General features: G+C 62.2%; 28 protein-coding genes and 1 pseudogene (1 of these 29 only partly in view). 14 read left to right on the plus strand and 15 right to left on the minus strand.

Annotation, left to right across the window (positions count from 1 at the left end; genetic code table 11):
• A protein-coding gene (locus AC07RZ_RS01825) for a GH36-type glycosyl hydrolase domain-containing protein (RefSeq protein WP_494666675.1) crosses the window boundary here: on the minus strand, positions 1-8,283 show its 5' portion. 519 nt of this gene lie to the left of the window's left edge; 8,283 of the gene's 8,802 nt are visible here — the first part of the coding sequence; the start codon lies at positions 8,281-8,283; its stop codon lies off the left edge, out of view.
• A 537-nt stretch (positions 8,284-8,820) separates the two neighbouring features.
• On the opposite strand from AC07RZ_RS01825, the gene AC07RZ_RS01830 reads away from it, so the two are divergent.
• Positions 8,821-9,264, plus strand: coding sequence for an RcnB family protein (locus tag AC07RZ_RS01830; RefSeq protein WP_494666676.1), 444 nt, complete (start codon positions 8,821-8,823; stop codon positions 9,262-9,264).
• Between the two features lie 97 nt (positions 9,265-9,361).
• On the opposite strand, the gene AC07RZ_RS01835 is transcribed toward AC07RZ_RS01830, so the two are convergent.
• The gene (locus tag AC07RZ_RS01835; RefSeq protein ID WP_494666677.1) at positions 9,362-10,630 is read right to left on the minus strand and encodes an NRAMP family divalent metal transporter; all 1,269 of its coding nucleotides are present in this window, start codon (positions 10,628-10,630) and stop codon (positions 9,362-9,364) included.
• 215 nt (positions 10,631-10,845) lie between these two features.
• On the opposite strand from AC07RZ_RS01835, the pseudogene AC07RZ_RS01840 reads away from it, so the two are divergent.
• Positions 10,846-11,085: pseudogene (locus AC07RZ_RS01840) on the plus strand (ferritin-like domain-containing protein); the annotation flags it as partial.
• Positions 11,086-11,159: 74 nt separating this feature from the next.
• The gene (locus tag AC07RZ_RS01845) at positions 11,160-11,462 is read left to right on the plus strand and encodes a glycine zipper domain-containing protein (protein ID WP_144736131.1); all 303 of its coding nucleotides are present in this window, start codon (positions 11,160-11,162) and stop codon (positions 11,460-11,462) included.
• Positions 11,463-11,558: 96 nt separating this feature from the next.
• Here AC07RZ_RS01845 and AC07RZ_RS01850 read toward each other — a convergent pair whose 3' ends face one another.
• On the minus strand, positions 11,559-11,711 hold the full coding sequence (locus AC07RZ_RS01850) for a DUF3309 domain-containing protein (RefSeq protein ID WP_092392076.1): 153 nt from the start codon (positions 11,709-11,711) through the stop codon (positions 11,559-11,561).
• Between the two features lie 322 nt (positions 11,712-12,033).
• Between AC07RZ_RS01850 and AC07RZ_RS01855 the strand changes: the two genes are divergently transcribed.
• From AC07RZ_RS01855 to AC07RZ_RS01870, 4 genes are read left to right on the plus strand one after another with little or no spacing between them, the layout of a single operon-like run.
• The gene (locus AC07RZ_RS01855; RefSeq protein ID WP_494666678.1) at positions 12,034-12,279 is read left to right on the plus strand and encodes a hypothetical protein; all 246 of its coding nucleotides are present in this window, start codon (positions 12,034-12,036) and stop codon (positions 12,277-12,279) included.
• Between the two features lie 56 nt (positions 12,280-12,335).
• Positions 12,336-13,370, plus strand: coding sequence for a phosphogluconate dehydrogenase (NAD(+)-dependent, decarboxylating) (gene gnd / locus AC07RZ_RS01860; RefSeq protein ID WP_494666679.1), 1,035 nt, complete (start codon positions 12,336-12,338; stop codon positions 13,368-13,370).
• 46 nt (positions 13,371-13,416) lie between these two features.
• Positions 13,417-15,084 carry a phosphoglucomutase (alpha-D-glucose-1,6-bisphosphate-dependent) gene (pgm, locus tag AC07RZ_RS01865; RefSeq protein WP_494666680.1) on the plus strand — a complete coding sequence of 556 codons (1,668 nt, stop codon included), beginning with the start codon at positions 13,417-13,419 and terminating at the stop codon, positions 15,082-15,084.
• Positions 15,081-16,391 (plus strand): glucoamylase family protein, encoded by a 1,311-nt coding sequence (locus AC07RZ_RS01870; protein ID WP_494666681.1) that lies wholly within the window; start codon positions 15,081-15,083, stop codon positions 16,389-16,391. Before pgm ends, AC07RZ_RS01870 begins: the two co-directional genes overlap by 4 nt.
• On the opposite strand, the gene tkt is transcribed toward AC07RZ_RS01870, so the two are convergent.
• The 5 genes from tkt to AC07RZ_RS01895 form a co-directional block, all read right to left on the minus strand.
• A complete protein-coding gene (gene tkt / locus AC07RZ_RS01875) occupies positions 16,377-18,452 on the minus strand; it encodes a transketolase (RefSeq protein WP_494666682.1) in 2,076 nt (691 codons plus the stop codon). The genes AC07RZ_RS01870 and tkt overlap by 15 nt on opposite strands.
• A gap of 398 nt (positions 18,453-18,850) precedes the next feature.
• Positions 18,851-19,120: a hypothetical protein gene (locus tag AC07RZ_RS01880; RefSeq protein WP_494666683.1), complete on the minus strand. Its 270-nt coding sequence runs from the start codon at positions 19,118-19,120 to the stop codon at positions 18,851-18,853.
• Positions 19,110-29,303 (minus strand): Tc toxin subunit A-related protein, encoded by a 10,194-nt coding sequence (locus AC07RZ_RS01885; protein WP_494666684.1) that lies wholly within the window; start codon positions 29,301-29,303, stop codon positions 19,110-19,112. Before AC07RZ_RS01885 ends, AC07RZ_RS01880 begins: the two co-directional genes overlap by 11 nt.
• Positions 29,304-29,369: 66 nt before the next feature.
• Complete coding sequence (locus AC07RZ_RS01890) at positions 29,370-37,109, minus strand: SpvB/TcaC N-terminal domain-containing protein (protein ID WP_494666685.1); 7,740 nt, start codon at positions 37,107-37,109, stop codon at positions 29,370-29,372.
• Between the two features lie 25 nt (positions 37,110-37,134).
• Entirely contained in the window at positions 37,135-37,425 is a 291-nt protein-coding gene (locus AC07RZ_RS01895) for a hypothetical protein (RefSeq protein WP_494666686.1), read from the minus strand.
• 65 nt (positions 37,426-37,490) lie between these two features.
• Here AC07RZ_RS01895 and AC07RZ_RS01900 point away from each other — a divergent pair, with 65 nt between their 5' ends.
• Positions 37,491-39,101 (plus strand): gamma-glutamyltransferase family protein, encoded by a 1,611-nt coding sequence (locus tag AC07RZ_RS01900; RefSeq protein ID WP_494666687.1) that lies wholly within the window; start codon positions 37,491-37,493, stop codon positions 39,099-39,101.
• Positions 39,102-39,110: 9 nt separating this feature from the next.
• Here the strand turns inward: AC07RZ_RS01900 and AC07RZ_RS01905 are convergent, their stop codons facing one another.
• Together AC07RZ_RS01905 and AC07RZ_RS01910 are read right to left on the minus strand one after the other, a co-directional pair.
• Entirely contained in the window at positions 39,111-40,607 is a 1,497-nt protein-coding gene (locus AC07RZ_RS01905) for a carbohydrate-binding protein (RefSeq protein WP_494666688.1), read from the minus strand.
• Between the two features lie 333 nt (positions 40,608-40,940).
• Entirely contained in the window at positions 40,941-41,093 is a 153-nt protein-coding gene (locus AC07RZ_RS01910; protein ID WP_175500835.1) for a hypothetical protein, read from the minus strand.
• On the opposite strand from AC07RZ_RS01910, the gene AC07RZ_RS01915 reads away from it, so the two are divergent.
• Both AC07RZ_RS01915 and AC07RZ_RS01920 read left to right on the plus strand, forming a co-directional pair.
• Positions 41,084-42,331, plus strand: a complete 1,248-nt coding sequence (locus AC07RZ_RS01915; protein WP_494666689.1) for a PQQ-dependent sugar dehydrogenase — start codon at positions 41,084-41,086, stop codon at positions 42,329-42,331. The two genes, AC07RZ_RS01910 and AC07RZ_RS01915, sit on opposite strands and share 10 nt — an antisense overlap.
• 408 nt (positions 42,332-42,739) lie before the next feature.
• Positions 42,740-46,558: a M48 family metallopeptidase gene (locus tag AC07RZ_RS01920; protein WP_494666690.1), complete on the plus strand. Its 3,819-nt coding sequence runs from the start codon at positions 42,740-42,742 to the stop codon at positions 46,556-46,558.
• Positions 46,559-46,627: 69 nt separating this feature from the next.
• Here AC07RZ_RS01920 and AC07RZ_RS01925 read toward each other — a convergent pair whose 3' ends face one another.
• Entirely contained in the window at positions 46,628-47,461 is an 834-nt protein-coding gene (locus tag AC07RZ_RS01925) for a pirin family protein (RefSeq protein WP_494666691.1), read from the minus strand.
• 68 nt (positions 47,462-47,529) lie between these two features.
• Entirely contained in the window at positions 47,530-48,105 is a 576-nt protein-coding gene (locus tag AC07RZ_RS01930; RefSeq protein ID WP_494666692.1) for an NADPH-dependent FMN reductase, read from the minus strand.
• 187 nt (positions 48,106-48,292) lie between these two features.
• Between AC07RZ_RS01930 and AC07RZ_RS01935 the strand changes: the two genes are divergently transcribed.
• Entirely contained in the window at positions 48,293-48,679 is a 387-nt protein-coding gene (locus tag AC07RZ_RS01935) for a winged helix-turn-helix transcriptional regulator (protein ID WP_342827922.1), read from the plus strand.
• 138 nt (positions 48,680-48,817) lie between these two features.
• Here the strand turns inward: AC07RZ_RS01935 and AC07RZ_RS01940 are convergent, their stop codons facing one another.
• The gene (locus tag AC07RZ_RS01940) at positions 48,818-49,741 is read right to left on the minus strand and encodes an alpha/beta fold hydrolase (RefSeq protein ID WP_494666693.1); all 924 of its coding nucleotides are present in this window, start codon (positions 49,739-49,741) and stop codon (positions 48,818-48,820) included.
• Between the two features lie 185 nt (positions 49,742-49,926).
• On the opposite strand from AC07RZ_RS01940, the gene AC07RZ_RS01945 reads away from it, so the two are divergent.
• The 3 genes from AC07RZ_RS01945 to AC07RZ_RS01955 all read left to right on the plus strand — a co-directional run bounded on the left by AC07RZ_RS01945 (position 49,927) and on the right by AC07RZ_RS01955 (position 54,406).
• On the plus strand, positions 49,927-50,370 hold the full coding sequence (locus AC07RZ_RS01945) for a winged helix-turn-helix transcriptional regulator (RefSeq protein WP_494666694.1): 444 nt from the start codon (positions 49,927-49,929) through the stop codon (positions 50,368-50,370).
• Positions 50,371-51,132: 762 nt separating this feature from the next.
• Complete coding sequence (locus AC07RZ_RS01950; protein ID WP_342827924.1) at positions 51,133-52,722, plus strand: hypothetical protein; 1,590 nt, start codon at positions 51,133-51,135, stop codon at positions 52,720-52,722.
• Between the two features lie 106 nt (positions 52,723-52,828).
• Positions 52,829-54,406: a sigma-54-dependent transcriptional regulator gene (locus tag AC07RZ_RS01955; protein WP_494666695.1), complete on the plus strand. Its 1,578-nt coding sequence runs from the start codon at positions 52,829-52,831 to the stop codon at positions 54,404-54,406.
• 63 nt (positions 54,407-54,469) lie between these two features.
• On the opposite strand, the gene AC07RZ_RS01960 is transcribed toward AC07RZ_RS01955, so the two are convergent.
• Together AC07RZ_RS01960 and AC07RZ_RS01965 are read right to left on the minus strand one after the other, a co-directional pair.
• Positions 54,470-54,943: a hypothetical protein gene (locus AC07RZ_RS01960; RefSeq protein WP_342827926.1), complete on the minus strand. Its 474-nt coding sequence runs from the start codon at positions 54,941-54,943 to the stop codon at positions 54,470-54,472.
• Positions 54,944-55,062: 119 nt separating this feature from the next.
• A complete protein-coding gene (locus AC07RZ_RS01965) occupies positions 55,063-57,276 on the minus strand; it encodes a protein kinase domain-containing protein (RefSeq protein ID WP_342827927.1) in 2,214 nt (737 codons plus the stop codon).
• Between the last annotated feature and the right edge of the window lie 395 nt (positions 57,277-57,671).

The following is a 57,671-nucleotide window of genomic DNA, read 5'->3' on the forward strand; positions in this document are numbered from 1 at the left end:
GGCATGCGTATACTGCCCGCCATTTTCGCGCACGCCGGGAACATAGCCGCGGATGTAGCCCGGGTCCTGGTCGGATTTGTCGAACGGCGGATCCAGCAGCTGGATGATGCCGTCTTTGCGCCGCACCAGGCGCTGGTCGACTGCCTGCATCGCAGCCTGCACCCGTTGCGGATCGCCGGCGCCGGACAGCACCGCCCAGCTTTGCGAAATCGAATCGATCTGGCATTCGACATTCTGGGCGGAGCCGAGCGGCGTGCCGTCGTCGAAATAGGCGCGCCGGTACCAGCCGCCGTCCCAGCCGTTCTTGGCGATGTTTCCCTGCAGCCGGCCGGCCTCGGCACGGCAACGGTCGGCGAATGCCTGGTCCTGCTGGCCGAGCGCGACTTCGGCAAATCCGGCCAGCACGTCGTACAGGAAAAAGCTGAGCCAGACGCTTTCGCCTTTGCCTTTGTCGCCGACCTTGTCCATGCCGTCGTTCCAGTCGCATGATCCCATCAGCGACAAGCCATGCACGCCAAATCTCAAGCCTCTCTCGATGGCGCGCACGCAATGCTGGTACAAGGTTGCGGCCTGGCTCGAATGGCTTGGCAGGTCGTAGTAGGAATCCTCGTCCGGATTGACCGCGCGGCCTTCCAGGAAATGCACGCTCTCGTCCAGCACGCTGCGGTCGCCGGTGCTGCTGACGTAACGGTGGACTGCCAGCGGCAGCCACAGGAAGTCGTCGGAGCAATGGGTGCGCACGCCGCGGTCGCTGGGCGGATGCCACCAGTGCTGGACGTCGCCTTCGATGAACTGGTGGGCGGCGCACAGCAGCAGGTGGGCGCGCAGCAGCTGCGGCTGGCAGTGCACCAGCGCCATGGCGTCCTGCAGCTGGTCGCGGAAGCCGAAGGCGCCGCCGGACTGGTAGTAGCCGCTGCGCGCCCACAGGCGGCAAGCGATGACTTGGTACATCAGCCAGCCGTTGGCGAGCAGGTCCAGCTCGCGGTCCGGTGTTTTTACCTGGACTGCGCCCAGCGTATGTTCCCAGAAAGCATGTACCGCCTGCAGCGCTTCATGCGCCGCGGCGCCGCCGCGATAGCGTTGCACCAGGCTGCTGGCATTGGTCTGGCGGGTATCAGCCATGCCAAGGATGAAGACGATTTCGCGCTGCTGGCCCTGGTTCAGTTCGAACTGCACCTGGAGTGCGGCGCATGGATCGAAACCGGCGCCGACCTTGCCGGACAGGCGCAGCCGTTCCATCGCCGCGGGTTTTTGTAGCGATCCGTTGCGGCCTATGAATTCATTGCGGTCGCCGCTGACGCTGCGGTTGCTGGCGTCGACATCGAAGAACGCGGCGCGCTCGGTGAATTCGGTATTGTAGGGATTGCGCGCAAACAGGGCGCCGGTGGCCGGATCGGTTTCAGTGACGATGTGCATGGACGATTTAGGGCGCAAGTCGCCCAGCACCCATTCGACGTAGCCGGTGGCGGAAAGCTTGCGCATGCTGTCGGACTCGTTGCGTACCCGCAGCACCGAATACTTGACCGAGGCATCGACCGCGACATACACGGTCAATTCGGAAACAACGCCATCCTCGACATGTTCGAACACGCTGTAGCCGAAGCCGTGCCGGGTCACGTAGTCGCCGCTGCCGCTGCCGCAGCGGGGCAGCGGTGTCGGCGACCAGTAATGTCCGCTTTCTTCGTCGCGCAGGTAGAACACTTCGCCGCCGCCGTCGCTGACCGGATCGTTGGCCCACGGCGTGAGCCGGAATTCATGGGCGTTTTCGCCCCAGCTGTATGCCTGTCCGCTTTCCGAAATCACGCTGCCGAATTCCGGGTTGGCGATGATGTTGACCCAGGGCGCCGGCGTCAGCCGGGTGCTGGAGGTGGTGATGACATACTCGCGGCCGTCAGCCGTGAAGCCGCCGGTGCCGTTCGCCAGGTCCAGCTCGCGCTGCGGCAGCCGGATTTCCGGCGGCATTGCGGGCAGTGTTTGTTTCAGTGCCGGTATCAGGCGCGGCAGCCGGATCTCCATCAGGTCGCGGCGGTTGATCTGTTCGGCCAGCGTACCGCGGCTGTCGCTCAGGATGACCCGCGCCACCGACTGGAACAAGACCCGGTCTTCATCCGAGATCTGGTCGACCAGGCGCACGAAAATGCCGCCCGGGCGGTCGATTTCATGGGCGCCGGTGACCGATGAAATCAGCCCCATGATCTGCTCTTGCAGCAATTGCCGGTAACCCGCGTGGTCTTCGTTCCAGATCACCAGGTCGACCGCCAGTCCTTTCGAACGCCAGTAGGCGTGGGCCTGCACCAGCTGCCGCACCAGTTCGATGTTGTCCTGGCTCTTGAGGCGCACCAGCACGATCGGCAGGTCGCCGGAAATGGCGTAGCCCCACAAGCCGGACTGCCCGCGATGGTTGCGGACCAGGACGCTGGCGTCGGCGCGCAGCAGCGGATTGACATAGATCACCGAATTCGCCAGCCGGCTGTAAAGCTGGGCGTCGGCTTCGCTGGCGTTGAGCTGGCGCAGCACCACCTGGCTGTGCGGCCAGGACAATTCGACGACCCGGTCCGCCAGGTGGCGATCCTGGTATTTTTCGATCAGGCCGAGGCAGATGTCGCGCGAATCGCCGATGCCGGTCACCATGTCGATGGTGGCGGTCTGTTCCGCTTCCAGCGTGATCTGGTAACGGATGGCGACGATCGGATCGAGCACCGGGCCGGCGTTGCCTGCCAGCGGGCCTTGCCGGCGCATCGCTTGCGGCGCAGCCAAGGTATTGCCGCGGCCGATGAACTGCATGCGGTCGGTTTCATACGATACGGCGTCGATATCGGCGCCGTGCAGCGCCATCAGGTGGAACATCCACGGCATCTTTTCATGCATGGAGCGCGGCCGGCGCGTGCACAGGATAGCGCGCTGGGCAGCCACGATTTCAGTCTGCACGAACAGGTTGCTGAAGGCCGGGTGGGTGGCGTCGGCGGCGGCCGGCGCCAGCACCACTTCGGCATAGCTGGTGATGTCGATGGTGCGGCGCGAGCGCGAGCGGTTGACGATGCGGGTACGGCGCAATTCGATATCGTCTTCCTGCGACACCACGATTTCGGTATGCATGTCGAAACTGTTGTCGCGCCGGCGGAATTCGGCGCGGCCTTCGGAGAAGATCACTTCGTAGCTGTCCGGCTGCGCCAGCGTCGGCTGGAAAGCGGTCGACCAGAAATGGCCGGGTTCGCCGCCGTTCAGTTCGCGCACATAACAGAAGGCGCCCCAGTTGTCGCGCGTGCTGTCTTCCTGCCAGCGGGTCACGGCGAGATCGTTCCAGCGGCTGCGGCTGCCGCCGGCGCTGGTGATCATCACGTGATAACGGCCGTTCGACAGCAGCTGCACTTCCGGCGTACGCGGATCCGGACGTTGCAGCACCCGCATCTGCATGCCCTGGTCAGCCACGGCGGTGCGGATGTCGGCCAGTTCGGTGGTGTTGGAATAGGTCGCGCTGGCTTTCGGCACGCGCTCGTGCAGCAGCGACATGGTGGCCTGGAACAGCGGGTCCGATTCGAAGCGTTTTTGCATGGGCCGGTCCAGCAGCAGGTACGCCAGCGACAGGAAACCCATGCCCTGGTGATGCGCCATGAAAGAGCGGATGACCACGCTGGCTTGTCCGCGCGGCAGGCGCGACGGCGTGTAGTCGATTGCTTCGAAGAAGCCGTATTCGCCCTCGAAACCTTCGGCCGACAGCTGCTGCAGGTTACGGCATGCTTCTTCCGGCGACACCATCAGCGCCATCATCGATGCATACGGAGCGATCACCAGGTCGTCGCCGAGTCCGCGCTTGAAGCCCAGGCCCGGTACGCCGAATGCGCGGTACTGGTAATTGAGGCTGGCGTCGAATGTATGGTAGCCCGATTCCGAAATGCCCCAAGGCACGCCGCGCTGCATGCCGTATTCGATTTGCCGCCTTACCGCCGACTGGTAAGTCTGGCCGAGCAGGGTGTTTTCAAAATTCGGCATGACTAGCAAAGGCATCAGGTATTCGAACATCGATCCGCTCCACGACAGCAGGATCGGATCGCCGCCGGCGATGGTGAGCTGGCGCCCCAGCGCGAACCAGCTTTCCTGCGGCAGTTGGCCCTGGGCGATGGCGACGAAGGTGGCGAGCCTGGCTTCAGACGCCAGCAAGTCGTAGAAGCTGACGTCGCGCCGGCGTTCGCTGACGTTATAGCCGATGGCCAGCAGATGGGTGGCGGGGTCGTACAGGAAACCGTATTCCATGCGGGCGAATTCGCCGGCCTGGGTCACCAGCTGCTCGATCAGCAGCATGCGTTCGGCGGCGTGCCGGCTGCCCTCTGCCACCAGCTGGCGGAGGGTGGCCGAGGCCTGGTCCTGGCGCGGATCGCCATCGCCGGCAAGGGCCGGTTCCAGCAGCGGCGCCAGGTCGGCATGGGTCCGCGCCAGCTGGCGCAAGGTCGGAATCCGGTCGAGCTGCGGGAATGCGGCGATCCATTCCGCCGGCGCCAGCGCGGATATCCACGGCGCCAGGATAACCAGCTCGTTCAGGGCTTCGCGGCACTGGCTGGCCAGCGCGCGCGCCCAGACATTGAGCTGGGTGTCGGGAACGGTGTCGAGGCCGGCCACAAAACCGGCGGCGCAGTGGCTAAGCCCCTGCAGGCAATCGTGCGCCACGGTCAGGGTGGCTGGCGCCGATTCGCAGGCGTCCTGCAAGTCTTTTTCGAACTGGACCAGCTTGGCCAGCGGCCCGCCGCCGGCAGTGGCGCGCAGGATTTCATAGGTGTCGCGGATGCCGGAGAATACCCTGGGGTCGAATATCGGCGCATCGAGCAGCCCGTTCAAACCTGGCCGCAATGTCATCAGGTGGCCGGCAAGGTTGCCGCTGTCGACGGTCGAGACATAAATCGGCTGCAGCGGCTTCAGGTATTGGGTGTCGTACCAGTTATAGAAATGTCCCTGGTAACGTTCCAGCGAAGCCAAGGTCTGGAAAGTGTTTTGGGTACGTTCCAGCAGCTGGCCCGAAGGGATGTAGCCGAAATCATAGGCGCTCAGGTTGGCCAGCAACGACAAGCCTATGTTGGTGGGAGAAGTGCGGCGTGCCACCACCGCGACCGGATGCTCCTGCACGTTGTCGAGCGGCAGCCAGTTGTCCTCGGGGCCGACATAGGTTTCAAAAAACAGCCACATCTTGCGCGACAGCGATTTCAGGAACCGGGTCTGCTCGCCCGACAGCTGCACCGCGCGGCGCGCAATCGGCTGGCTGATCCAGCAGGCGACGAGGGGCGACAGCCACCACAGCAGCAGGACGGCGCCCGCCGCCTGCAGGACGGACGGATTCCTCACCACCAGCCAGGTTGCCGTCGCCAGCGCAATCGCCGGCGCGATCCACATCGACCGGTAGTAGGACAGCAAGCCGTTGCTGGCCAGGCGGCTGGCCTCGCTGGAAGGCTGCCATTCCAGCAGCTTGCGGTGCGAAACCAGGATGCGCCATTGCGTGCGGATGATGGCGTCGAGGTTGAGCGCGGCTTCATATGGCAGGAAAACCAGGGTCAGCGCGGCATGGGCGAAATGCTGCAGGGCCGCATGCAGCGATGCCGAAAGATGCTGCCGCAGCAGTACATCGTCCGGCTTGCGCAGCAGGCTCAGCACGCTGGCGCAGAGCGACGGGATCAGCAGGATGCCGAGCGCGGCGCCGGTCCAGAACCAGGCTGAAGGCAGGCCGGTCCAGCCGGCCAGCAGCAAGGCCGTCAGCGCGAACGGAACGAGGCTGCGGCGCAGGTTGTCGAACAGCTTCCAGCGCGACAGGGCGGACAGTGGATTGCGGTGGTGGCCGATCTTGCCGCTGGCGGCATCGCGTGCGCCCGGCACCCGCGGCAGCAGCCAGGAAGCAATCTGCCAGTCGCCGCGTATCCAGCGATGGCGGCGGCCGGCGTCGGCGCTATAGCGCGACGGATATTGTTCGTACAGCTGGACATCGCTGAGCAGGCCGGCGCGCGCGTAGCAGCCTTCCAGCAGGTCGTGGCTGAGCACGCGGTTTTCCGGCATGCGGTCCTTCAAGGTCTGTTCGAAGGCGTCGACATCGTAGATGCCTTTGCCGACGAAAGAGCCTTCGCCGAAGATGTCCTGGTAGACGTCGGACACTGTGCGGGTGTAAGGATCGATGCCGGTTTCGCCGCCGCACAGCAGTTCGTAGCGGGAGGCGCCTGCGCTGGGCAGGCTGACCGCTATGCGTGGCTGCAGGATGCCGTAGCCTTCCACCACGCGCTGGCGGCCGGCGTCGTACAGCGCGCGATTCAGCGGATGCGCCATGGTGGCCACGAACTGGCGGGCGGCGTCGCGCGGCAGTTCGGTATCGGTGTCGAGCGTGATCACGTACCTGACATTGCCGAGGCCTCCGGCATCGCCGACTATCAGAGAGAAGGCGCCGGCGCCGCCGCCGCGCAGGAAAGCATTGAGGTCGGCCAGCTTGCCGCGCTTGCGTTCGTAGCCCATCCAGGTTTTTTCATGCGGGTTCCAGCGGCGCGGACGGTGCAGCAGCAGGAAATTATCGCCGTGATCCTGGCGATGTTTCTTGTTCAGCTCCTGGATATTGTGTTCGATATGCTGCAGCAGGGCGTCGTCCCCGGGCAGGATTTCCGCATCGGCGTCCGCGAAGTCGGTCAGCAGGCAAAAGCGCAGGTTGGGATCGCGGTTGGCGAGAAAGCGCACCTCCAGGGCTTCCGTCAGGCTGTCGATGTTCTGCCTGTTCGACAGTATCGTGGGCACCGCCACCAGGGCCTGCGACGAGGCCGGAACGCCATCCGAAAAATCCATGCGCGGCAGCGGGTGCGGCAGCGCGACCAGCGTAACCAGCCAGTTGACCATGGCTTGCGCCAGCTGGCTGCTGGCGACCAGCGCCAGCAGCGCTACCATGGCCAGCATCCATTGGCTGGCGCCGCCGGCATAGGCCTTGAAGGCGATGCCGGCGCTGGCGGCGAGGGTGATCAGCAATATGCTGGCCAGGTAGGCGCTCAGGGGCGCGGCCTTGCCGGCGCGGCGCAGCGCTTCCAGTTTCGGCAGCTTGAACGCGACTGCCCGTTCCAGCTGCGGCAGGCCTTGGCCGACCAGGTAGTAGCCGACGTGGGTGCTGCGCTGGTCGGCGCCGTTTTGCGGCGCTTGCGTGCCGGCGAGCCGGATTGCGTGTTCGGCTATTTCAAATTCCGGCAAGCTGCTGTGGCGGGCGATTCTTTCAATCACGTGCCGATAGTGGTCGCGGGTAGAGAAATCCATGCGGGCATAGACGTCGGCCGGATCCTTGCGCAAGGCATGCTCGACCACGCTCATGGTTTCGACGAATTCGCGCCAGTCCATGGCGCTGAGGAAGCGCAGGCTGCCGATGCTGTTGCTGATCGATACCTGGTCGGCGGCCTGCTGCTGCGTCTCCAGCTGGACCAGCTGCTCGATGGCCTGGCCGGATTCCGCCAGGCGCTGCGACAGCCAGGTCATGGGCAGCGTCAGCGCCGGGCTTTGCCCTTGCAGGCGGCGCACCAGTTCGGCCACGAATGAACTATCCATGGGCGGATCGGAGCGTGCCATGTCGGCTACCAGCAAGATCAGGTTGCTGGGGTCGTTTTCGGCGCTTTCCACCATGGCGTCGGCCCAGGAATCGGCCAGGTTGCGGTTGAAGCTGGTGAGCGCCAGGCGGGCGGCGACGCGCCGCAGGTTTTCGATCAGCGCCAGGCGCAGCATGATCGGAATCGCCCACAGTTCGCCCAGTTTCAAGGGCGTGACTTGCTGGTAGGCGGCGACAAAGCGGCTCAGGCTTTCCGGATCGACGCGGCCGTCGCCATGGGAAATGGTTTCCAGCGCGATGTCATAGACCCGCGGCCGGCCGGCCGAGCTGCCGCGCAGCAGGCGCGGCAATTCCCTGCTGTAGTTCTTCGGCAGGTGGCGCTTGGCGGTGCGGATCTGTTCTTCGATCAGGTAGAAATTGTCGAGCAGCCATTCCGCCGCCGGCGTCACCTGGCGTCCGGCCCGGATCGCTTCGGTCAGCAGGCTGCAGGCATCGATGATGACGTTTTCATTGTCGGCCAGGCGCGACAGCAGCTGGTCGCGCCCGCGTGCGCTGCTGAGCTTGTGGGCGTTGGCCAGCACCCGGCCATGCTGTTCCATCTGCAAGGCGCTGAACAGCTCCGCGCGCAGCGGCAATTCGTCGCTGGCCGGACCATTGCGCAGGCTGCCCGGCAACAGGGCATTTTTGATGTCGAGCAAATTGTCGCGCAGCGCCCGGCGCAGGGATTCGTTATCTGATTTCAATTCTGACGTTTCTATTTATGCAATGAATCAGGAAGGAACCGGATCGCATGGCGTGGAAGAGTCAGAGATCTGATTCTGGCCCGGCCGGACCTCCTTGCTAGGAGAAGCGGCAGGGGACGATAGAGATTGGGGCAGCAAGGGCACAGACTGATAATCCGCGGACTGATTTCCTGCGGACCTCCTGCGTGATGCAGCTTGATACAAGCTTGATATGTGTTTGATACAGCTTAACAGTTTCCCCGGACAATTTTTGAATATCAATCTGCTACTGGTCTGGCCGCCGCAGATGAGGCTGTGGGACCGGATCAGGCTACCTGAAGCGGCGGATAAATTCAGTGCGCTGCCGCACATAATGGAAATCGGGAGTGCCCTGGCCATTGGGCGTCGGCCGCCATCTATTTGCCGGTTACGTGTGCTGGCGCACAGATTCGACGGCCGGATCGGCTTATCGTCCAGACAGGTCCTGGCTGCATAACCGCAAGACCCGCGATCAAGTGCACGCGACGAATATGGTGCTTCCCGTAAATGGAGACTGAGATGAAAATGAAAGCAATTGCATCCGCCATCATGGCGGTATCCCTGGCTGCGGGAGGATTTGCTTCTGCCCAGAATTACGGCGACCGCAACGACCGCCCGCAACGCAACGACCAAGGCGATCGCCGCGACGACCAGGGGCGGCAGCAGGATCATCGCGACGATAGGGGCCGCGGCCAGCAAAACCGCGATCAGCGCGGCGACTGGCATGGCGACCGGCAGCAGGGTGAGCGGCAGGGCGAGCGAGGCGCCGGCCCCTACCACGAGTTCTATCGGGGGCAGCGGCTGCCGCCCGAATACCGCAACCGCCAGTATGTAGTCGATGACTGGCGCGGGCATCACCTGAGTGCGCCGCCGCGCGGCTACCATTGGGTGCAGACCGGCGGCGACTACGTATTGGTGGCGATTTCCACCGGCATCATCTTGCAGCTCCTGCTGAACAACTGACAGGACAGCGTTTGCGTCCCGCATCCCGTGACGCAAAACGACAAGGCCCTCCCGTGCAGGTGAACGGGAGGGCTTTATTTATTCTGGAGACCCCGGCTTATTTCCCCAGGGTCCAGAACATCGTCAATACGGCGAGCGCCATGACCCCGGTGCAGGACCAGCCCAGTATCTTCAGCCTGGCGCCGATCACGAACTGCCCCATGATCTTGGGATGTGCCGCCATCAGCATCATGACCGCCATGATGGGCACCGAAATGACGCCGTTGATCACGGCGCTCCAGTACAGGGCCTTGATTGGATCTATGGGAGTAAAGCAGAGCACCACCCCGATAGCGGTCGAGACGGCGATGATGCCGTAGAATTTCTTGGCCAGCAAAGGTTTCATCTCCAATCCGTTCTTCCAGTGGAAAGCGCCGGCCATGGCGTAAGCGGCTGAGCCTGCCAGCACCGGCACCGCCAGCATGCCGGTGCCGATGATGCCGGCGCTGAACAGCCAGAAGGCGAATTCGCCGGCGATCGGGCGCAAGGCCGACGCCGCTTGCGCCGAAGTCTGGATATCGGTAATGCCGTGCAGGCCAAGCGTCACCGCCGTGGTCAGCATGATGAAGTAGGCGACGATATTGGAAAAACCCATGCCGATCGTGGTGTCGACAGTGATCCTGCGGAAATTGGCGCCGGCCTGGCCTGGCGCGTCCCGCAGCGGCTTGGCCCCAGGCTGCGCCTTTTGTTCTTCGACTTCCTGCGACGCCTGCCAGAAGAACAGGTAAGGGCTGATGGTGGTGCCGAATACCGCGACGACCGTGGTGATATAGGCCGGCTTCCAGGACAGCTGCGGCCAGACGGTTTTGGCGGCGGCGTCGGCCCAGGGCGTATGCACCACGAATGCCGTGCCGACGTAAGCGAGCAAGGCCAGCGTCAGCCATTTCAAGATCCGCACATAACGATCGTAGGGAATGAAAATCTGCAGCAGCAGCGACAGCAGGCCGAATCCCAATGCATACAGGTGGGCCGGGCCGCCGGCCAGCAGTTTCAGGGCTTCGCCCATGGCGGCGACATCCGCCGCGATATTGATGGTGTTGGCGACCAGCAGCAGGCCGACGATGCCGTACAGCAGCCAGCGCGGATAATGGCGGCGGATGTTGGTAGCCAGGCCGTGGCCGCTGACCCGGCCGATCTTGGCGCTGATGACCTGGATGCCGACCATCAGCGGATAGGTCAGGCACAGTGTCCACAGCAGGTTCAGGCCGAACTGCGCACCCGCTTGCGAATAAGTGGCGATGCCGCTGGGATCGTCATCCGCGGCGCCGGTGATCAGCCCTGGCCCGAGTTCGCTAAGCCATGTTTTTTTTGCGTCCGGATTTGTCATTGAAGAACCGTCTCCATGTCAGAAAACCAGTTTCCTGACAGCCTATTGTCCAATGCCGGCCATGGTCTGTGCGCTGGCGCACAAACCATGGCAAGGTGTTGGCGAATTTGCAAAAAAATAATTCTTTCATCACAGCTAAAGCTGGCGCTATGTGTGTCAGCGCACCGATTTTTTCTGGCCGGCGCCATACATTGAGCCCATGCATTGAACGCATCGGCAAGCCTGGCTTCAATCCGGACACGCTGGTGCGGCGCAGCCAGGCGGAATACGACGCTGCGGACTACGTCATGGCCATGATCAAGGCTAACCTGATTGCCGAACGGGTGGCGATTGAAGCTTATCGCCAGATGACAGAAAGAATCGGCGACAGCGATCCGACTACCTGCATGATGCTGGTCGGGACCATGGCCAAGGAAGAAAAGCACGCCGACTACATGCGCGACCTGCTGGCTTGAATGCCGGGCCTGTCTTGAGGACAGGCGCTAACGCGCCGATAACGTTTCACTACTGCTACTTTGAGGAGATTATCTTGCTTGAATCAAATTTGAAGGCCGTCAACGATGACGTGAAAAAACTGATCAAGGATGCGCAAGCCTTGTTCCTGGCAGCGGCTGACTTGACCGGCGACAAAGCGGATGAAATGCGCAATCGCGGCATGCGCCTGCTCGACAAGGCCGTGGCCACCGCACAGGAAGCGCAAGCCAGCGCCCGCGTCGCCGGCCGCGAAATGGCCGATTCGGCCGAGAGCTACGTCAAGGATAATCCATGGCGGGCATTGACCACAGCAGCCGGAGTGGGATTTCTGGTCGGTGTGATCTTGACCAAGAGATAGCCCGGCAGCGCCGTAAAACAGGATCGCTGTTTCGCTGCCGCGGGACGACGGCGTGGCGCATATTGCGCCACGCCTTGTTTATTGCAGCAGGTTATTTCAAAGCCGCCCGGTCAACAGCATGACGATCAGGATGACCACGATCAGGCCGGTGATGCCGCTCGGACCGTAGCCCCAGCTGCGGCTGTGCGGCCAGCTGGGCAAGGCGCCGATGACAATGAGGATCAGGATGACGAGTAAGATGGTGCTCATGCTTGGCTCCTAAAGAAGTTGGCAGACTGGTTGGCAAGCAAGAGCGTGCGGCTTGCAACAGGAACTTGGCGTCGGAATTATTTCCCGCCAGGAGTGGAACCAAGATAATCCGGAAAGATCACAAGGTCTGTGCGCTGGCGTACAAAACCGGTTGCCTGCCTGCCGCCAAGGTGCGCTGTAGACGTTGACAGTAGCTGCGTCGGTCAAAATATGGTCTGATCGAAAGCGCCGCGTTTATTGTGCCAAAATACAAAATCCGCAGATGCCGGCCCGGCTGCCTGTTTAGCCGTTTGAGCCGTTTATATACCGTCCGGAGATTGCAATGCCTACCGAAACAATTGGTGAATATGAAATCGAATATTCCGGAATCCAGCTGCCCGACAGCGAAGACTGGGGCGCCAACCTGGCGATCTATGGTCCTTCCTGCAATCCCATGCATAGAAACGATATCTTCCCGTCGCAGCGGGTGGCGGTCGATACGGTATTCCATACCGAGCAGGAGGCCGAGGCAGAGGCGCGCGTGTTCGCCATTTCGATGATAGAAAAAGGCAGGAAAAAAGAAACCTGAAAACAGGTTGATGTGAAAAATTCAGCGATACAGATTATTCAGCGAGGAGAGGCACGATGCAGCTAGGGATGATTGGCTTGGGGCGCATGGGCGCCAACATGGTAAGGCGCCTGACCAAGGGCGACCATCAATGCGTGGTGTATGACCTGCACCAGGATGCGGTGCAGGCGCTCCTGCATCAAGGTGCGACCGGCGCCTCTTCGCTGCAGGACCTGGTCGGCAAGCTGAGCAAGCCGCGCGTGGTATGGCTGATGCTGCCGGCCGCCGTGGTCGATGAAAACCTGGCCTTGCTGGCGCCTTTGCTGGAGGCCGGCGATATCGTGATCGATGGCGGCAATTCTTATTACCATGACGATATCCGGCGCGGCGCCGACCTCATGGCGCGCGGCATCCATTACGTCGATGTCGGCACCAGCGGCGGCGTGGCCGGCTACGATCGCGGTTATTGCCTGATGATAGGCGGCGACAAGGAAGCGGTGCAGCACCTGTCGCCGATCTTCGCCACGCTGGCGCCCGGCGCCGGCGCCGCCGGCCCGACGCCCGGCCGCAAGCAATCCGGCAGCAGCGCCGAACAAGGCTACCTGCACTGCGGTCCGCAAGGGGCTGGGCATTTCGTCAAGATGGTGCACAACGGTATCGAATACGGCATCATGGGCGCTTACGCCGAAGGCTTGAACATCCTGCGCAACGCCAATGTCGGCAAGCGCAGTCACGAAGCGGATGCGGAAACCACGCCGCTGCGCAATCCGGAACACTACCAGTACGAACTGGACCTGCCCGAGATCACCGAGCTGTGGAGGCGCGGCAGCGTGATCGGCTCATGGCTGCTCGACCTTACCGCCGGCGCGCTGCAGCAGGATCCCGGACTGGACAGCTACGCCGGCCGCGTCTCCGATTCCGGCGAAGGACGCTGGACGATCAATGCCGCTGTCGATGAAGCGGTGCCTGTGCCGATCCTGAGCGCCGCGCTGTTCACGCGTTTCAGTTCGCGCGGCGAAGGCGATTTTGCAGACAAGGTATTGTCGGCGATGCGCCAGGGATTCGGCGGGCACGTGGAAAAACCTGCCCAGCAACAGCAGCAGGGGGATTGATGGCGGCAATGTACAGGATTACTTACCATTGTCCAGGAAATGCAAGATGAAAATAAGTCCCCTGGCCGGCAAGCCGGCCCCGTTATCGCTGCTGGTGGATGTGCCGAAACTGGTCACCGCCTACTACACGAATGTTCCCGATCCGACGGTGCCCGAGCAGCGCGTAGCGTTCGGCACCTCGGGCCATCGCGGTTCCTCTTTCGACAACAGCTTCAACGAAGCCCATGTGCTGGCCATCACCCAGGCCATTTGCGCCTACCGCAGCAAGCAAGGCATCACCGGCCCGCTGTTCCTCGGCATCGATACCCATGCATTGTCGGTCCCGGCCGGTGCCAGCGCGCTGGAAGTGCTGGCTGCCAACGGCGTTGAGGTGATGCTGGCGGAGAACGACGAATACACGCCGACGCCGGCGGTGTCGCACGCCATCCTGCGCTACAACAAGGGCCGCAGCAGCGGCTTTGCTGACGGCGTCGTGGTCACGCCTTCGCACAACTCGCCGCAAGACGGCGGCTTCAAGTACAACCCGCCCAACGGCGGCGCGGCCGATACCGACGTCACCGGCTGGATCGAGGCGGCCGCCAATGCATTCCTGAAAAGCGGCGGCGTCAAAAGAATGCCGGTGGAAAAAGCGCTGCAGCTGCCCACCACCCATCGCTACGACTACCTCAATACCTACGTCAACGAGCTCGACCAGGTGATCGACATGGCCGCGATCCGCAGCGCCGGCATCCATCTCGGCGCCGATCCGCTGGGCGGGGCCGGGGTCCATTACTGGCAACGTATCGGCGAGCGCTACAAGCTGAACCTGAGCGTGGTCAGCGACGAAGTCGATCCGACCTTCCGTTTCATGACCGTGGACTGGGACGGCCGCATCCGCATGGATCCGTCGTCGTCTTACGCGATGCAGCGGCTGCTGGGAATGAAGGATCGTTACGACATCGCCTGTGCCTGCGATACCGACCATGACCGCCACGGCATCGTCACCAAAAGCGCCGGCCTGCTGCCGGCCAACCACTATCTTGCCGTCGCCATCGACTACCTGTTCCAGCATCGTCCGCTATGGTCCACGGCGCCGCGGGTCGGCAAGACCATCGTCAGCAGCCAGCTCATAGACCGCGTCTGCGCCAGGCTGGGCCGCGAGCTGTATGAGGTGCCGGCCGGCTTCAAATGGTTCGCCGCCGGCCTGAATGACGGTTCGCTCGGCTTCGCCGGAGAAGAGAGCGCGGGCGCTTCTTTCCTGCGCCTGGATGGTTCGGCCTGGACCACGGACAAGGATGGCCTGGCGCCGGCCCTGCTGGCGGCGGAGATCACGGCGCGCAACGGCAGGGATCCGGGCGAGATCTACCGCAAGCTGGCCGCGGAACTGGGTGATCCGGTCAGTACCCGGGTCGAAGCCAAGGCCACGCCGGCGCAGAAAAAGATGCTGTCGGCCTTGTCGCCGCAGCAAGTGCAGTGCGATGAACTGGCCGGCGAGAAAATCCAGCACATCCTCAGCAAGGCGCCGGGCAACCAGGCTTCGATAGGCGGACTGAAGGTGGTCACCGAAGGCGGCTGGTTCGCCGCGCGGCCGTCCGGCACGGAAGATATCTACAAGATCTATGCCGAGAGTTTCCTCGGTGAAGAACACCTGCAGCGCATCGTGCAAGAGGCGCAGGCGATCGTCGACGCGACCTTGGCAGGCAGCCCGCAAGCGTCGCCGACGGCAGTGACATGATACGCAAAGCGCTGACAGAGGCAGCCGAACTGGACCTGCTGCAGCGTGAATCATTCAGCTATTTCATGCATGAAACCAACCCTGAAAATGGGTTGGTGGTCGACAAGACAGCACCCGGCTGGCCCGCCAGCATTGCCGCCGTCGGCCTGGCGCTGGCGGCTTATCCGGTAGCGGTGGAGCGCGGTTTCATCGGCCGGGCGGCAGCGCGCAAGCGGGTGCTGCAGACCTTGCGCTTCTTTTGGGATAGCCCGCAAGGGCCGGAACCGGATGCGACCGGCTACAAGGGTTTTTATTATCACTTCCTGCATATGCAAACCGGCCGCCGGGCCTGGCAATGCGAACTGTCTACCATCGACACCACTTTTTTCCTGGCCGGGGCGCTGGTTGCGGGCGGTTATTTCGACGATGCGGCGAATGCCGATGAGGGCGAGATCCGGCGCCTGGCCGATGCATTGTATTTGCGCGTCGACTGGCAGTGGGCGCTAGCCGGCGGCGGTGCGGTATCGATGGGCTGGATACCGGAATCGGGTTTCTTGCCGAATCGCTGGGACGGTTATGACGAAGCGCTGCTGCTATATATCCTCGGGCTTGGTTCGCCGTCGCATCCGCTGCCCGCCGACAGCTATTGCGACTGGGCTTCCGCTTACCGGTGGCAGCATAGCTACGGCATCGATTATTTCTACGCTGGCTCATTGTTCACCCACCAGCTGTCGCATATCTGGATCGATTTCCGCGGCATCCAGGACGGCGCCATGCAAGCAAAAGGCATCGATTATTTCGAGAACAGCCGCCGCGCTACCCTGGTGCAGCAGCAATATGCGATCGCCAATCCGGGCGGATTCGCCGGTTATGGCGAATTTTGCTGGGGCATCACCGCCAGCGACGGCCCCGGGCCAGCGATACTCGAGGTCAACGGCGTCAAGCGCGAGTTCTATGACTATGTGGCGCGCGGCGTGCCGCACGGTCCGGACGACGGCACGATTGCACCTTGGGTGGTGGTGGCTTCGCTGCCGTTTGCGCCGGAAATCGTGTTGCCGACCATCGATTATTTCGTGCACCAGGTCGACCTGAAAACCGGCAATCCCTATGGCTTCAAGGCCACCTTCAATCCCAGCTATCCGTGCAATTGCGCCAATCCCTACGGCTGGATATCGCCCTGGCATTTCGGCATCGACCAAGGGCCGATCATCCTGATGATAGAGAACTACCGCAGCGACATGCTGTGGCGCCTGATGCGCAATAATCCCTATGTCGTGAACGGTTTGCGGCGCGCCGGATTCAGCGGCGGCTGGTTAGCTGCGCAGTAAGGCCAGCGCCCGCTGGCAGACGCTGGCTACGGTAAAACCGTATTCGTGCATCACCAGTTCGCCCGCCGCCGAGGCGCCGAAGCGGTCCACGGCGAGCACATCGCCGCGCGCGCCGACATAACGGTGCCAGCCCTGCGCCACGCCGGCTTCCACCGCCAGCCTGGCGCCGATCGCGGGCGGCAGCACCGTGTCGCGATATGCCTGGGGCTGTTCATCGAACAACTCCCAGCTCGGCATCGAAACGATCCGCACCTGGATGTCCTGCGCTGCCATATGCTGGCCCGCTGCCACGATCAGCGCCACTTCCGAGCCGCTGGCGATCAGGATCAGGTCGGGCTTGCCGCCGGCAGCGTCGGCCAGGATGTAGGCGCCGCGCTGCAATTCTTCCGCCCCGGCAAATCGTGTGCGGTCCAGGGTAGGGAGATTCTGCCGTGTCAGCACCAGCGCCACCGGCCGTTGATGCGACTGCACCGCTACCCGCCAGGCCGCTGCCGTTTCGTTGGCGTCGGCGGGACGCAGCACCACCAGGTTGGGCAGCGCGCGCAAGCTGGCCAGCTGCTCCACCGGCTGGTGGGTGGCGCCGTCTTCACCCAGGGCGATGCTGTCATGGGTAAAGACATACACCACTTGCAGGCCCATCAGGGCGGCAAGGCGGATCGAAGGCCGCATGTAGTCGGAAAACACCAGGAAGGTAGCGCCGAACGGCAGCATGCCGCCATGCGCCGCCATGCCGTTGAGGATTGCGCCCATGGCGTGCTCGCGCACGCCGAAGTGCAGGTTGCGGCCGCTGTAATTCCAGCCGCCGCCATCGGAACCCTGGCGGTCGCCGGCAATGATGTCGCCGGGCTCGAAATCTCCCAGGCCTTTCAAGGCGGTGTAAGTCGACGGGTCAAGATCTGCCGAGCCGCCGATCAGCGCCGGCAGATGCGCGGCGATGGCATTCATGACCTTGCCTGACGCGACCCGCGTCGCCATGCCTTTGGCGTCTGCCGGAAATGTCGGGATGCCTGCGTCCCAGCCTGGCGGCAGGCCGGCCTGGCCGCCCTGCATGAGCTGCTGCAGTTCCAGTGCAAGCTGCGGGAACTGTTGCCGGTAGGCGGACAATTTCTGCTCCCACGCTGCCTCGGTTTCCTGCCCTGAGCGGCCGCCTTCAAGAAAGCGCGCAGCGGCCGCGTCGGGAATATAGAAAGAGGGCTGTTCAGGCCAGCCCAGCTTCTGTTTGGTCAGGCGCAGTTCCTCCACGCCGAGCGGCGAGCCGTGGGCTTCGAAACTGTCTTGCTTGTTGGGCGAGCCGTAGCCGAGATGGGTGCGCACCAGTATCAGCGAGGGCCTGCCGGTTTCGCCGCGGGCTGCGTCCAGCGCCCGCGCTATGGCAGCCACGTTATTGCCGTCCTCCACCGTTTGCGTATGCCAGCCATAGGCATCGAAGCGCTGTGCGCGGTCTTCGCTGAAAGTAATGTCAGTGCCGGCGGACAGCGTCACCCGGTTGTCGTCGTACAGGTAAATCAGTTTGCCTAGCTGCAGGTGGCCGGCCAGCGACGCGGCTTCCGAGGCAATCCCCTCCATCAGGTCGCCATCGCTCACGATGCCGTAGGTGAAATGATTGACGATGTCGAGGTCGCCGCGGTTATAGCGTGCGGCCAGGTTGGCTTCCGCCATCGCCATGCCGACGCCGTTGGCAAACCCCTGTCCCAGCGGGCCGGTGGTGACCTCGACGCCCGGCGTCAGGCCGCGCTCGGGATGGCCTGGCGTGCGGCTTCCCCATTGGCGGAACTGCTTGATTTGCTCCAGCGGCAGGTCGTAGCCGCTGAGGTGCAGCAAGCTGTACAGCAAGGCCGAGCCATGACCTGCCGACAGGATGAAACGGTCGCGGTCGAACCAGTGCGGGTGGGCGGGGTGGTGCTTGAGGAACTGTGTCCACAATACATAGGCCATCGGCGCTGCGCCCAGCGGCAATCCCGGATGGCCGCTATTGGCTTGCTGTACGGCGTCTACCGACAGGAAGCGCAAAGTGTTGATGCATAAATCGTCGAGTGCGGAAGCGGGAAGCGTTGAGCTCATTCGGCAACTCCTTCAGGGGGAATGTTGCAAGGGAATACTGCGTGCGCACAAAGAAAGGTAACACTCTTTGCGGCGTTATTCACCGGTTTGATGCAACTGACAATAGCAGAGGAATTGGGCAGGGTGGTGCTGGTATGTTTCCCGACCGCCAGCCCCGGTAGTCCGATATTTACACCCACGTCCTCCAGTGAAACTGTTTGTCAGGCAGTTCTCTCTTCAAAGCGCGCAGCGTACTTATCGCTAAGCTTAAACCGCCAGGCTTCGGAGGCCGGGCAGGGAAGATGGAGTTACTGTAACCAGGAGTTGGGCATTTATCTGTGCGCTGACTAACATAGGAAAATTATATTTCTTGCGATGTCGCGGAAAACGGTTCCTGGATACGATGCGGAAAACGAATTTCAAGGTTTCATCGGCGGCTTGCGCGGTGTTTTTTTTATCTCCCCGGTTTTCCCGGTTGCCTCGGCCTGGGGCTCGGTATCCTTGTCCGCGCGCTCGATGACGGCGATGAACCCGGTTCCCTGCGCGTAAAGGACTTGCCTGAGCTCAAAGGCGGATTCATCCTCGACCATGCGGTTCAGGTCTTGTTCCAGGGCCGCCAGGCTTACGCCGACGACGAACCGGTATTTTTTCACGATGGCCTCGGTCGGGCCTGGGGTTTTAGCACGCATGGGATTCTTCCTTTGGCTGATGCATGGTTACGCAGCATTCGCAAACGGTCTCATAGCGGCACAGCATGAAAGCGCGCGTCATTTTCCTGGCGTGGCGGTTGACGCTCAGCGTCAGGGAGCGGTGCTTGTGGCAGCTGTCTATAGGGCCGATGTCGACCTCGGCGACACCGTGATACAGCTTGGGCCATTCGGCGCTGGTCAAGCAGGTGATTTCAAGTTCGCCTTCATCGTCGCAGCCGCAGTCGCCGTCCGCATGGTCGACCGTCACTTCCAGCAGGCGGCTGTCGCGCATGTCGGCATGCGCGCAAGGACATCCGTCGATTTCCGGGCACTCCGCCGCACAAGGTTCTTCCGTCTCGAACAGGATTCCCAGCTTGGTGATCTTCAGCACCGGATCGGCCGGCAGGAAAGGAAACAGCTTGCGCGTCAGCTGCACCTGCATGCTGCGTTCGCCTTCGCGGTTTTCGCGCGCGCTGCGGAATTGTTCCCAGGCGTCGGGGTAATCCTTGCGCAGGTCGATCAGGATCCAGCCGTTGCCCGGCAGTTTCCGGCTGGCGCTGGCGCGCGCCGCCGCCCTCAAGGCATCGCCGCCTTCGCGCGTGGTGTAGTTCATGTGCATCACGACGTCGGTCAGGCTGTCCATGTCGAAGTAATTATTCTCCGGCGGCATCTCGATGCGCCAGCAGCTGACTGCGCCGAGGTACTCGAAGGGGAGATGGCGCTCATCGCGGAAATTCAGCTCGAACAGGCCGGAATCGTTGCGTCCGCTGGATGTCGCGATGGCTTCGCGCGCGCCGTAGTGCCTGGCCACGCGCGGGTCGTTGTGGCACGGTTCGTAGTGCTCGTGCGGCTGGTGCTGGCAACCGCAGGCGTTGCGCGGCTGTTCATGGCAGCAGGCGGTGACCGGGCAGGGCAGGCAGGGATCGGTCCTGGTGCGGCTGCTGAGCAAGGTCAGCCGGCAATGCACGCCCGTATAGGGGCCGGTGACGCAGGGAATGGTCAGGCTGACATTCTTGATGCGGCGCAGGTACTGGCCGGGATAGTCCATGTCGAACATCCACTCGGGAACTTCGATTTCGCAGCTTCCGGTGAGCTTCAGGCGCAGGAACTGCAATGGGAAATGCAGCGATAGCGAGATATGCTTGGTGAGCTCGTATTCGCGCCGGTTGCAATCGACATATTCGGCTTCCATGCGTTGCAGGCCAAGCTGCAGCCGGTCGCCCGCGAGCAAGCCTTCGTGCAGGTTGTCCCAATGTTCGTTGCCGAGGAAGTTGCGCTGCGTGCAGCCCAGTTCGAAATTGAACGCTCGCTGCGCTTCCACGGCGAGGTGGCGCGCCAGTTCATAGGTTTTCCAATAGATGGCGGCGGTCTCCTTTTGCAGGTAGAGATAAAGTTCGTGGCTGGTGAACTTGTCGCGCAGCGCATCGAGCATTTCGCGCGACTGTTCGAGCTGGTTCTGCTGGATATTCAGTTCTTCCAGCGCCATGCTGCGGCGCCGCTCGGCGCCCAGGATCTGGATTTCCGTCTGCTCGATCTCGATGTCGAATATCTCGACCTGGTGCACCCAGTCGTCGAGACGGCGCTGCCAGCTGGCCTGGGTCAGGTCCAGGCTGCCGTTGACGCTGGCGATCTCCGCGAATTCATTGGTGATGCGGGCGATGGCCTGGAACATTTCGCCGAGCTTGGTGCCCAGCGGCAGCCAGGTTTCTTCGCAGGGGAAACCGACAAACAGGTCGGGTATCAGGCGCATGGCCTCGCCGGTAGCCTCGATCGGGATCGCCGACGAACGCAGGTCGATGGAGGTATTGGTATTGCTCTGGTAATTCAGTTCACCGTTGTTGAGCCCGGCGTCGATCAGGTGCTTGTAATAGAGCCGGTTGGACTGGTTGGCCTCTTTGGTTTTTCCCAGCGCCTTGATTTGCCAGTCGGCGTCGCGCCATTGGTCTTGCCGCACCTTGATGGTCATGTCCGCCAGCTGCTGCTCATGCCTGGCCCGCATCGAGGCCAGGTATTCGGCGTCGCCGCGGTCGAAGGCCGACAGCAGGGCGCCGCCCAGTTCGCGCACCTTGGCGACTGCTTCCTGCGCCTTCTGCGCCAGGAAGACAAACCGATAGGGGCTTTGCGGACGGCACCAGTCGCCGTCGTCGCAGCAGGGTTCTGGCCCCGCATCGCAGCCGTCGCGGTGCGCGGCCGGACCGCAGTCGCAGGAATCCTGGCCCCAGTAAGGCGGCCGGCAGTCGGCGGTGGCGTTGCGCAGGCGGGTGCTGCTCAGGCAGCGGTGCACCAGCGACAGCTGGTCGCCGACATGGCAATACAGTTCCAGCAGGCGCGGATTGAGCGGCGGGATCAGGGGCTCGAACGTGGCGACGCTTTGCGGCGCCGGCAGTTCATGGTTGACGGCGCTGCGCGGACATGGCCCGAGGACGCCGGCGGCAGTGTCCAGGACCAGCCTTGCCTGTTGCGCGGCTTCCCTGGAATTTTGCCGCAGCAAGGCGCGCGACCACTCCACCAGCGTTTCGACATAATGCAGCAGGATGGCGCGGTTGCGCGCGGTTGCCGCGGAAATCGAGGTGCTGTCGCAGCACATTGCGGATGGCAGGCGCGGGACAGTCGGGACCGTGGTCCGGTCGGTGGGCGGCAGTTCCGACAGGGTTCCGGGAAAATTCGTTCCCGGGAGGCTGCTGTCCGGCGGCTGGTTGGAGCGGTTATCCGTCGCACAATGGACCCAGCTGTTGTCGCTGCGCAGAGGATCGGCCACCAGCTGGTACCATCTCAGCGCCGGCTCGAAACGACAGTGGCAGCGCAGCACGCCGGCTACCGATACCGCCGGGCTGAACAGCGATTCTGGGAACAGGCGGTCGCCGGATTGCGCATACGCAAAGTAAGGATAGGCCGGCAAACCTGCCGGATAAGGGCTGGCGCTGGCCGGCGGATCGCTGACCAGCGGCAGGGCTACGCAGGCGTCTGCCGCCAGGTCGTAGCGGAAGCCGGGAGCGTCCGTGCCGTCGTAGCCGGTTGGCGCAATGCCGCCGTTCACCGCCAGCGTCAATGAATCGCCGATCCTGCCGACCAGCACCAGGTCAGGGCTGGCGCCGGGATCCAGTTCAAGTGCCTGGTCCGAACGGCGCGGCTGCATGAACTGGCCGTTATGCACCCGGCACCAGGCCAGGCGCGCGGCAGCGGCCGATTTCCAGTCCAGCAGCTTTGGCAGCTGGCTTGCGTCGTGCCAGTAAATCGAAGCCTGCTGCGTGGCGTCGTAGTATTCGTCCTGGTCGGGCGCGTTGAACATTTGCGAACCGACCAGCCAGAAATAGTATTCGTCGACCAGCGGCGGATGTTCACAGCCGCACTCCTGGCAGCAGCCGGGTTCTTGCCGGAAATCGCTGGCTCGGAATGCGCTGCCGGCGGGAGCGACATTGCCGGCGGCGATGCGGATGAAACGCACGCCAAGGCGGATTGCGGCCTGGATCCAGAATGGCAGCTTGCCATTGTCTTGCAACGTGTTGTCCGGTACGGGAAGGCTGGCAGCGGCATTGGCGCCGGTGGCGGACAGCTGCGGTTTGCCGCCGGGTACCGTGGCGGCGCCGCCCGGCTGGCCTGAGTCCGGCGCCAGCCACGCCGGCCGCGCATCCATCCCTGGCCTGCCGAGCAGGCCCAGGCCTTCGCGCGGCGGGTTGAGCAGACGCAGGCTCGAAGCATCCCGTTTCTGCAGCAGCGCTACCGCCGGATGCACCGGCGGCAGCGTTTCCGGCCAATACTCCAGTCCTCCGGGCGCCGCGATCGTCAGGGTGGAACGACGCAGTTCGTCCTCAAGGAATGTGAAGGCTTCGATCTTCCTGGCTTTCTGCAATTCATCCCAGTCGATCCAGTTTTCCTTGTAGAGCGTGCGGCATTTGCATTTTTCCCAGACCTGGAACGAACTGAATTCATGCTTCCACAGCTGGACAAAAGCAGCATTGACGCTCCAGCCCGGTTCCAGCCCCAGCCTTGCGCGCTGGATGAAATTCTGGACTGCGCTGACTGCTTCTTCGATCCGGCTGGCGCGCTGGCACAACCCGGCTTCCACATCCAGCAGCAGCAACGCACTAAGGTCCTTGGCCGAGCCGGCGGCGCCGCCCCATGGCAGCGGCACCCGGTTCATGCCGCACAGATAGGCCAGCAGGGCAGCCCGCGCCGATTCGCGCAGGCAGTCGTCAAGCTGCCTGACGTCAGCGTAGCGGCGCGGCTCGCCGTGTTCCAGGCAGCCATCGCACAAGAAGGCGGACAGGCTGGCGTCGCCAGTCTCGGTTTCGGCGGCGACCAGGCTGCCTGGATCGTCGGCGGCCCACAAGTCGGGCCTGGCGCTGCGGATATTCTGCGACGTGAAATGCCGCACCAGGCGTTGCACCCAGCGGTCGCCATGCCATGCGCGCACGGTCCAGCGGTCGTCTTCCAGGTCGGTAGCGGTGACGGCATAGACTGGCGTCGCCTGCGCCTGGAAATAGCTGAGCACGAGTCCGGCGTGGCGCAGATCTATCGCCAGGTGCCGCAGCAATTGCGCCGGATTGTCCGGCTGTTTCTCCTGCGCTTCTTCAAACGCCAGCCACACCGGCCGCTCCTTGGTCCGCTCGCGGTCGTGGCGCATGCGGGTGTAGTCGAACATCCTTTCCCACCAGTCGAACAAGGCCTGCTCGCGCTTGGCTGACGGCGCCGCGCGCAGGTCCCGGGCCGGCGACGGCGCATGGAAGGGATCTTTCAGCGGCAGGAAGTTGAAATCGAAATTGACTGCGTGGCGGGTAAACGGCACCGGATTGCGATAGTAGCTGACGCCGGCGAACAGGTCGGCATGGTCCAGGATATAACCTAGCTCGGACTGGCGGTAAGGTGCTGCCGGATGGCCCGACAAGCCAAAACGATGCGCCAGCAGCAGGGCCTTGAAGGCACGCTGGTAAGTGCGGCGGATATCGCGCAGGGTGCTGGTGTATTGCAGTTTCAGCAATTGTCCGGCGGCGCCGTTTTCGGCCAGCGGCAAATCCTGGCCGAGGCCGTCGTCCTTGGCGTCGCGGAACAGGCGCCGCAGCGGCAAGGCCTGCGGCTGGCCGCCGGTGTCCGGCCCGGCGTATTTGACCTGGAAGCCGGTATGCTGCCGATGCAAGTCGTCGACGCCGGAGAAATCCGGCGCCGGCTGCACGAATTCCACCGAGATGCCGTAGGCGCCGCGCTTCAGCTGCAGCGAAGATTCGGCCAGGCCGTGCTCGCCCGGCCAGCAATGGCACAGCACGATCCAGGTTTTCTGGCCGCGGCTGAGCGTTACCCGCCAGTGGCAGCGTTCTGCGCGTTCCTGGTCCGGCTCTTCGCCGTCGGCAGTCGGGGCGCCTGCCGCGAAGCGGTAGCAGCCGTCGTCGTCGACCAGCAGCACGCCGGACCACTTGACCTGGAATTCTTCCGCGCCGCCCAGGTCCTTGCCGTGCCGGTCCTGGATGGCGAAGCCGTTGCGCACTTCGACCAGCCTGAGCTGCTCCGGCGTCAGCGCCAGGTCCATCGCCGGCAGCATGGTCGGCAACGGTGCGTTGTGGCGGTCTCGTTCATGGCCGAAAGCTTGCATCGGCCCGCGCACTTCGCGCCAGGCCAGGGCGCCGCCGCCGCGCCGGAATTCGCCAAGCAGGCCGGTGCCGGCCAGGCCGAGCAGGGCAGCGAAGCCGCCGCCGCTTGGCAAAGGCTTCATGCTCAGCTCGGGCATGGCGCCGGAATCGTCTTCCCAGGTGGTCTTCGCCCGGTTTTCATCGGCAAACAGGTTTTTCAGCACCAGCCAGGCGGCCGGGTGGCCGTTTTCCCACTCGTCTTCAGCCGCAGCTGCGACATGGTGTACAAGATGGGCGGCGATCAGATGGCAGCGTTTGTAGGCCAAGGCGAAATGCCGGCGGAACCAGGTCCAGCGCTGTTCTTCGTCAGGCTCTTCGATCAGGTGGACCTCGGCGGCGGCGAAGTCCGGGAAAAAGCAGGCAAAAGGCGCCAGGTCGACGCGCGGCATGTGATACAGGTCTTGCAGCGCCGACTGCTCTGCAGGGACCAGGCCGCGCAGGTGTTCGAGCTTCTCTATCACTGCGTGGTCGCGCAGTGGCAGCTCGGTCCACAGTTCGCTGGCCGCGATGTCATAGCGGAACGGGCCGTCGGGCGGGATGTTCCACATCGCCGGCGACGCCGCTGCAAAGCTGACCCGGTATTGCCGTTCTGCCGGAGTAACTGCGATGCCGGCGTGTTCCAGCGTCGCCGGGAAAAAATGCTGTCCAAGCGAAGCCAGGTAATCGGTATCGCCAGGGGCTACCGTATAGCCGAATTCATCCCTGATCGCAGCCTCGATCCGGCGCCAGCTCCATTTGTGGATCTCATCGTCGCTGACATCTGCCGCCAGCAGTTCGCGCCGCAATACCCATAGCGCGTGGGCATGGTCGTCTTCCGGCATGTCGAGCGGGGTATCGAGCGCTTCATTCTGGTCTTGCAGGGGAAACGGATCGTCGCCGTCCAGGTGGTCGTCGGCGCTGAACAGGTACATGATCTCGCCGACGCCGAAACGGGAGGCATAGATTTTCGCCAGGATCTCGGCGAAGCGCAGGGTGTTGCACGGCCTGGCGTGCCAGGTGTCGGTCGCCAGCGCCGGGTCGAAGCCGGCCAGGGACGACAGCTGGTCCAGGTTGCCGGCCAGCAGCTTGATGAAATGCGGCGCGCGTTCGCGGCAGGCGTGGTGTGTCTTGGCGAATTGCTGGACGCTGGCCAGCAACTGCCCGACCGCCCAGTCCCACTTGGCGGCGGCAGGGCCGGCCCACAAGGCCAGGAGATGGCTGCGTTCGGCGCCGTGGGTTCCGGCGATGTGGCTGCCGTCGTCCAGCTTCAGGCGGAACTGGTCCCTGAGCATCTGGAACGCAACCAGCTGGCGTATGAATCCGGGATTGACCGCAGGGCCGGAAAACAGCTGCAATACTTCGCAGATGTCGCACAGCTGCGCAAAGGTGTAGCGTGCGCCGCAAACGTCCTGCAGCTTGCGCCACAGGCGCAGGAACACCGCCAGCTTGCGCAGGGCTTCGGTCTGGTCCGCCGGATGGGCAAAGCGGATCCGGTAGTGTTCCAGGCAACATGGTTCGCAGTCGGGCAGCAGGGCCTTGCCGCCGGTGTCGGCGCTGCCGCCGGCGTTGGTTCTGCCGGGGACTGTGCGCTGCTGCTGAAGCGCCTGGAAGTCAAAGCACCTGGCCTTTTGCAAATCGACCAGTTCGCAATAGCTCAGGCCGGTGCGCTTGAGGAACTCGGGCAGCAACAGCACGCTGTAGCGCCAGTCGATGCCGCCCGGATTGGGACTGTCGAAACCGTACAGTTCGTAGAGCACCAGCTGCCCCGGAGTCGGGACGTCGGCGATGTCCTTGGTGAACAGCAGCTCGTATTCTTCGGGATTGAGCTGCAGGTATTCGATGGCGATGTCTATGCGTACCGGATAGCGCCAGAGATGGCTCTGGAAAAGCGGCGCCGGCAAGCTGGCGTCCAGCGTGAATTCGGTGATTTCGCGGCGGAACGTCCGCATCGTTTCAAAACGGCAGCTGCCGAAATGGTCCAGGTAGCTGCGGCAGATGGCCAGCGGTTCGGAATAGGGCAGCGACGGCGCGGAAAAATCGAGTTTGAGCTTGTCATAGGCTCCCGGCTGTTCGACCGGGACTGCCGGCGCTGAATGCTGCGGCAGCGCTTCCAGCAGCTTGCCGGGAGGGTGGCAGTCATCGGCGGCATCCGGCGCGCAGAGAATATGGCCGCCCACCTGATGTTCGGCGGTATCGTAGACTACGCCGGCGGGAGCCGCGGGCAAGGTGGCGGCAAGATATTCCAGGTTCTCGTTAACGATATCGACCAGCGGGATCTGGGTTTCCGCATTGGCTGCGGTGACCGCAAGATTGCCGAGCGGACCGCGCCTGGCGCCGACCGCATCGGCCAGCGTCTGCTTGGGATTTTCCGGCACGGGCTGCCTGCAGGTCGACGTTTCCGCCAGCGCCAGCAGCTCATGCAGGTATTGCACCGGCCCCAGCGGCGACAGATGGCAGGGCGGGATGCAATTGATGAGGGAGCCCGGATTGACCGGCTTGAACGGCCCCGGGGCCGGCGTCGGCGACGGTCCGCTGGCGCCAGCCTTGGCGTAGATGGCAGGCGCTTGCGCAAACGCCACAGTGCCGCGCAGGGCGTCGCTGAAATCCGCCAGGCTGAGCGGCTGTATGTCTTGCGCGCTGGTGAAGCCGCGCGCGTACAAGGCTTCCGCTACCGAAAAGGCCAGGCTCGGCGCCGGCGGCATGACATTCGACGCCACGCTCGCCAGTCCGCACAGGTCGTTGATCACGTTCACCCGCTGGCTGAGCCAGGACTGGGCCGCGGGATCGCCGGGGCAGACCGACTGCACCGCAGCCTCGACCTGGCTTGCGTTCAGCGGGGCGGCGCCGAAGGTGAACAAGGGGACGCCGTAAGCCGCCACGAATTGCGCGATCAGGTCGTTGGCCGGCAAGTCGAGCAGCGGCGGCGCACCCGGCGCCGGAACCGGCATCGGCCCGACGCCGGACGACATGTCGAAGAATTTCTGCACGTAACGGATAAAGGCCGCCACTCGCGCCTCGGGCGTGCCGGGCGCGGTGAATGGCGGCAGCAAGGCTGGATTGGGCGGCGTTCCGAACAGATGCTTCCATTGCGTTTCATCCAGCGCCGCGAGCGCGGCCACCGAAGCGACCGGAAGCGCCAGGATGGCGTTGCCGAGCGCCGTGAAATCGCGCGTCAGCGCGCATAGCACCAGGTGCAGGTAGGGCAGCGGCTTGGCGATCAGTTCCGGGGCCCAGAACTTGACCGCATCGTCGCCAGCCTGGTAGTCGCGCCAGCTGGCCGCGTTCGGGAACGCCAGCCAGTCGTTGACCAGCGGCAGCACGGCCGCATCCAGCTTGCATTGCGGCGCCACGCTGTCGGAGGCCGGGGTCAATGCGCTCAGGCGGCGCACCGCTTGCGCCGGATTGATGGCCGGCAGCGGCGCCAGGGTGCCGTCGTCGACGGCGGCGGTCAGGATCGGCAGCAGGCGTTCCTGGTTGTCGCGCACCGCCATCAGGAACCGCTGGCTGGCAGTCATCTGCACCGGCAGCTGGGCGCCGAGGACATAGAAATACTCGGCCGGCACCAGGAACGGCGGCACCAGCGGGCCACCGCCGCCGCCGCTGTCGACCAGCACCACCGACGCAGAACCGATGGTGGTCTGCAGCCCGATGGTTCCCGGATTGACCGGGAACTGCAGCAGCGCCGACGCCGCGTCCGTGCTCATGTTTTCGCAGGCCAGCGCCATGCCTAGCGCATAGATGAAACGCGCCAGCCGGTCGACCTTGGCGTTGTGTATCGCGTAATAGCTATTGAGGTTGCCCTCGAACTGCTGGCGGTTCTGTTCCAGCTGGTTGCCCAGGCTGGCGTCGTTGACCTCCGACGAATACAGGGCGCCGACATCGTCCCAGTAAGCAGGAACGTTGTTGGACGGCGGCGCCGGCAGCGGATCCTGCGGCCCCCATACGATTTCGTAGGCAATATGGCGGGCTTGCGCCGGGCTGAGCGCAGCCAATCCCGGCACCGGACCCTGGTCCAGCGCCAGCACTGCGCTGACAGCAGCCTTCAAGGCCGCGTAGTTCGGCAGGCTGCCGTCGTCGTTGAGGTCGAGCGACGCCAGGCCGGATGCAACCGGGCGCGGCAGCTTGAGGTAGAGCGCCACTATGCTTGCCGGCGCCAGCGGAAAATCGACGCTGGGCGGGACCGGCCCGGGCACGGTGACGACGTCGTAATAGAAATTCTTGTCGGACACCGTGGCGCCGCCGCGGCTGATCTCGAGGCGCAGGTCCGGCGATACGTATTCCTTGTAGCCGGGCGGCAGCAGGGTCACTTCGATGACCGCCGTCGCCACCGCTTCCTGGCTGGGCAGGAACGGCAGGGGCGGCATGGTGAAATGCTGGACGATGCGCGCGGCAGGATCAGGCAGCCATGGCGTCGCGGGCGTCGGCGGCGCCAGGTAGCTGGCGCTGCCGACCTTGGTGCCGACCTTGGGATCGCCGGTGGAGAGATCGTAGGCGGTGACGGTCAGTCCGCTAAGATAAGCGGTGAAGTCGGCTCCTGCGACGGGTTTGTCGGGATGCAGGCGGATGATGATCAAGGTCGACATGAAAGACTCCTATCATTGGATAACTTCTCTGCTGCTCCTGACGTTGTCTTGCGGCGGCTGTCCAGGCTAGCGGTAAGCGCCCGCGCCATACAGGTTCCAGATGTTCCAGTCCAGCCAGCCCACGAAACTTTCAGCGTCTCTTCTGCTAGGGATGGTGTCGATGACCTTGTCGACTGCTGCCGAGCCATAGTGGTAGCCGATGCCGCCCATGATCAGTCCACCTATCGGCGAGCATATCGGCGCGGCTTCGCCGCACACCAGCCCGGCCTCGGCGCCGATCTCGCCGCCGTAGCAGGCGCCGGCCCAGCCGCCGCCCTCGGTGGCCGCCGCCCGCGCGGTCTGGGTGCCGCCGGTACCGTCCCTGATGTCGGCGTCGACGGCGTCGGCAAGATGATCGGCAGTCTGGATCGCTCCTATCACCAAGAACACTTCTCCCACACCCCTGACTCCCGAGCGATAGCCTTCCGAGTTGTACCAGCGGCCCGCGGCATCGACCCTGGCCACGCCGCCGGCCGGCACGTGCAGCGGATTGTTCCTTTGCAGGCCCCAGCTCTGGCTGCCTTCCAGGCTGTTGAGCGCACTGTCCTGCCAGCGATAGTCGAACGGCGACAGTCCTCGTTCCCCGGTCAAGTCGTGCTGCAATTCGATGATGTGGTCCTTGGCCCAGCCGCGGCCGCCCGGTGCCGGATCGGTGGGCTCGGGAAACAGGTCGCCGAATATATCCCTGGCCTCGACCTGGCCGGGCGACGTCCTGCGTGCATTGGTGGAAAAGCCGCGCCCCGCATTCCTGCCGATTTCGCCATTGAAGACTCCTTCGCGATAGGCGGACATCTTGACGCCGTCGTAGGAGTTCGGGACCTGCAGGGTGAATCCGGGCGGCGCCGACAGAATCAGGCCGTAACCCATCCCGCCCAATGCCGGGCCGTCGCCGCCGATGGTGCTGCCGCCGCTGCTGCCGCCGTCGGCGGCGGGCGGCGGCCCTTGATCGGCTGGATGTTCCGAGGGGATACAGCGTTGTTCGGCTTCTTCGCGCGGGGTCTGTTCGCTGGGATCGACGCAGGACTGCATGGCCGGATCGCATTCCGTGCCGGTCGGGTCGACATAGGTGACCGGGTTGCCGGCGGCGTAGGCATACAGATTGCTGCCGTCGACCATGCCTTTCGGATCGGGGTTCAGCCAGCGCGCCAGCCAGGAGGCGCAATACCTGGCGCCATGGTAATAAAGGCCGTTTTCCTCGTCGCGCTCCTTGCCGGTATACCGGTAGCGCTTGGGAGTCTCCGTCTGTGCCCGCACGGCCTGGTAGGTCGTGCTGCCGTATGGGCTGTATTCTTCATACGAAATGATCCTCGCTTGCTGGTCCAGCTCCACGCTGGCGGAACCAAGATGGTTGCTCAGCTGGTAGCGCAGCAATTGTTCCGGGGCCTGGTCGCTGCCCCGGGTCCGGCTTTCCACCAGCGCTACGCGCCGCTTGTCGTCCGTGATGTGCAGCGTCTCGCGTTCCAGGCTGACGGCTCCCTGCCCATCGTATTCACGGTATATCTCGAAGCCGCCGAGATAGATGCGTTCCTTCTGGCGAACACACGCCTGGTCTATCGCGGCGTGGCGCTCGGTAACCTTGCGTATGCGCTGCCCGCTGCCGTCATAGGCATACCAGGTCGTTTCCGGCGTGCCGTCGCTGCTGTGCTGCCGCGTCGAAGCTTGCAGCTGGTCGCGGTAATCCCACTGCAGCGCCGACAAATGCGGCATGGCCGTCATGTCGCCGTGCAGGCCGGCCGAGCCGTCATAGCGGTAAGGCTCCAAGGTGCTGCCGAACAGCGTGCTGCTCAAGCGGTTATTGTTTTTGCCGGGTTCCAGCTGGCTGCGCTCCTGGTAAGAATAAGTACGCTTCCAGCCGGGCTGGGCCGGATCGTCGCCGCGATGCTGCACAGCGAGCATGTTTCCCGTCTCGTCGTAGAGATATTGTTCGACATATCTCGCCATGGCGTTGCCGTCGCCGGGATGCGGCAGCGGGGGCTGTGCTTGCGGGCGGTGCTGGTGGGACGCGCCTGCCTGCCCCAAGTGCTCGCGGCCGCTGCCTTCGGCCAGGCGGTAGATGGCGTCGTAGGTGTAGTCGTTGCTCGGGCTGACGCGCCGGTTGCGGAAGTAGATGGTCTGCTGGGCGCTATCGCGGATATGCGTGATATTGCCGGTCGGGTCATAGGTATATTCGAGGTTTTGCAGCTGGCAGCCAGGCCAGCCTGGCAGCGCGGGATGCGGACAGTCGCCGGGAAAGGCGGCCTGGCTGCGATGGCTTGCCAGGCGGACCAGGCGGAAAGTCAACGGATCGTATTCATAACGGGAGCTGGCGCCGTTGCCGTACTCGATCAGGGTGCGCTGACCCTTGGCGTCGTAGCGGATGTCTCTGACAAGCGGCGTCGCCGTGGTCGTCGCATGCAGCCGCAACTCGACACGCGCCAGCTGGTTGGCCTGGTTGTATATGGACCGGATCACGCTCTGGTCGGGCTTGGTGAATTCGCGCGGGCGGTTGAGAGCGTCGTAGCTGGTGCTGCTGGCGTACCCGCCGTCTTCCAGCGGTACGGCGCCAGACCAGTCCAGGACCTGCTTGTATTCTTGCGCCAGCCGGCGCCGGCTGAGCAGCAGGTTGCCCTTGAAATCATAGGCTTCGCTGGCGACGATGCCGGCCTGGTCGAAGACTTGCACGGGCTTGCCGCGCAGGTTGCCGAGTTCGGGCTGCGGCCTCGTTTCGCCGTAGACTGTGCGCGTCAGCAGCAGTATCTCGGCCGAACCCCTGTGCAAGAAGGAATCGGTCAGCCGTCGCAGCGGATCGTAGGCATTGCGGAACTGGTGGCCGCGGCTATCCCAGGCGCGCACCGGATTGCCGCCGACATCGTTCAGGGCCCAGTGTTCGCCGGCCTCCATGCTGGCCTGGTGCAACCGGTTGCTGCCGGGAGCGAAGTCGCTGCGCAGGACGGTGCGGTTCTTGGCATCCGTGACGGCGCGCTGGTTGCCTTCGATATCGAGCAGGGTCCTGGTTGAATAAAACTCGTCGGCCAGCGGGTCGAGATGGCTGGCGCCGTTGCGCCGGGTCCGGTTGTGGACGATGTTCAGGATCATGCGGCCGAGCCCATCGAAATAGGCCAGGGCCGGCGTGCCGGCGTGCATGGACGTTTTTCGGGCGGCTTCCTGTTGCCGTTTGCCTAGCGCACCGGCGGCGCGTTGCTGGTACCAGCCAGGCAGGTAGTCGTGTTGCGGGAGGCGGCGGAAATGGTCGCCGACATCGCGGTCGGCGCCGGGATCGCTCACCAGAACGGTGTCGTTGACATCCCAGCTCTCCTGGCGCCATGGATCGAACACAGCTTTTTTCCAGCTGTGGTCCGGGTTCAGGGTAGCCACTACGCGTCCGACCGGATCGTAGAACTGGACCTGACTGACTCCCGCCTGCATGTTGAACCTGAAGTCGTGGCTGTCGTCGAAGAACGGTTCGTACTGCCTGACAGGCTGGCTCTTGTTGTTGAAGACGGTCCAGCCGCTGCCGATCCAGCGCGGCGCGCTGGTGGAGCCGGCATCGCCAGCGCGTTCAGGTTCGGCTTGCGTCTTTTTCTGGATTTCCCGGCCGAAACCATCGGAATAACTGAAGCTGGGAAATATCCTGCTCTGGCTTCCCGGCGCCAGGTCGCTGAGGTGGGTCTCGCGCGACAGCGTTGCCGCAAAGGCCGGCTGCCCGGCCTCCGGGCTAGCGCTGCCGGTCCGGTAAAAACGCTCCTGGTCGTAGACAATGCGCGCAGTGGCCGAGCCAAGCAGGGCGCGTGCAGCCGAGCCTTGCGGATCGGCGAAGAATTGTTCGATTTCCGGCCCGGTCAGGTCCGGGCTGAATCCGGTCAGCGAATCGCCCAGGTTCTCCGTGGTTTTTCCCATGGTTGCGGTGCCCGCGACAAGTCCAAGCGCATCGAAGGCGACTTCTGAACGATTGCCGTTGGCGTCGCTTAGCAGGCGGGGCTGCTGCATCCGGTAATCGTTCTCTGCGGCCACGGTGTTGCCTACCGCGTCAACGGTGCGGATCATCAATACATCATGAGAGTCGAAATCCACCGTGCTGCTGTGCCCGAATGCGTTTTCGAAACGGCGCGGCAGGAAAAAATGTGCGGCGGCCTGGTCCCGCTCAGCGGCTGGATCGGCATCGGGGTCGCTGTGGAAAAAGACTTTGCCGCCGGGGATCCACCAGCAGCCGTCGCCATCCAGGTCGGCATAGCCGCCGCCATCGGCCGCTTTGCTGCCCAATACCGTTTTTGCGTCCGGCAGCATAGCCGCCGGCGGCCGGAAGATCGCCTCCAGCAGGCTGGGCGTGAATGCCAGTGTGTAGCTGTCGCCAGGCAACGCCAGCGATTCAAGCGTTCCCGGAGGCAGCAGGCGATCTAGCCGGTTGCTGCGATAGATATTGCGTGTCCGTTTCAGCAGGCGGCGGCAAGGATGTCCCCCGGGAGTTTCAGGGATGCGCCCATCTTCGTAGGGCAGGTCGTGCTTGCCGTCGCTGGCCAGCTTTACTTTCTCGGCCAGTTCGTGGAACAGAAAAAAGTTGCCGGCGCCGTCATGCCGGCGCTGCGGGTGCATCCCGCTCAGTTCATAAAGACGCGTCTCAGCGGCTACCGGCTTGCGGTAGGCGTCGTCTTCCTTGACCGCATTGGTATAACCGTTTTCGGTCAGCGTCAGCAGGACCTGCGCTTGCCCCTTGCGGTCGTCCTCGGTGAGCAGCGGCGAGGCTTCCGGGAAGCAGCGCCCGTAAGCGACGGCCACCGATTTCAGCACGTTGCCATAGTCGTCGGTTTCCAGCGTAACGCTGTGCGAGACGCGCGGATCGGCACGCTTGCGTCCTTCCACCAGGTACAGCTTGCGTTCGTAATTGCAATTCAGCGCTTCGCGCGCATGGGTAAAGAAAACCGCATGCCGGTTGTTGCACTTGTGCTGCAGGATCCTGACGGCGTAATTGTTTTCGGCCACCGTATACGGGCGGCCTGATTCTTCTTTTTCATCGAGCGCATAGATCTCCTGGCGCAGCGTCATTCCCTTTAGTGCACGGCATGCCTCGCGTGCTTCGTCGGCGCTTAAATGCGGCGGCAGGATGGTGTCTTCGAGCTCTATCGCCGCACCCGCATCTCCGCCGCCGTAATATTCCCGCGCCATGTGACGGGAAATCAGCGCGCCGTGCAGGTAGGCGCCAGTATGCGACCATGTCTTGGTGAGGACCGGCGGACTGTTGGAGGCCTTGTCGATATTCGCGCCGGCCGGGAAATTGCTGCTCGCCGTCAGTACGGCAAATTCTTCGGTATCGTACTTGTCGACGCGGCCGAAACCGCGGAACTCTCTTTCAATCCCGTCGTAAAAGCCGTGATGGTAGGCATAGCGGGAAGCGCTGCGGCTGCGGCTCACGTAATCGTAGGTTTCGACGCGTTTGACGACATGGACCGGAAACGGCAGCCTGGTTACCCAAGGCGCGCCGGCGGCCCTGTCAGCCAGGTAGAATTCCGTGGATGAAGCGTATTCGATGCGGGTTTCGGCGCCCATGTTGTTGACTGAACGTGTCAGGAGGTGGGGTTTTTGCCCGCACATCAGGTCGACATAACGCAGCTGCCGCCCGTTTCCCGCCGCCAGCGGCGAGCTCCACAGCAGGCAGGACGTGCCGCGGCCAAGGAAATCCGTCACCATGACCGATGCCACATTGTCGATGGCAGGGAAGCGCCGCAGGCGGCGCGCGCTGCTCCAGCCGTTGCCGGCCTGGTTCAGGAAAATGTTTACGCCGTCCTTGCCAAGATAGAGCAGGTCCGTGGTTCCTGAGCCGTCGGTGTCGGCGAGCCGGATCCTGCTTTGGTCAAACTGGTCCGGCTGGTCCAGGCGCGGGGCGCAATCCATCGTTACCTTGGCGCCAAATCGGCCGTAGCCGAGATTGGGCCAGTAGCAGATTTCGCCGTTGCGTATGCGCAGGATGTCTGACAGGCCATCGCCCGACATGTCGGCCAGGTAGATGGCTTGGCTGGGATCGGAGAACACTACGCGCGGCCCCATTTCCTCGTCAAGAGGCGAGCGGACCCGCAGTCCTGGTCCGAAGCCTTCCTGCAGCAAGGATGGATGCCAGGTCAGGGCATCGTCCTCGGTCACCAGGACGTCGGCGATGCCGTCTCCGGTGAGGTCGACGAAACGCAGGTTGGGATCGTTCCAGTCCCTTACCGGAAGCGAAAGGAAGGTGCGGAAACCGGTCCATCCCGAATCCAGGCTGCGTCCATGGAATCCTGCCGCCGCCGGGGAAAAGTCGACCAGGTCAAGGCCGCCGTCGCCGGCCACATCCATGAGAAATTGCGCGGCGCCGCCCGGCTTCGCCAAGGCAGGCTGCGACCTGACGATACTAGTGGCGCCCAGGCGGCCGTTGCCGATATTCGGTTTGTAGAACCAGGCATCTTCCTGTTCTGTCAGGACTCCCGGGATGCCTTCCGAATCGAAGTCCAGCCAGCGATACATGCCGGCATCGAGGCCGCCCGGAAAATTGGCGAGCCCTTCGGCGTCCACTTCCTGCAACTGGAAATCTTCAAACGCCGGATCTTCAAGCGGGCTGGCGGAATACGCCAGATCCAGCGGCGGCCACGAACGCGTCAGGTAATGCTGGTCCGGCTGCAGCTTGTGTCCGGATTGCACAATGCGGGTGATGAAGGAACCGGTGTTCTTTTCGCTGTAATCGAAAGCGGTGGAGCGGACCAGGCACGAGGGGTTGCCCATCTCGTCCGGGAAATGATGGAATATCAGTATGCGCCGGCATAAGCGGTAGCTGCGGATTTCGAAGCCGGATCGATAGGAGGAGAAGGGATCCTTTCGAGCCAGCCATGGCCGTTGCGGATCGATGCCGGCTTGCGCCATGATGTGCTGCCCCGGCCCCGGTGCCTGTTCGCGGTAGTGGCCTTCGCCATAATCGAAGACGATGTCGAACAGCCATTCGACGGCATCAAGCGTATGCCGGGCCGGCAGTTGGGTGTGGCGCCGCAAGCTTGCCGCATCCAGCAGCAACGGCCGCCGGTTGCCGTAACGGATTCGTTTCGGATAGCGGTTCGCGGTCCTGATGCGGTTGCGTTCGTTGCTCTGGGCGCGGTCGACACCATCGTCGTTTTCAGCGGCATAGTCGTACAGGATGGCATTGCCTTTGTCATCGTAGCTTTGGCAGATCAGCCAGCTGAAAACATGTCCGGGATCGCATGGGTCGGCGATGCGGGAAGCGCTATCGATGCCGTAGACGGTGAGTACGTTTTCCTTGGAAATGCTGCGCCAGTGGATGTCGCCGTCGGTGATCCTGGTCCAGCGTTCGATGCGGGCGAACAAGCCTTCGATGCGCGGGCGGTAGCGTTTGACGCAATAACCGTCGCATTCAATTTCATCGGCGGCATTGCGCACCAGGACCGGCACCAGGTCTTCTGCCGCTGACAGGACGAAGATGTCCGATTCTTCGCTGTCGCGATAACGGGGAATTCCCTTGTCGGTGCGGCGTGTGATGGCCGGCAAGGATATGCTCCAGCCCATGCCGAAGATATTGTTAGCGCTACCGGAGTTGTAGGACAAGGACAGTTGCGGCATGAAGCCGGAACGGCCGGGACTGATGGCGATCGGAACCGTGAGGGAGCTTGCGCCGCTCATTGGATTGGCAGCAAATTTCTCGTCGATGCCGCGGATCGCGCCGCCGCCCTTGGGCAGGTTCAGCTGCGGCGCCGTGGGGCCGAGCTGGGCCTGTGCCGGATCCGTAGCGTCCACGTCAGATGCAGTGCCAGCTGCCATTGGCTCTCCATTGAATCATGTCCAATCACAGTCCTGACACGTCGCCGACGTTGGTCAAGATTTTTTGTTCGATCCGGTCACGATGCGGTTGTGGTGACCTCCGTAAAAATATAGGTCGCGTATTGCCCTTTTGCAAGATAAGAAAAAAAGATAATTTGTACGTGGAAATCCGAAGAAAGGCGATGTCGGCACGGTACGCGCCAGCCGCTATTCCTGCCGTTTTTTTTTGTAATGGCGTGGCCTGAAACCAGTCAAGGCGCTCGTCGGGATGGGGGCGATATTTTCCGGCGTTCCCGGCATGCAGCCAGCGGCCCAAGCCAGTGGCATGGTATGTTCACGATCTGTGCCCGGACCGCCGTTTTTATCGAGAAGAGAGAATCCATGTTCGCCTTCGATCCTAATCATTATCCTTACGCTTCCCGCCGCAGCGCGGTCTACGCCAGGCGCGGCATGGTCGCCACCTCGCAGCCGCTGGCGGCGCAGGCCGGGCTGGCGGTGTTGCAGGCCGGCGGCAACGCCATCGATGCGGCAGTCGCTACCGCCGCTGCGCTGACCGTGGTCGAGCCGACCGCCAACGGCATCGGCGGCGACGCCTTCGCGCTGATCTGGCACCAGGGCCAGCTGCACGGCTTGAACGCCAGCGGTGCGGCGCCGCAGGCAGCTACGCTAGCCAAGCTGCACGCAGCCGGCCACCGGAGCATGCCGAAATACGGCGGCTTGCCGGTCACCGTGCCCGGCGCGCCGGGCGCATGGGCCAGCATGGCCGAGCGCTTCGGCAAGCTGCCGCTGCAGCATTCCATGGCGGGCGCCATCGCGCTGGCGCAAGACGGTTATCCGGTATCGCCGATGGTGGCGTTCGCCTGGCAGCAGGCTTACAAATTATTCCGGGAAGAGCTGAAGGATGGCCATTTCCAATCCTGGTTCGATACCTTCAGCATCGATGGCCGGGCGCCGCATGCCGGCGAAACCTGGCGTGCGCCGGACCATGCCGCCACGCTGCGCGCGATTGCCGCCGACAACGGCGCCAGCTTCTATCGCGGCGCCCTGGCGGAACGGACCGCCGCTTGCGTGCAGGCCGCCGGCGGCTACCTCGACAGCGCCGACCTGGCGGCGTACCAGCCACAATGGGTGACGCCGATCAGCAGCAGCTACCGCGGCTACCAGGTATGGGAAATCCCGCCCAACGGCCACGGCCTGGTGGCCTTGCTGGCGCTGAATATCCTGAAAGGTTTTGACTTCAGCGAACGCGATACCTTGCTGACCTATCACCGCCAGATCGAAGCCATCAAGCTGGCCTACGCCGACGGCCTAGCGCACATCGCCGACAGCGGCTACATGCGGGTGGCGGTCGAGGATTTGCTGTCGGACGCCTATGCCGACGAGCGGCGCAAGCTGATAGGCGCGCGCGCGGCGCTGCCGCAGGCGGGCCAGCCGGCGCGCGGCGGCACGGTGTACCTCAGCACCGCCGACGACGAAGGCAACATGGTGTCCTTCATCCAGAGCAATTACATGGGTTTCGGTTCCGGGCTGGTGGTGCCGGGGACCGGCATCGCCCTGCATAACCGCGGCAACAATTTCACGCTCGACGCCGCCCATCCGAATTGCCTGGCGCCGGGCAAGCGGCCTTACCACACCATCATTCCCGGGTTCCTGAGCAAGGACGGCCGGGCGGTCGGCCCGTTCGGCGTGATGGGCGCGTTCATGCAGCCGCAGGGACATGTGCAGATGGTCATGAATACGGTGGATTTCGCGCTCAATCCACAATCCTCGCTGGACGCTCCGCGCTGGGAATGGGAGAGCGGCAACAACGTCAGCATCGAGCACACCAATGCCGAACATCTGTTCCGCGGCTTGCGCGGCCTCGGGCACGAAGCATTGTGGTCGGCCAACCAGCTCGGTTTCGGCCGCGGCCAGATCATCTGGCGCGACCGCCACGGCGTCCTGTGCGGCGGCACCGAGCCGCGCACCGACGGTTGCGTGGCGGCCTGGTGAGCCTCGGGGTTACAGCTGGACGTTGGTGGTGGCGTTGAACCTGGTGTTCAGGCTGGTTTCCAGGTTGCCGATAGCCCCTTCCAGGACGGTGAAGATTTGCGCGCGGTTGGCGGCGTTGCTCAAGTCCAGCGTGGCGCCGGCAGCGACTCCGGCCGTGGCCAGCGCGCTGTTGAACGCAGCCTGCGCCTGCGCCGCCGAAATATAGGCCGACTGGCCGGCGCTGTTCACATACGCCAGGGTCTGGAATACATTGGAGAACACGGTTCCCAGCGCCGGGATGGCGAAGGCGACGTGGTTGGCCGGCGTCGCGAAGGTAGTGGCGCTGGTGGTCGGGACCGGGTTGTCATACAGCTGGTCGAGGTAATAGCGCACCTGATACGGATACTGCTTGTAGGTGTCGGTCGCGCCCCATACCGAACTGTAGGCGTTGACGCTGGCCACCGTCGCCGCCGTGGCGATTGCCGCCAGCTTGCTGTAGCTGGTCATCAGCGTGCCGTAGAAACCTTGGTTGTAGGCGACGTTCAGCAGCACGTCCAGGAAATTGTCCGGCAGCTTGGTGAAGTTGGCCAGCGCGTTGTCGTAATCCGGCTGCCATGGCGTGGTCCAGCCGCCCGCGCCTTTGCCGGTAACGATCAGGGCGACAAAATCGTTGTAGTGGAAATAGGCGGTCAGCATCGGCCCGTAGTACTTGTTGTTGAACGATGGCGGCGTCGGCTTGCTGTACTGCTGGGCCGCGTTGGCCATGGTGTAGCCGATGTTTTTCTGGAGCGCGACGTAGTTGATCAGCGAATGGCCGGCCGGCGCGTAGGAACCGGACACCATGTCGGCAGCGTAATTGTTGATCTGGTACGGACCGCCCTGGCCGGTGCCCATCACCGCCTGCTGGTCGGGAGACGGATCGATCAAGTTGCCGCTGCTGACGTACAGGCCGGTCGCTATGTTTTCCTGCAGCAGCTGGCCCAGGATCGAGCCGTACAGGTAGTCTTTCTGGAACTGCATGCCGGGATAATATTGCTTCAGCAGGTGGCCATACATGACGCCGGCGATGATGTTCGACATGATCAGGTCGTTGTAGTTGCCGCCGTCCAGCAGCAGCTGGTCCTGCGCCGAGCCGGCACCCAGCAGCAGGTGGAAATTGATGGTTCCGGTGGTGGCCCCTGGAGGAGGCGGCGTGACAGGCGGCGGCGTCACCGGCGGCGCCGAGTCGCCGCAGGCGCCGGCCGAAGTCCACGGTTTTCCGCTGCCGGCCGGGCCGCTGTCGGTGGATGGGTTATTCCCCTGTGTCCACCAGTTGGCGGTGTAATTGACGTTGCTGTAGCTGGCGCTGTTGCCGCCGGTGTAGACGGCGCTGGCAACCCACGCGGCGGCGCAGGCCGGGGCGCTGGCCTTGGCTGAAACCTGCTGCAGGCTTGCACTGGCAACGCCAGGCGAACCGCCGTCGCTGCAGGCGGCCAGCATGGCGCCGGCCAGGCTCAGCAACAAGGTGTTGGATAGCGTTGTTCTCATGTCTCTCTCCTCGAACAATGGATGATGCAAGAGGAGCGAGCCAAAGATCAGCGTGCGCGCACTCCCTAAGCTGTGGCTGAGGATGCGGCTGCGAAAAATGAGCGTCAAGTGGTTTAAAAATTCTCGCGGCGGCACCATACCACTTCAAGATCTGTGTGATTCCAGCCGGGCAAGCGTTTTGGTTTTACATCGCAGGCAGAATCCCCCTGCATCCATATATTTCCATGTGGAAATAATATTCGGGAAGAATGGGCCGGCGCCAAACGGCGGCATTCGCGGCCTGTCCGGCCCGGGCCCAGTACAGACGGGGACATACCACTTGCGCCGACGGCATCATGTGGTCTTAGCCGGCATGACGGTTCTTTCATCTTTTTTGCCGGCCCGGCCGCGGGCAGGCAAAGCAATGATCGACGCCGGAATGTGGCAATATCGCGGATATTTATCCGTGACGTGATCAATTACTGAAAGCCACAGCCATGCGACCATTACCTTTCCTGTGCAAGGTGTCTTGCGCGGTGTTCATGCTTGTGTGCGGGACCGTTAGCGGGACCGCAAGCGGGAGCACTTCCGCACAAAGCACTTACCAGGCCTCGGGCGACTGCGCCGGTCTTCCGCGCCTCGACCTCAAGGTTGCCAAGGGCATGTGCATGGGGCTGGTTGCCGAACACCTTGGTTTCGTGCGCGGCGTCGCTGCCATCGGCCAGGATATCTATGTGCTGGACATGGGCGGCTGGGCCAGCAACCGCGGCCGCCTGCTGCGCCTGAACCTGAAGCAGGGCGGCAAGCCGGAAGTGTTGCTGAGCAAGCTCAACATGCCCAACGCAATCATCGCGACGCCGGACAAACGGCTGCTGGTCAGCATGCTCGGCCGCATCGTGCGCATCGATCCCGCGGCCAAGGATATTGCCGCCAGCATGCAAGATGCAGTGACCAACCTGCCTGGCACTGGCCGCCATCCGCTGACAGCGATGGTGCTGGGTGCCGACGGCTCGCTGTACATCAATGTCGGCTCGGCTACCGACAATTGCGAGATCAAGCCAGACCAGCCCGGCAAGGCGGCTTTCCCTTGTCCCGAGATAGGCGAGACGCCGCCGCGCGCCAGCGTGCTGCACGCCAGGCTGCCGGCGACCGGGGCGGCGCTCGACGCCCGCACCATACCGGTCCATGCGCGCGGCTTGCGCAACAGCATGGCGCTGGCGCTCAGCCCGGACGGCACGCTGATCGCCGCCACCAATTCGCGCGACAACATCACCGTCGCCGATGCCAGCCTGCCTGACGCCGAACTGCCGCACGACACCTTGAGCTGGCTGGCCGCAGGCGCCGATTACGGTTGGCCGTATTGCTTCGACCAGCTCAGGGCCAGCCCCGAATATCCGAAGTTCGACTGCAGCAAGAAGACCGCCCCCGGCCGCCTGTTGCCGCCGCATGCGGCGCCGCTCGGCATGCTGCTCTACAGCGGCAAGACCATGCCGGCGCTGGCCGGCCGCCTGGTCATCGGCTATCACGGCTATCGCGCCGCCGGCCACAGGCTGGTCAGCCTGGCTCTGGATTCATCATATAAGCCGGTGGGTGAGCCGAAGGAGCTGGTGTCGGGCTGGAATTTCCTGGCCGGTAAACATCCGATGGGCGCGCCGGTGGGACTGGCGACGCTGGATGACGGCAGCGTGGTGATTACGGAAGACAGGAACGGCACGCTGGTGCGGCTGGCTGCCGATACACGCTAGCCTGTGCAGGCGGCGTGGTTCTGATCCGGCTGAGGCCGCCGGCTTAATTTGTCGTGCTGGGTTTACCGATATGTGAGGAGATTCTAGCCATCCCATGCTATCTGCATGGTGACAAAGCTATTGACGAATCTACTCACATATCGATACAGCCGCATGTGAGCCTGGAACAGAGCTTAACGGAACAATATGACAGGCGTTTGACATTGGATGCGGTTCCTCGCATGCCGGGCGCCGAGACCCGGGAACTGCCCTGAGAATGATGTTGCCACAGTGCAAAGTCATGATAATATTTCAACGAGCGAGCCGGCCGTTTTTCAATAACGTATCCGATTCTCGTGAATCTTATCGACAGGGTGGACTGACAGGCGCCGCTATCAGAGCGCTACGTCCGCAAAACAAGGGGAGCGGATGGAAAACATATATCCGGCAGGTCCGGCGAGCGTGCCGGGTGATCTTGCCAAACCAACCAAGGCATACAAGAATCGGGCATGGCTAGCGGTCGGCTGCCTTGCGTTGTTCATTGCGCTGTATTTTTTCCTCGCCGGCTGGTTCGGGCTTACCGCCTACCGGCTTATCGGAAATGCGGTGACGAATGGCAGGAATGCGTTCTGGAGTTTCGTCGCCGGGGCATGCGCTGCGTTCCTCGCCATCTTCATGCTCAAGGCGCTTTTCTTTACCAGGCAGATCGTCAAGACTGACGATCCCGAAGTCACGCCTGAACAGCAGCCTCGCCTGTTCGAGTTCCTCTACCGGCTTGCCGACGAAGCAGGCGCGCCGCGTCCGCACCGGGTGTTCTTGTCGGCGCGGGTGAACGCCGCTGTCTTCTACGACTTGTCCATCCTCAACCTGATCTTCCCCTCGAAGAAAAACCTCGAAATCGGGCTGGCGTTGGTGAATGTGCTGTCGCTGGGCGAACTCAAGGCGGTATGCGCCCACGAATTCGGCCACTTTGCCCAGCGCTCGATGGCGGTGGGGCGATGGGTATACACGGCGCAGCAGATCGCCGCGCAAATCGTTGCCAGGCGCGACGCCCTCGACAGTTTCCTGGCAGGCTTGTCGCGCGTCGATTTCCGCATTGCGTGGATCGGCTGGGTGCTGGGAGTGATCGTGTGGTCGATCCGCTCGGTGATCGACGTCGGATTTCGCGGCGTAGTGCTGGCGCAGCGCGCGCTTGCGCGTGAAATGGAAATGCAAGCCGACCTGGTGGCCGTTTCACTGACCGGCAGCGATACGCTGATACACGCCCTGCATCGGCTGGGAGCGGCCGACGACGCCTGGGACCGGGCCGTCCGGTTCGCGCATTCCGAGGCGGCCGGCAAGCGCGTCGTCAAGGATGTGTTTGCGATCCAGTCGAACATCATCGAACAGTTCGCTCGGGTGCTGGACGATCCGTTTTATGGAAAATATCCGCCGCTGCCGGCCGATAACGCGCCGGCGCATCGCGTGTTCAAGGCCGATTTCGCGCTGCCTCCAAGCATGTGGGCGACCCATCCGCTGAACTACGAGCGGGAAGAAAATGCCAAGCGCAATTATGTGCCGGCCGCGTCCGATGACCGCAGTGCGTGGACCATCTTCGAGGATGCGCAATCCTTGCGCGAACAAGCCTCGGCGCGTATGGCAGGTGCGCAAGAGGATGAGCCCGCGCCGATCGAGGCATCCCTGGCCAGGTTGGGCGAGCAGTATTCCCGCGAATATTTCAACCGCGCTTACCGCGGCGTCTACCTAGGCCGCTCGGTGACGCGCGAGGCCAGGCACGCGAGTGATCTGTTCGATTTGCAGCGTGAGGCAGATGCGAGCGAGCTGCAATCGCTCTATCCTGAATCGCTGGGGCAAGACCTGGAGCAGTTGCGCAACCTTGAAAAGGAAGTGCTGCTGCTGGAATCTTTGCAAAGCAAGGCGTTCGTGCCGGCCGACGGCGTGATTCGTTACCGCGGACGGCAACTGCGCCGCAGCGAGCTGCCGCAAGCCATAGAAGAATCGCGGCGGGAAGCGACCCAGGCGCGGGACAAGATCTGCGCCCATGACCGCCTGTGCCGCACCCTGCACCTTGCCGCAGCCCGCAAACTCGGGCACGGCTGGGAGGAGTACCTCGCAGGATTGATCACCTTGCTGCACTACGCAGACCACACCGATGCCTGCCTGCGCGACGCCCAGGCGGCATTGCGGCAAGTCATCTCGGTCGAGACCTCAGGCGGCGTGCGCCAGGTGGGCAACGATGGTGCCGACCGCATCGTGCGGGTGGCGAGCGAACTGTACCAGCTCGTCGCGCGAGTATATGAAGATGCGGCTGCCGTCGTGTTCGATGCCTCGTTCGCGCCGCGCCTTGGCGCAGAATCGTTTGCAGGCGCGCTTGGCGAACTCGGGCTGAGGCCGCCGCATCGGGAGAATATCAATGATTGGCTGCGGGTCGTAGACGGCTGGCTGAACCAGACGCTGGGGGCGTTGGTTGCCTTGTCCTCGTGCACGCTGGAGAGGCTGCTGCAGAGCGAAGCGGCGGTTGCCGGATGGGCGCGGACAAATGCCGAGCCTGAGGAAGCGCCGGCGCCTGTCCAGGCGCCCAAGGATTGCGCCACGCTGATTCCCGGCAGTGAACGGGCGCGGACAATCAAGGCCGGATGGTGGCAGCGTTTTCAATCGGCGCAGGGGTGGGGGCATGGGCTGGCGCGTTTTGCCGTTGCCGGAGGGATCATCGGCGCCGTGCTGCTGACGGGCTCATCGCTGGCCTTGCCCGACATTGCAATCTACAACGGACTCGGGCGTTCCGTGCGAGTCAGCATCGGCGACCACTCTGTCAGCGTTCCTGCATTTTCATCAAGCAAGATCGAAGCTTCCCGCGCCAGCAGCTACCATGTCGAAGCGCACGATGAGCAGGGGCACCTGATCGAAAGCTTCGAGGGCGATATAAGCAATGCCCAGTCGGGCGCGTTCTACAATGTTGCAGCCGCCAGCCCGCTGATCCAATGGACCGCGGCGTATGGCGGTTACCAGGCGCCGCCGCCGGAAAGCATAGGGGTTACGCGCTGGGGACATTCGACAGCCGACGTAGTGTTCGAAGAACCGCCGAGTTCGATCAAGAGTAAAGGCGGCGGCATGCGCACCGTGCTGAGCGGCGCCGGCGACATGGCGCCAGCGCAAACCCTGAGCTGGGTGCCGCACGCAGACATTGCAAAAACAATCGCAACCCGCGCGCGCTGGAGCAATCCCCACGATCCTTATCTCATGCATTGGCTAAGCCTTGCAGCGGCGCAGCCTGGTTTTGACGGCATCTTGCGGCAGCGCATGGCGGATGATCCTCGCGACATCGTCGCCTTGCGCATGCTGCAGGACAGTATCGCCCCGGCCGCGCGCGCAAGTTTCTGCGCGCAGCAGGCTTCGCTCTCCGCCGCAGCGCCTGACAACCCGGACCTGCGTTACATCGCCCTGCGCTGCATGCCGGATTCCGACGCCAAGAACGCTGGATTCGACGAAGGCCATCGGCGCTGGCCCGGCCATGGCTGGTTCGCCTACGCAGTGGGATATACCGCCGAGGAGAAAGGCAACTGGGCGGACGCCAGCACGGCAAAGATGCTGGCGGCAAAAAACGAGCCGGCGCTGAGAGACGTCATCAGCGTTGATATTGCACGCCTGAGGCGCATGCAATCGGGCAATCCGCGGGCCGATATAGCCGACCTGGCGCGCAGCTCGACGAGCGTGCGCACCATGCTGGCGCTGGAGACCGGCGAGGGCATCAGCGGCAATGCGATGGCTGCCTATCACGAGCTGGCGCTTGGGCACATGGAAAGCGCGGTATCGAAAGCCAAAGGCAGCGAACATGAGGCGCGCGTGCTGCGCCTTGCTGCCGCCAGCAGCGGTGCGCCCCGGGCTTTGGTGGCGCAGGCGCTTGCCTTGCCTCTGCTTGATACGGATACCGATGAGGCCAGCATATTCTCGGCGATGGCGCTAGCAATCCGCGCAGGGAAAGATGTCAGCCAGTATCGCGGCGCACTCAGCCGCCTGGAGCAGAGCCGCAAGAATGCCGGCCTTGAGGAGCGCATGCTGCGTTTTGCGGATGCGCTGCGCGACGGCAAGGTCGCGCAAGCCCAGGGACAGCTGGACGGCTTGCCGATGGAACTGCGCGCAACCGCTTACGCCATGGGCGTCACGGTCCTCGGAGAGCGCGCCCCCGCTGACTGGAAGCTGGGAGCGCGCTGCATGCTGTTTGCCTCCGAGCGTCCTTATTTCGGATGACGGCAATACGCTAGCCGAAGATTTTCCGGAGCCGGCAAAATGCACTTGCCGGCTCCGGCTGCCTGGCTTTTAGCCCTGCCTGGCGCGGATTTCCTCTATGCGCGCCTCGCCGTTGTTTAGCGCAGCGGGCGTTGTATGCACCGAGTAGTAGCCGAGGACGAGATCGTGCCGGTGCGGCGCCGCCGAGCCGACGACGAATTCGGTATCGGTCAGGGCCTCGAACTCCACCGCTTGATCCGACATGTCGAACGCTGCGAAATCGCCATGCCGCAGTTCGTCGGGAACCGCTACGGCGCCCGCTGCGACAGCGGTCCACAGGACAGTGTGGCCGGCCGGCGGCTGGTAACGCCAGCGCTCGCCGGCTTTCAGGCGCACCGCCAGGTAGTTGATCGGCGACGGCGCGGGAATCGCGCTCGATGCGGCGCCATGGCTGCCGAGCAGCACGCGCGCAGGACCATGCGCCGGCACGTCTGCGGCTGCCTGGTAGATGCTTATGGTGGGCCCCAGTTCCAGCTCCGGCGGCAGCGCTATCCATAGCTGGAAGCCGCGCGTCCGGCCCGGCTTGTCGAGCCCGCCGCCGTGCCACATGCCGCGCCCGGCCTGCATCCATTCGACGCCGCCGGCGGCCAGCGCGCCGCTGGAGCCGTCCGGGTCTATATAGCTGACGGCGCCTTCCGCGATGTAAGTCAGGGTAGCGATGCCGGAATGGGGATGCAAGCCGAGCTTGAAAGGCGGGCCTTCGTAGTCGAACAGGTCGAGGAACACGAACGGCTTGATGAGCTGGCCCAGGTCGGACGGGCTGACCAGGCGTGTGATGGGGCCGTGCGCCCGTCCCCGGGTACGTTTTGCAATCTGGCGCACAGCGACAGGTGCGGTTTCGGGGTAAGTAGCAGAGAGAGACATTTTCTATCCTCGCAATTGTGGGTTATGTGCTGGCGGGCGCAGCAGCGTTGCCGCGCGCGTTCTCGCGATCAGCCGCGCGCAGTCTTCAGGGCGGCGGTCCACCACAGCAGGTCGTCGATCATTTTGCCGGCGGGTTCCGCCAGTCCGGCCAGGCCGGCGTCGACATCGCCGCCCTGGAAATGCGCCCAAAGGACGGCGGCAGGGATGTGCACCGAAGTGCGGACCGGGGCCAGCTGCAATTCAACCGCGGTCTCGCGCAACTGCTGGACGCTGCGTATGCCGGCGGTGCCGCCGTAGCTTACGAATGCCGCCGCTTTGCGGTTCCACTCCGGATAAACCCAGTCGATGGCGTTCTTGAGCACGGCTGAAGTGCCGTAGTTGTATTCAGGCGTGACGAACACGAAACCGTCGGACTGCGCGATGGCGGTGGTCCATTTCTGGACCACTGCGTCCGGATACGGCGCGCGGCCCGGCATGGCCGGCGGCGCCGGCTGGTCGAAGAAAGGCATCGGGAAGTCGCGCAGGTCCAGCAGCCGTGCTTCGACGCCGTCGCGCTGCCTGAGGTGGTCTGCAATCCAGTGTGCAGGTTTTTCGGAAAAGCGGCCTTCGCGGGTGCTGCCGATGATGACGGAAATGATAGTCATGTAATGCTCCTTGCTGATAGTTGGGAAAGACAGCCTGCCTGCACCTTCAGGCGCTGGCGCGGGCCGTTCCTAGTCCATTGCCTCATGCTTGGTAAAGAAGCTAGACTTGGTATAAAACTGTTACCTGGACTATTGTAGGTACTGGTGATACGCTTCACAAGAAGGCACATGACTGATACCGGAGCACATGCAAGTGACTGTCAAACTACCCGATCACAAGAGCGAAGATTGCCGCGCCATCAGTTCCGTACTGGCGCGCGTCGGCGATAAATGGAGCGTGCTGATCATCGTCCTGCTCGGCGACGGGCCAAAACGTTTCAATGAAATCAAGCGTGCCGTGGGCGGCATTTCGCAAAGGATGCTCACGCTTACGCTGCGCGGACTGGAACGGGACGGACTGGTGACGCGGACGCAGTTCCCGACGATCCCGCCGCGCGTCGACTACGAGCTGACCGATCTCGGACGTTCCCTATGGAGCGCGGTCGAGCCGCTTGGCGTGTGGGCGCGAAGCCATGTGGGGCACATCACCAAGGCGCGTGCCGGGTTTGATGAAAAGGCCGATTTGCAGGAATAGGAATAGCTTGAGGCTGGCCGGGCCGCCTGCCGCAGGCCCATGCTCGCATATATATGCCCGTACAAACGCAAAAGCGCAAACAAGGACTGCGGCCGCCAGCGCCGCAGTGAACCAGCCCGGCCAGCCTATGCCAGGGAATCAGCCGGTTTGCCGGAGGAACTGCAGGATTAGTGCGGCAATCTCGTCCGGCGCATCCTCCAGGCAGTAATGGCCGACGCCAGCCAGCCGATGGATTGGGGCCGCCGGAAACAGTTCGCTGAATAACGGGAGGAAATGTTCCGCTTGGAGCGTGCGGTCCGCGGTTCCCCAGATGGCGAGCGCCGGTTTGGCGCGGATGGCAAGGCCGGCAGCTGCGCCTGGCGTTTCGAAGCGGTGCATGCCAGTGGCGAAACCTTTGGCCCAGCCGATCACGCCGAGGCAGTCGGCCGGATTGGCGAAGCGTGATCCGTAGGCGGACAGCCAGGTGTCGGTGATCAGCGCGTGGTTCTCGAAGCCGTTCAGCTTCAGCGTGCTCAAGATGTTGAAGCCGAGCTGGCCCAATACCGGTTCCAGGCTGCCGTCCTGTCCGGCTTTCGCGATCCACTGGAACCAGGGCGAGGCGCCGGCATTCGCGGTCAGCCGCTCGAAAAGATCGGCCTGGCCGAACGGGACCGGGCCATTGGCCGAGACCACGCGCAGGATGCGGCCTGGATGCCTGGCAGCCAGGCCCATGCCGACCGGGCCGCCGAAATCGTGCATTACGAGGGTGATATTGCGCAAGTCGAGCGCGAGGACCAGACGTTCCAGGTTGTCGATGTGATTCTGCAGCCAGTAGCTGCGGTGCTGCGGCGTCGCGCTCTTGCCGAAACCCATGTGGTCGGGGACGATCACGCGGTGGGCGCCGCTCAGCACTGGAACCAGGTGGCGGAACAGGTAACCCCAGGTCGGTTCGCCGTGAAGGCAGAGCACCACGTCAGCTTCGCGCGGGCCCTCGTCGACATAGTGCATCTGGAAACCGGGAGCATCGGTGAAGTGTGGTGCGAACGGGAAGCTGCCGTTGAAAGTGTCGTCGGGACGGGTCATGGGGAATTTCTTTCAAAGTCGTTGGCGAGAGGAGTTCAACAAGCTGTTTCAAATGAGACCATTGGAATCTCCGCAGGCATTGGTTTCATATTGAAACCATTTGATTTATATCAGACATGGTTTTATTATGCAACCATAAAATTCGCGCATGTTTATGCGTTACTGCCTACCGAGAGGGATACACAATGGTCAAGCGGACCAGCCACAAAGAGGCCAGCTGCCCGGTCGCGAGGCCGCTGGATGCGATCGGCGACTGGTGGTCGTTGCTCATCGTCCGCGATGCTTTCGACGGCTTGCGCCGCTTTGGCGAATTCCAGAAAAACCTGGGCCTGGCAAAGAACATCCTGTCTGCCCGGCTGCGTAACCTGGTGGAGCACGGCATTCTGGAAACCGTGCCGGCGTCCGACGGCAGCGCTTACCAGGAGTACGTGCTGACCGAGAAAGGGCAGGGACTTTTTCCGCTGCTGGTGGCCTTGCGGCAATGGGGGGAGGATTATTTCTTCGATCCTGGCGAAGCCCATGTGAGCCTGGTCGATGTCAAGCGCGGGCAGCCGGTCCGCAGGCTGGAGCTGCGGTCGCATGATGGGCGGCTATTGGGACCGGAGGATACGGTGGTGAAAATCTCCTGAACGAGAGAGTTGTTGGATTGCGCTGAATCCTGACCCTCATTTTGTATCGAATACTGACCCATTCCTAATGACGACTTCTGCGTCATATGGAGATTGATTGGGTCTTGCCCGGTTCCATTGCTTGCGAAGTTGACCCTATCCAGTTGATCCGGTCGCCACTGCCGCGCAAATGCAGCAGCGCGATCATGCGATCCCTCAAAGCCCAGCGCACATAGGTCCGCATGGATCTGTTTTAAGCCGCGGCGCTGCTTCCGATATTTGGCCGCTTCAGTTCTAAGCCGGGATGAAAGTTTGAAGGCGTACTGATCAAGAGCGCCGGGAGTGCGTCGATCCGGATAAGCGGACTCTATGACCTCAGGGCGTAGATAGCGATAACAAGACAAGAGCGAGCTTGCGATTTGATTGCCACCGGCGCCTCGCTGTCACCGAGCTTGCGCCAGCTGTCGCATGGTCTCTTTTTATTGTCACGGAAAGGTGTGTAAAGAAGCTGTGTAAAGCAGTCGTGTAAAGAAAATGGTGATGTGTAAAATTATCGATGGCTTTACACAGATGTGATGGAAATTCAGCTAAATCAGTAGCTTTTTTGCTTGGCATGATGCTTGCGAATAAGGCTATCAGTGGAGGAAGAATCGATCGTCGATATGCAGCAATGACGACCGGCACTTTCACCCTGCATCAGGTGCGGCGCGTGTGACGGATTTAGAAAATCGCTTACGGCCGACATCTATTTGAACTATCACTTTATCTGGAGCCAATACCATCATGCCTACGTATCGCGTCAACATTGCTCGCCCAAGCACCAAGCCTCCCTTTTACGACTGGCCTCAAACAGTTGTTGCACCGTCTCCTGATGTAGCAAAAGGATATGCTTACGCCAATTGGGTGAACAGCCATCCAAACCCGGCGGCGCCGCCACTATCGCAGTGCCGCGTTTCGGTTACCCTGAGTAACGCCATGCTCCTGGCGGATGTATCGTCCGTGTCACCGATGCAGCAAGCATTTATCGACGGCATCGAGTCGCAGGTCACCAAGTTCTTGTCGACTCAGCTCGACGGTACATTCAGCATGATTAACTATCCGTCGGGTTTCAACTACGGCATTACTTACGGTAGCAACGCTTACTATAACCGGGCCACGCTGCAAGACATCGACACCCTGCTGGGTGTGGCAAGCAATGGTCAGCCAGAGCTCACCGGTGCTGGTTTTTCCAATCTGTATGCGCAGATCATGGGTGCCGTCACGTTCTCATTCTGCCAGCAAGACCTTGCTACGATGGGAAAACAGGATACCGCTGCGAGCGGACAGATAGCGTCCATCCTGACCGAGTTTGAAAATCTTCAAGGCGTATATACCAGCCCATTGCCTTTTGGCGGCAAACTGCAGGATATATTTAACCAGATGAATAAGGCGTATGGCAGCATCGCCAACATACCAGACTCGCTAAATGCCTTGCGCAATGCGATCGCTGCATACAAGAGCCTCGCCGGTGACAGCTATGCCATGCACAATCGTTACTATGCCGCCACCGCGCGCATTGCTGCCGTTGTTGCCAACGTCACTACGCCATCTCAGGCTAACGGCGGCATGCAGGTTAACAGTTCTAGCTATTACGTTGGCTTCACGCCGAATAAATTGCCTACTGCGAATCAATTGATTGCGGGTTTGAATACAGCTGGCAATGCGGTTAGTGTGGCAATCAGCATAAGTGATTTCAGTTCCGACAGCTCGCAGTTGAGCATTTCGGGTGGCACCAGCTTCACTATTCCTATCGCCGATATTCTGGATATTGCGGTCAGTGGCAGCGCCGCATACGATATGTCGCGTTACACCTCGTCGTCGTCCACCGTCACCATGAATATCACCTATCCGGGCGTGACTTTGTTTGCGTCGATTCCGAGTGTACTGTCGACCGACAACACCACAGGTTGGTATGCGGACGACATCTTGCAGGAAGTGGCAACCAAGACTGGGCAAGAAGCGACGGGCTACCAGTTGCAAGGTAGCGAGTTCGATGTGACCCAATTATTTGGACAGGGGAAAACCTTCTCGCGCCTCAAAACCTTCGTCATTAGCCAGCAACCGACCATCAGCATGACGTTTACCGGCGCCAAGGCCAGTGTGATCACCAGCGATTTGCAGGTGAATGCTTCAGTACAACTTAAATTGTTCGGCATGTTCGATCTCGGCGGTGCCTCCGGCTCTTATTCGGTACAAAAAGTCGATTCGAGCTCGTCGTCAGGATCGGTCACTGTCACGTTTGGACCGCCGGTGATCAGCGGCACGACTCCGATCCAGCAGCAACTGGCTTATGTTCTGGGCGGAGTAGCTTCTTATCCGCCGTCGAACGTGTAATTGCTATCGATACTGCTCAGCAGGGCGGCACCTCGCAGCCCTGCTGAGCAGTATTTACCGGGATCTGACTTTGAATCGGCAATGCACTTGCCGGTGGCGGGGCGAGTTGACACTCGCCCCGCACTCATTTACATTCGCCCATTCAGGCTATTTCTGGATGGCAATGATCAATTCAGACTTTACAATTCCATCGCCTTCCTTATCCACTGGCACGCAGACGGATGCACCTCTGCTGGCTCTCAGTGTCGCCTGGCATCCAGACGCGATGCGCATAGGCGAGCAATTCCTGTGGGCCGATCCATCCGCGCCGTTGGAATTGTCACGTTTTATGCCTCTGTTTCGCCGGGCTGGGGGTGAGGGCGGCGGCCTGGCTTATGGCGGGATTTCACGGACACCGCTTCGGATCACGCAGGGGCATGGCGGCATTATCATCGAACCATCGGGTAACACCCACATGGTGCTCGAAATCAATGGTGCCGACATCAGCGAGACCACTTTTCTGTCGCACGAACAGATTGCCGCCGGCGCGGTTTTGAGCCTGGGTCGGACGGTTCTGTTATGTCTGCACTGGATGCGCTGTCTTCCCAAAGATAATCCGGTCGACGGCTGGCTGGGAATAGGCAGCGCGGCAATCGCCACGCGCGACCAGATTCGGCAAGTAGCTGGAACCGATGTTTCCGTCCTGCTGTTGGGGGAAACCGGTACTGGGAAGGAGGTCGCGGCGCGGGGTATTCATGGATTGAGCCGGCGTGCCGAAGCGCGCCTGGTGAGCGTCAATATGGCGGCACTAAATGAGTCGCTGGCGGCGGCGGACTTGTTCGGAGCCAGCCGGGGCGCCTATACCGGAGCGCAAACGGCCCGCAGCGGGCTGTTCGCCGAAGCGCAGGACGCCACGCTGTTCCTCGATGAAGTAGGCAACACGCCGATGGCAGTGCAGCCCATGCTGCTGCGCGTGCTGGAAACGGGGGATTACCGCCCGCTGGGCGCATCTCGCGACGTACGATCAAGCGCGCGGCTGATCGCAGCTACCGATCAGAATTTATATGCCGCAGGGTTTAATCAAGCGTTATTGCGCCGTCTGGGGAGTTTTACTATCCATTTGCCGCCGCTGCGTACACGGCGTGAAGACATCGGCATGCTGATAGCCCATTTGCTGGCGTCGTCGAAGTTGTCAACGGGAGTCGAACTGCAGTTGCCGGCGTCGCTGATCGTGCAATTTATACTCTACGACTGGCCGGGAAATGTGCGTCAGCTGGCGCATGCAACCAATCGTTTGTTGCTGACGCCGCCGGGCGAACAGCTGCCGGATTTTTACTCGCTGGTGGACGCTAGGCCTGACGCTACCCGGTTCGGCGCCTCCGGCAGTGCTCCTTCGAGCGTTGCCGGGGCCAACGCCAGTGCTGCATCGGGCCGACGGCGGTTGGCTGATCTGACAGAGGCGGAGATATTGGCGGCAATGGAAAAGAGCGATTGGTACATCCAGGGCGCAGCACTGGCGCTGGGGATATCGCGACCGTCGATGTACAAATTATTGGAAGCGCATCCACAGATTCGTAATTTGGACTGCATTTCGCAGGAAGAAATTCGTCTGGCGATGGTCGATTGCGGCGGAGACGTCGAGCGCTGCGCGTCGCGCTTGAAGACACCAGCGGAACCATTGAGGCGTCATCTGCGGCTATTGTAATTGGCGAGCCGACCAGGAGTCTTTCCGGATGGCCCGCCATTGCATGGCGAGTGTTACAGCTGTTTAGCTTTCATCGTCGCCACAGTGATGAACTCCGGTACCAACTCGCAGTTCTGGATCCAGCTCCAGCACGGGGTGATTGCCATCTCCAGCATCATGCTCCAAGTTAAAATTCCACTCTGCTTCTTGCCCATCGATATTATCAAACTCGAGTACTTCACCCAGTTTGTAATGATACGGTGAATGTGGATGTTTTTCCTTGTTGTACTGCTTGAATGGCGTCGGCAGACCGGATTCCATCGGTGGGAGTTTGATGAAAGTAAGTGTGCTTTTACCGGAGCCTGGCTTGATGCCTTGGATGTTAAAAGTCATCGTGTCGCCCGCTCTGAGCCACGGCATTCCGCCGAGTGAGCCTGGCCCCCCAGTGCGGTCTGGCGTCGGCGTAATTACCCATGGTACGTATTGAGCCGAAGGGATGCTTTGGTCCAACGGAACCAGAATGCTCGTGTAGTTGATAGGTTTCTTCATTTGAGTCATATAAATTCTCCAAGTATTAAATTGACGGCTGAAATTGGAATGGCGTCCGAGCTATTTGGTTAACATGGGAGTGACGCGGATAAGGGCTAATGCATACGCCGTGCCAGGTTCGTTTCTGCTCACGGACTTGCCGCTGTTTTCAAATACCTGGGGTCTCTGCGCAGCGCAACCAGCTCGGGTGTGGTCTCGATAAATTTTGCCGGGTACCCCAATTGCCTTGCGCGCGCGATGGCCTCCAGCGCACTGCTCCGGTTGCCCGTCAATTCGTAAGCGAGGCCAGCGCGAAACTGGACAGAGGCGCTGTCGGGAGCCAGTTTTAGTACCTGCCGCAGCAGGGTTTCACACTCGCTTCGATTGCCAATTCTGGCAAGGTACAATGCCATTTGCGATAGCATTTCTTTATTGTTTGGCATGCGTACGAGGCGTGGCGACAGCAGGTTGATCGCGTGCTGATAACTCGCGCGCGCTTCCGCTTCGCGACCCGGTATCCATAGCAAGGAATCACCAAGGTCGGCCCAGCCAAGGTAGTCGCTGGGATTGCCTTTGGCTGCGGAGACTGCTGCCTCGAAGGCGGTGACGGCGCCGACATAATCTTCACGCATGAACAAGGCATTGCCCAGGTTGCTGTACAGCCAGGCGCTAGGCCTGATCTGCAAACCTTGCTGCAGCACTTGCATGGCCTCGTCCGAGCGACCCTGGCTGAGCAGCGCAGCACTCAGATTCGCGTATGCAAATACCGCGTCCGGTTGAATCTTGATACTTTGGCGGAATGCCTGTTCTGCCGCCTTGAAATTTGCCTGCTCATAAAATATCGTCCCGATCAGGTCGGCGAATACTCGCTCATGCGGATAATCCTGTAGGTCCTTTTGCGCTGCAAGCAGCGCTTCATCGGAGCGATGCAATTTGCGTAGCGAATGTGCCTTGCCAGCTAATCCAAACAGGTTCGTCGGGTCCAGATTTAGCGCGCGTTCGTAAGCCGCCGCCGCCGCCTCGATTTTGCCTTCATCGAACAGCACGTTGCCATAGGCAACATGGCTCAGCGCCAATTGGTCATTCAGCTTGAGCGCTTGCTGGGCCGCCGCCGCAGCTTTCTGTCGCCAGGTCTCGTCCAGATTGTCGTTCAAGTAGCGCAGGCTGTAGACCTGGGATAATCCTGCCACGGCCGCAGCGTTGGCCGAATTGTGATGGAGTATGGTCGTGAATCTGGTTTCCGCTTCGTCCAGTTGGCCCGGCCGGTCCCACGATTGAAGCGCTGCCAGCCCTTGTTTCATTTCCAGCGCTTCACTGAACGGTGTTCTCGGAGTGACCAGCGCTGACAAATACGATGCATACGGTGACACCAGCCACGCACCACCGGCGAGCGCAATTGTCAGTGCAAGTGCCAGCGTGAGCCGCCGCCCTTGTCGGGAGAGCGGTGTAGTCTTGCTTATTGATGGCAATGGTGCAGAAACAGTCGATATCAACCCGGTCGGCACGGTGGCGGCGTGCGAATCTGATTGCATTGCCTTCGCAACCTCGGTGATTTGCCAATGCGTCTGGCGCATGGACTGAACCCGTTGCTCTCTCGAATAGGCGGTCATTCTGCGTATCAAGCAGATTAATTCAGCATCCATTGCTGCCGGATAATGCCATTGTTCGGATGAAGATTGCAGGTGGGCAGCGGCCAGTGCCAGCCCGGATAAATGAGGAAATGGTCGCATTGCCGTGGTCAATTCGTACAAAACCACGCCGAGCGCGTAAATGTCGCATTGCGGGCTAAGTGCGGCGCCTCGAAGGCGCTCCGGCGCCATGTAAGCGATTGTGCCCTGAAGATCGGTTTGCTGTAGCGAGATTGTGACTTGCGAATCGCTGTGCACCGCCAGGCCGAAGTCGAGTATGCGCAATGCTCCCGAAGGCTCGATCATAAGGTTCGAGAGCTTCAGATCGCCGTGAGTCAGGCCTGAGTCATGTGCTTCGCACATAGCCTCGGCAATGGCCTGGACAATCAGCAGCGCTTGCAGTTCCGAAAGAGGCGCTTCGACCAGTAACTGCTTCAAGCTACGGCCTGGCACCAATTCCATGACGATGGATGGCACATCGCCGTCGTCTTCTTCTAAGGCGTGAATTTTGACAAAGGCGGGGTGCTTGAGCGATGAAGACAAACGTGCTTCCCGCAGAATGTCTTTTGCATTGGTTGCGCCATCGATATTTTTAAGACGCTTGATTGCGACACTTCGACACAGCTTGCTATCCCAGGCTTCATAAACGTGGGCAAAACCACCTTCACCCAAACGACGATGAATCTGATAGTGCTTCACAGCGATCGGATTATCTGACGATTGTGCTTCGGCCATTCGAAATTCCCGTCTTCAAGGCACAAACCAATGATATTGCCGTAAATAAATTGACGGCAACGCATATTAGCTCAAATAAAGTCGAAAACCAGTCGCCATGCGAACGTATTTACTCCCTGATTAATTCTGAAGCTCATTAGTTCAGTCCGGTGTTGTTGCTCACATAAAAAAGGCTGGCGGTAATTTCCCCATGCCCTCACGAACTTAGGACACGCGAATGGTGTCAGCCGCTCCAATCACGTACAACGATTGAGGTTAAGGAAGATTAAATTTCAGGGGAAAGCTCAAACGGATAACTAAGCGCGACCACCAAGCGTGGAATGTGCGTCGAAATCTACCCGTGCGGATACTCCAGTAACGGCCGTAGTCCCCGTCTGGTGTTTTTACTGTTTGCG

It is taken from the genome of Collimonas sp. GW821-FHT07E08, assembly GCF_059418905.1.

Bases quoted from the DNA above. Each gene is read 5' to 3' on its own strand.
- AC07RZ_RS01830 (WP_494666676.1), top strand. From the start codon at position 8,821: ATGAAAATGAAAGCAATTGCATCCGCCATCATGGCGGTATCCCTGGCT.
- AC07RZ_RS01835 (WP_494666677.1), bottom strand. From the start codon at position 10,630: ATGACAAATCCGGACGCAAAAAAAACATGGCTTAGCGAACTCGGGCCA.
- AC07RZ_RS01850 (WP_092392076.1), bottom strand. From the start codon at position 11,711: ATGAGCACCATCTTACTCGTCATCCTGATCCTCATTGTCATCGGCGCC.
- AC07RZ_RS01855 (WP_494666678.1), top strand. From the start codon at position 12,034: ATGCCTACCGAAACAATTGGTGAATATGAAATCGAATATTCCGGAATC.
- gnd (WP_494666679.1), top strand. From the start codon at position 12,336: ATGCAGCTAGGGATGATTGGCTTGGGGCGCATGGGCGCCAACATGGTA.
- pgm (WP_494666680.1), top strand. From the start codon at position 13,417: ATGAAAATAAGTCCCCTGGCCGGCAAGCCGGCCCCGTTATCGCTGCTG.
- AC07RZ_RS01870 (WP_494666681.1), top strand. From the start codon at position 15,081: ATGATACGCAAAGCGCTGACAGAGGCAGCCGAACTGGACCTGCTGCAG.
- tkt (WP_494666682.1), bottom strand. From the start codon at position 18,452: ATGAGCTCAACGCTTCCCGCTTCCGCACTCGACGATTTATGCATCAAC.
- AC07RZ_RS01880 (WP_494666683.1), bottom strand. From the start codon at position 19,120: ATGCGTGCTAAAACCCCAGGCCCGACCGAGGCCATCGTGAAAAAATAC.
- AC07RZ_RS01885 (WP_494666684.1), bottom strand. From the start codon at position 29,303: ATGTCGACCTTGATCATCATCCGCCTGCATCCCGACAAACCCGTCGCA.
- AC07RZ_RS01890 (WP_494666685.1), bottom strand. From the start codon at position 37,109: ATGGCAGCTGGCACTGCATCTGACGTGGACGCTACGGATCCGGCACAG.
- AC07RZ_RS01900 (WP_494666687.1), top strand. From the start codon at position 37,491: ATGTTCGCCTTCGATCCTAATCATTATCCTTACGCTTCCCGCCGCAGC.
- AC07RZ_RS01905 (WP_494666688.1), bottom strand. From the start codon at position 40,607: ATGAGAACAACGCTATCCAACACCTTGTTGCTGAGCCTGGCCGGCGCC.
- AC07RZ_RS01915 (WP_494666689.1), top strand. From the start codon at position 41,084: ATGCGACCATTACCTTTCCTGTGCAAGGTGTCTTGCGCGGTGTTCATG.
- AC07RZ_RS01910 (WP_175500835.1), bottom strand. From the start codon at position 41,093: ATGGTCGCATGGCTGTGGCTTTCAGTAATTGATCACGTCACGGATAAA.
- AC07RZ_RS01920 (WP_494666690.1), top strand. From the start codon at position 42,740: ATGGAAAACATATATCCGGCAGGTCCGGCGAGCGTGCCGGGTGATCTT.
- AC07RZ_RS01925 (WP_494666691.1), bottom strand. From the start codon at position 47,461: ATGTCTCTCTCTGCTACTTACCCCGAAACCGCACCTGTCGCTGTGCGC.
- AC07RZ_RS01930 (WP_494666692.1), bottom strand. From the start codon at position 48,105: ATGACTATCATTTCCGTCATCATCGGCAGCACCCGCGAAGGCCGCTTT.
- AC07RZ_RS01935 (WP_342827922.1), top strand. From the start codon at position 48,293: ATGCAAGTGACTGTCAAACTACCCGATCACAAGAGCGAAGATTGCCGC.
- AC07RZ_RS01940 (WP_494666693.1), bottom strand. From the start codon at position 49,741: ATGACCCGTCCCGACGACACTTTCAACGGCAGCTTCCCGTTCGCACCA.
- AC07RZ_RS01945 (WP_494666694.1), top strand. From the start codon at position 49,927: ATGGTCAAGCGGACCAGCCACAAAGAGGCCAGCTGCCCGGTCGCGAGG.
- AC07RZ_RS01950 (WP_342827924.1), top strand. From the start codon at position 51,133: ATGCCTACGTATCGCGTCAACATTGCTCGCCCAAGCACCAAGCCTCCC.
- AC07RZ_RS01960 (WP_342827926.1), bottom strand. From the start codon at position 54,943: ATGACTCAAATGAAGAAACCTATCAACTACACGAGCATTCTGGTTCCG.
- AC07RZ_RS01965 (WP_342827927.1), bottom strand. From the start codon at position 57,276: ATGGCCGAAGCACAATCGTCAGATAATCCGATCGCTGTGAAGCACTAT.